The organism is Allofournierella massiliensis (assembly GCF_964241245.1).
GTDB classification, from domain to species: Bacteria; Bacillota; Clostridia; order Oscillospirales; family Ruminococcaceae; genus Allofournierella; species Allofournierella massiliensis.
On sequence record NZ_CAXSWZ010000009.1, the window covers coordinates 1 to 55,891 of the forward strand.

At 58.0% G+C, this 55,891-nt stretch carries 54 protein-coding genes, 1 tRNA gene and 1 pseudogene (1 of these 56 cut by a window edge); 15 read left to right on the forward strand and 41 right to left on the reverse strand.

Features of this window, described 5'->3' with window-relative positions:
- Both ACESYO_RS06325 and ACESYO_RS06330 read right to left on the reverse strand, forming a co-directional pair.
- A tRNA-Ala gene (locus tag ACESYO_RS06325) sits at positions 1 to 73 on the reverse strand.
- A gap of 113 nt (positions 74 to 186) precedes the next feature.
- Positions 187 to 1,044, reverse strand: coding sequence for a tocopherol cyclase family protein (locus tag ACESYO_RS06330; RefSeq protein ID WP_373209602.1), 858 nt, complete (start codon positions 1,042 to 1,044; stop codon positions 187 to 189).
- A 301-nt stretch (positions 1,045 to 1,345) separates the two neighbouring features.
- On the opposite strand from ACESYO_RS06330, the gene ACESYO_RS06335 reads away from it, so the two are divergent.
- On the forward strand, positions 1,346 to 2,197 hold the full coding sequence (locus tag ACESYO_RS06335) for a TIGR02452 family protein (protein WP_373209603.1): 852 nt from the start codon (positions 1,346 to 1,348) through the stop codon (positions 2,195 to 2,197).
- A gap of 100 nt (positions 2,198 to 2,297) precedes the next feature.
- Here ACESYO_RS06335 and ACESYO_RS06340 read toward each other — a convergent pair whose 3' ends face one another.
- The 3 genes from ACESYO_RS06340 to ACESYO_RS06350 form a co-directional block, all read right to left on the reverse strand.
- Entirely contained in the window at positions 2,298 to 3,674 is a 1,377-nt protein-coding gene (locus ACESYO_RS06340) for an MATE family efflux transporter (RefSeq protein ID WP_373209604.1), read from the reverse strand.
- Positions 3,675 to 3,741: 67 nt separating this feature from the next.
- On the reverse strand, positions 3,742 to 4,326 hold the full coding sequence (locus ACESYO_RS06345; protein ID WP_373209605.1) for a hypothetical protein: 585 nt from the start codon (positions 4,324 to 4,326) through the stop codon (positions 3,742 to 3,744).
- Between the two features lie 184 nt (positions 4,327 to 4,510).
- Positions 4,511 to 6,427 carry an NAD(P)/FAD-dependent oxidoreductase gene (locus ACESYO_RS06350; RefSeq protein WP_373209606.1) on the reverse strand — a complete coding sequence of 639 codons (1,917 nt, stop codon included), beginning with the start codon at positions 6,425 to 6,427 and terminating at the stop codon, positions 4,511 to 4,513.
- Between the two features lie 296 nt (positions 6,428 to 6,723).
- Here ACESYO_RS06350 and ACESYO_RS06355 point away from each other — a divergent pair, with 296 nt between their 5' ends.
- On the forward strand, positions 6,724 to 7,974 hold the full coding sequence (locus ACESYO_RS06355) for a PucR family transcriptional regulator (RefSeq protein WP_373209607.1): 1,251 nt from the start codon (positions 6,724 to 6,726) through the stop codon (positions 7,972 to 7,974).
- Positions 7,975 to 8,111: 137 nt separating this feature from the next.
- On the opposite strand, the gene ACESYO_RS06360 is transcribed toward ACESYO_RS06355, so the two are convergent.
- The gene (locus ACESYO_RS06360) at positions 8,112 to 12,359 is read right to left on the reverse strand and encodes a choice-of-anchor I family protein (RefSeq protein ID WP_373209608.1); all 4,248 of its coding nucleotides are present in this window, start codon (positions 12,357 to 12,359) and stop codon (positions 8,112 to 8,114) included.
- Between the two features lie 271 nt (positions 12,360 to 12,630).
- On the opposite strand from ACESYO_RS06360, the gene ahpC reads away from it, so the two are divergent.
- From ahpC to ACESYO_RS06375, 3 genes are all read left to right on the forward strand, one after another.
- Positions 12,631 to 13,194 carry an alkyl hydroperoxide reductase subunit C gene (ahpC, locus tag ACESYO_RS06365; protein ID WP_337574714.1) on the forward strand — a complete coding sequence of 188 codons (564 nt, stop codon included), beginning with the start codon at positions 12,631 to 12,633 and terminating at the stop codon, positions 13,192 to 13,194.
- A gap of 64 nt (positions 13,195 to 13,258) precedes the next feature.
- Entirely contained in the window at positions 13,259 to 14,881 is a 1,623-nt protein-coding gene (locus ACESYO_RS06370; RefSeq protein ID WP_373211222.1) for an FAD-dependent oxidoreductase, read from the forward strand.
- 79 nt (positions 14,882 to 14,960) lie between these two features.
- A complete protein-coding gene (locus ACESYO_RS06375; RefSeq protein ID WP_373209610.1) occupies positions 14,961 to 15,761 on the forward strand; it encodes a class I SAM-dependent methyltransferase in 801 nt (266 codons plus the stop codon).
- Between the two features lie 109 nt (positions 15,762 to 15,870).
- Here the strand turns inward: ACESYO_RS06375 and eutM (ACESYO_RS06380) are convergent, their stop codons facing one another.
- From eutM (ACESYO_RS06380) to ACESYO_RS06485, 22 genes are all read right to left on the reverse strand, one after another.
- Positions 15,871 to 16,155, reverse strand: coding sequence for an ethanolamine utilization microcompartment protein EutM (eutM, locus tag ACESYO_RS06380; RefSeq protein WP_058965090.1), 285 nt, complete (start codon positions 16,153 to 16,155; stop codon positions 15,871 to 15,873).
- A 49-nt stretch (positions 16,156 to 16,204) separates the two neighbouring features.
- Positions 16,205 to 16,843 carry a phosphate propanoyltransferase gene (locus tag ACESYO_RS06385; RefSeq protein ID WP_058965091.1) on the reverse strand — a complete coding sequence of 213 codons (639 nt, stop codon included), beginning with the start codon at positions 16,841 to 16,843 and terminating at the stop codon, positions 16,205 to 16,207.
- Positions 16,844 to 16,865: 22 nt separating this feature from the next.
- Positions 16,866 to 18,494 (reverse strand): acetaldehyde dehydrogenase (acetylating), encoded by a 1,629-nt coding sequence (locus ACESYO_RS06390; protein ID WP_373209611.1) that lies wholly within the window; start codon positions 18,492 to 18,494, stop codon positions 16,866 to 16,868.
- A 36-nt stretch (positions 18,495 to 18,530) separates the two neighbouring features.
- Positions 18,531 to 19,172 carry a BMC domain-containing protein gene (locus ACESYO_RS06395; RefSeq protein WP_276870829.1) on the reverse strand — a complete coding sequence of 214 codons (642 nt, stop codon included), beginning with the start codon at positions 19,170 to 19,172 and terminating at the stop codon, positions 18,531 to 18,533.
- A gap of 12 nt (positions 19,173 to 19,184) precedes the next feature.
- On the reverse strand, positions 19,185 to 19,817 hold the full coding sequence (locus ACESYO_RS06400; protein WP_058965094.1) for a cupin domain-containing protein: 633 nt from the start codon (positions 19,815 to 19,817) through the stop codon (positions 19,185 to 19,187).
- 32 nt (positions 19,818 to 19,849) lie between these two features.
- Positions 19,850 to 20,116, reverse strand: a complete 267-nt coding sequence (locus ACESYO_RS06405) for a EutN/CcmL family microcompartment protein (protein WP_058965095.1) — start codon at positions 20,114 to 20,116, stop codon at positions 19,850 to 19,852.
- The gene (locus ACESYO_RS06410) at positions 20,110 to 20,415 is read right to left on the reverse strand and encodes a BMC domain-containing protein (RefSeq protein ID WP_294524879.1); all 306 of its coding nucleotides are present in this window, start codon (positions 20,413 to 20,415) and stop codon (positions 20,110 to 20,112) included. The genes ACESYO_RS06405 and ACESYO_RS06410 overlap by 7 nt, the downstream gene beginning before the upstream one ends.
- Positions 20,416 to 20,420: 5 nt before the next feature.
- Positions 20,421 to 21,263, reverse strand: coding sequence for an ethanolamine utilization protein EutJ (gene eutJ / locus ACESYO_RS06415; protein WP_373209612.1), 843 nt, complete (start codon positions 21,261 to 21,263; stop codon positions 20,421 to 20,423).
- On the reverse strand, positions 21,248 to 21,892 hold the full coding sequence (locus tag ACESYO_RS06420; RefSeq protein WP_058965098.1) for a hypothetical protein: 645 nt from the start codon (positions 21,890 to 21,892) through the stop codon (positions 21,248 to 21,250). The genes eutJ and ACESYO_RS06420 overlap by 16 nt, the downstream gene beginning before the upstream one ends.
- Entirely contained in the window at positions 21,889 to 23,031 is a 1,143-nt protein-coding gene (locus ACESYO_RS06425) for an iron-containing alcohol dehydrogenase (protein ID WP_373209613.1), read from the reverse strand. The genes ACESYO_RS06420 and ACESYO_RS06425 overlap by 4 nt, the downstream gene beginning before the upstream one ends.
- 38 nt (positions 23,032 to 23,069) lie before the next feature.
- Complete coding sequence (locus tag ACESYO_RS06430) at positions 23,070 to 23,543, reverse strand: EutP/PduV family microcompartment system protein (protein ID WP_058965100.1); 474 nt, start codon at positions 23,541 to 23,543, stop codon at positions 23,070 to 23,072.
- On the reverse strand, positions 23,540 to 23,890 hold the full coding sequence (locus ACESYO_RS06435) for a BMC domain-containing protein (RefSeq protein ID WP_087184339.1): 351 nt from the start codon (positions 23,888 to 23,890) through the stop codon (positions 23,540 to 23,542). Before ACESYO_RS06435 ends, ACESYO_RS06430 begins: the two co-directional genes overlap by 4 nt.
- A gap of 12 nt (positions 23,891 to 23,902) precedes the next feature.
- A complete protein-coding gene (gene cutD, locus ACESYO_RS06440) occupies positions 23,903 to 24,832 on the reverse strand; it encodes a choline TMA-lyase-activating enzyme (protein WP_337574700.1) in 930 nt (309 codons plus the stop codon).
- Positions 24,833 to 24,916: 84 nt separating this feature from the next.
- Entirely contained in the window at positions 24,917 to 27,472 is a 2,556-nt protein-coding gene (cutC, locus tag ACESYO_RS06445) for a choline trimethylamine-lyase (RefSeq protein ID WP_276870844.1), read from the reverse strand.
- A gap of 27 nt (positions 27,473 to 27,499) precedes the next feature.
- Complete coding sequence (locus ACESYO_RS06450; protein ID WP_276870845.1) at positions 27,500 to 28,879, reverse strand: aldehyde dehydrogenase family protein; 1,380 nt, start codon at positions 28,877 to 28,879, stop codon at positions 27,500 to 27,502.
- A gap of 27 nt (positions 28,880 to 28,906) precedes the next feature.
- The gene (locus ACESYO_RS06455) at positions 28,907 to 29,218 is read right to left on the reverse strand and encodes a BMC domain-containing protein (protein ID WP_058965105.1); all 312 of its coding nucleotides are present in this window, start codon (positions 29,216 to 29,218) and stop codon (positions 28,907 to 28,909) included.
- A gap of 33 nt (positions 29,219 to 29,251) precedes the next feature.
- The gene (locus tag ACESYO_RS06460; protein ID WP_058965106.1) at positions 29,252 to 29,548 is read right to left on the reverse strand and encodes a BMC domain-containing protein; all 297 of its coding nucleotides are present in this window, start codon (positions 29,546 to 29,548) and stop codon (positions 29,252 to 29,254) included.
- A gap of 17 nt (positions 29,549 to 29,565) precedes the next feature.
- A complete protein-coding gene (locus ACESYO_RS06465; RefSeq protein ID WP_058965107.1) occupies positions 29,566 to 29,850 on the reverse strand; it encodes a hypothetical protein in 285 nt (94 codons plus the stop codon).
- A gap of 1 nt (position 29,851) precedes the next feature.
- Complete coding sequence (locus ACESYO_RS06470) at positions 29,852 to 30,811, reverse strand: DMT family transporter (RefSeq protein ID WP_373211223.1); 960 nt, start codon at positions 30,809 to 30,811, stop codon at positions 29,852 to 29,854.
- A gap of 66 nt (positions 30,812 to 30,877) precedes the next feature.
- Entirely contained in the window at positions 30,878 to 31,168 is a 291-nt protein-coding gene (gene eutM, locus ACESYO_RS06475) for an ethanolamine utilization microcompartment protein EutM (RefSeq protein ID WP_058965109.1), read from the reverse strand.
- 340 nt (positions 31,169 to 31,508) lie between these two features.
- The gene (locus ACESYO_RS06480) at positions 31,509 to 32,339 is read right to left on the reverse strand and encodes a MerR family transcriptional regulator (RefSeq protein WP_276870850.1); all 831 of its coding nucleotides are present in this window, start codon (positions 32,337 to 32,339) and stop codon (positions 31,509 to 31,511) included.
- Between the two features lie 39 nt (positions 32,340 to 32,378).
- Complete coding sequence (locus ACESYO_RS06485; RefSeq protein ID WP_373211224.1) at positions 32,379 to 34,760, reverse strand: DUF4125 family protein; 2,382 nt, start codon at positions 34,758 to 34,760, stop codon at positions 32,379 to 32,381.
- Positions 34,761 to 35,074: 314 nt separating this feature from the next.
- Between ACESYO_RS06485 and ACESYO_RS06490 the strand changes: the two genes are divergently transcribed.
- The 3 genes from ACESYO_RS06490 (at position 35,075) to ACESYO_RS06500 (ending at position 36,829) form a co-directional block, all read left to right on the forward strand.
- Entirely contained in the window at positions 35,075 to 35,611 is a 537-nt protein-coding gene (locus ACESYO_RS06490; protein ID WP_276870852.1) for an HD domain-containing protein, read from the forward strand.
- Positions 35,598 to 35,861: a TIGR04076 family protein gene (locus tag ACESYO_RS06495; RefSeq protein WP_058965113.1), complete on the forward strand. Its 264-nt coding sequence runs from the start codon at positions 35,598 to 35,600 to the stop codon at positions 35,859 to 35,861. Before ACESYO_RS06490 ends, ACESYO_RS06495 begins: the two co-directional genes overlap by 14 nt.
- A gap of 164 nt (positions 35,862 to 36,025) precedes the next feature.
- Positions 36,026 to 36,829: an HAD-IIB family hydrolase gene (locus tag ACESYO_RS06500; RefSeq protein ID WP_276870856.1), complete on the forward strand. Its 804-nt coding sequence runs from the start codon at positions 36,026 to 36,028 to the stop codon at positions 36,827 to 36,829.
- Here ACESYO_RS06500 and ACESYO_RS06505 read toward each other — a convergent pair whose 3' ends face one another.
- Entirely contained in the window at positions 36,830 to 38,071 is a 1,242-nt protein-coding gene (locus ACESYO_RS06505) for a hypothetical protein (protein ID WP_276870857.1), read from the reverse strand.
- 162 nt (positions 38,072 to 38,233) lie between these two features.
- Positions 38,234 to 38,629: pseudogene (locus tag ACESYO_RS06510) on the reverse strand (transposase); the annotation flags it as partial.
- An 11-nt stretch (positions 38,630 to 38,640) separates the two neighbouring features.
- On the opposite strand from ACESYO_RS06510, the gene ACESYO_RS06515 reads away from it, so the two are divergent.
- The 5 genes from ACESYO_RS06515 (at position 38,641) to ACESYO_RS06535 (ending at position 42,862) form a co-directional block, all read left to right on the forward strand.
- Positions 38,641 to 39,978 carry an efflux RND transporter periplasmic adaptor subunit gene (locus ACESYO_RS06515; RefSeq protein WP_276872081.1) on the forward strand — a complete coding sequence of 446 codons (1,338 nt, stop codon included), beginning with the start codon at positions 38,641 to 38,643 and terminating at the stop codon, positions 39,976 to 39,978.
- 13 nt (positions 39,979 to 39,991) lie between these two features.
- Positions 39,992 to 41,137 (forward strand): ABC transporter permease, encoded by a 1,146-nt coding sequence (locus ACESYO_RS06520; RefSeq protein WP_373209617.1) that lies wholly within the window; start codon positions 39,992 to 39,994, stop codon positions 41,135 to 41,137.
- Positions 41,138 to 41,200: 63 nt separating this feature from the next.
- Positions 41,201 to 41,701 (forward strand): hypothetical protein, encoded by a 501-nt coding sequence (locus ACESYO_RS06525; protein WP_373209618.1) that lies wholly within the window; start codon positions 41,201 to 41,203, stop codon positions 41,699 to 41,701.
- On the forward strand, positions 41,694 to 42,368 hold the full coding sequence (locus ACESYO_RS06530) for an ABC transporter ATP-binding protein (protein ID WP_373209619.1): 675 nt from the start codon (positions 41,694 to 41,696) through the stop codon (positions 42,366 to 42,368). Before ACESYO_RS06525 ends, ACESYO_RS06530 begins: the two co-directional genes overlap by 8 nt.
- A gap of 116 nt (positions 42,369 to 42,484) precedes the next feature.
- Positions 42,485 to 42,862 carry a PH domain-containing protein gene (locus tag ACESYO_RS06535; protein ID WP_058965120.1) on the forward strand — a complete coding sequence of 126 codons (378 nt, stop codon included), beginning with the start codon at positions 42,485 to 42,487 and terminating at the stop codon, positions 42,860 to 42,862.
- Between the two features lie 107 nt (positions 42,863 to 42,969).
- Here ACESYO_RS06535 and ACESYO_RS06540 read toward each other — a convergent pair whose 3' ends face one another.
- From ACESYO_RS06540 to ACESYO_RS06565, 6 genes are read right to left on the reverse strand one after another with little or no spacing between them, the layout of a single operon-like run.
- Positions 42,970 to 44,376 (reverse strand): aminopeptidase, encoded by a 1,407-nt coding sequence (locus ACESYO_RS06540; protein ID WP_373209620.1) that lies wholly within the window; start codon positions 44,374 to 44,376, stop codon positions 42,970 to 42,972.
- 3 nt (positions 44,377 to 44,379) lie between these two features.
- Complete coding sequence (locus ACESYO_RS06545) at positions 44,380 to 44,976, reverse strand: lytic transglycosylase domain-containing protein (protein ID WP_242868394.1); 597 nt, start codon at positions 44,974 to 44,976, stop codon at positions 44,380 to 44,382.
- On the reverse strand, positions 44,977 to 45,576 hold the full coding sequence (gene coaE, locus ACESYO_RS06550; RefSeq protein WP_058965122.1) for a dephospho-CoA kinase: 600 nt from the start codon (positions 45,574 to 45,576) through the stop codon (positions 44,977 to 44,979).
- Positions 45,573 to 46,592, reverse strand: coding sequence for an L-threonylcarbamoyladenylate synthase (locus tag ACESYO_RS06555; RefSeq protein ID WP_373209621.1), 1,020 nt, complete (start codon positions 46,590 to 46,592; stop codon positions 45,573 to 45,575). The genes coaE and ACESYO_RS06555 overlap by 4 nt, the downstream gene beginning before the upstream one ends.
- 5 nt (positions 46,593 to 46,597) lie before the next feature.
- Positions 46,598 to 47,674, reverse strand: coding sequence for a peptide chain release factor 1 (gene prfA, locus ACESYO_RS06560; protein ID WP_373209622.1), 1,077 nt, complete (start codon positions 47,672 to 47,674; stop codon positions 46,598 to 46,600).
- A 45-nt stretch (positions 47,675 to 47,719) separates the two neighbouring features.
- Positions 47,720 to 47,905: a DUF951 domain-containing protein gene (locus tag ACESYO_RS06565; RefSeq protein WP_058965125.1), complete on the reverse strand. Its 186-nt coding sequence runs from the start codon at positions 47,903 to 47,905 to the stop codon at positions 47,720 to 47,722.
- Positions 47,906 to 48,063: 158 nt separating this feature from the next.
- Between ACESYO_RS06565 and ACESYO_RS06570 the strand changes: the two genes are divergently transcribed.
- Together ACESYO_RS06570 and ACESYO_RS06575 are read left to right on the forward strand one after the other, a co-directional pair.
- Positions 48,064 to 49,017 (forward strand): S1 RNA-binding domain-containing protein, encoded by a 954-nt coding sequence (locus tag ACESYO_RS06570; RefSeq protein ID WP_058965126.1) that lies wholly within the window; start codon positions 48,064 to 48,066, stop codon positions 49,015 to 49,017.
- A 36-nt stretch (positions 49,018 to 49,053) separates the two neighbouring features.
- Positions 49,054 to 49,638 (forward strand): DUF4364 family protein, encoded by a 585-nt coding sequence (locus tag ACESYO_RS06575; RefSeq protein ID WP_373209623.1) that lies wholly within the window; start codon positions 49,054 to 49,056, stop codon positions 49,636 to 49,638.
- 93 nt (positions 49,639 to 49,731) lie between these two features.
- Here ACESYO_RS06575 and ACESYO_RS06580 read toward each other — a convergent pair whose 3' ends face one another.
- The 5 genes from ACESYO_RS06580 to ACESYO_RS06600 form a co-directional block, all read right to left on the reverse strand.
- Positions 49,732 to 50,322: a sugar transferase gene (locus ACESYO_RS06580; protein ID WP_058965128.1), complete on the reverse strand. Its 591-nt coding sequence runs from the start codon at positions 50,320 to 50,322 to the stop codon at positions 49,732 to 49,734.
- A gap of 30 nt (positions 50,323 to 50,352) precedes the next feature.
- Positions 50,353 to 52,230 carry a polysaccharide biosynthesis protein gene (locus ACESYO_RS06585; RefSeq protein ID WP_373209624.1) on the reverse strand — a complete coding sequence of 626 codons (1,878 nt, stop codon included), beginning with the start codon at positions 52,228 to 52,230 and terminating at the stop codon, positions 50,353 to 50,355.
- A gap of 350 nt (positions 52,231 to 52,580) precedes the next feature.
- Positions 52,581 to 54,056, reverse strand: coding sequence for a stage IV sporulation protein A (gene spoIVA, locus ACESYO_RS06590; RefSeq protein WP_373209625.1), 1,476 nt, complete (start codon positions 54,054 to 54,056; stop codon positions 52,581 to 52,583).
- 18 nt (positions 54,057 to 54,074) lie between these two features.
- Positions 54,075 to 55,583, reverse strand: a complete 1,509-nt coding sequence (locus ACESYO_RS06595) for a DUF3794 and LysM peptidoglycan-binding domain-containing protein (protein WP_373211226.1) — start codon at positions 55,581 to 55,583, stop codon at positions 54,075 to 54,077.
- Between the two features lie 289 nt (positions 55,584 to 55,872).
- On the reverse strand, positions 55,873 to 55,891 hold the end of the coding sequence (locus ACESYO_RS06600) for a thiamine diphosphokinase (RefSeq protein ID WP_373209627.1). Its footprint extends 632 nt past the window's final position; only the last 19 of its 651 coding nucleotides appear in the window; its start codon lies beyond the right edge, outside the window; the stop codon is at positions 55,873 to 55,875.

A 55,891-nucleotide genomic window follows, 5' to 3' on the forward strand; every position in this document is an offset into this window, starting at 1 on the left:
TGGAGATAAGCGGGATCGAACCGCTGACCTCTTGAATGCCATTCAAGCGCTCTCCCAGCTGAGCTATACCCCCAGATTATGTGTGCCGTCTCTCGACTGCTTGATTATTATATCAGCTGTATTTCGAAATGTCAACAGGAAAACGAAAAATTTTTTCATCCGTTTTTTCACCGGTTCTTTTCCGCGTTAACAGGGGTATTCCAGTTCGAAGGAAGCCCGGTCAGTTTCCAGTTTCCACAAAATGGAACCATCCTTCCGCAGCTGATATCGAACCGGGCAACAAAGATTTTCGTGGATCGTTCGCGTCATTGCGCCACAGACCGGCGCATTCAGCGGCTGCCCCGCCTGACCAATCCGTTCCGCTGTGAGAACAAGGTTCCTCTGTCGGATCTCCATCCAGCCACCCCGGGCACTCACCAGCCTTGCCCCCAGATAGCTTGCAAAGCGGTATTCCCTGCCCCGGATTTTCAGCAGTGCAATTACCCCGGGAAAGGCAATCGGCCCCACCGGCACCCGGGCGGCTGCCAGCATCAATGAGCCTTCCGGAAAGAGGCACTGGCTCCAGGCATATTCTCGGGGAAAGGAACGGCCCCGGTCGCCTTCGATATACCCTTCCGCGTTTTCGAACCGGATACGTTTTCCATTCACAAACAGTATCCCGTCCACCCGATGCTTCATACTGGCAATCCGATGGCTGCACTCCATAAATGGCAGCAGCGCAAAGGGGCCCATAATTGGCATGTGCAATGGCTGCAGTGGGCCGAAGCGAAGCACCCCCTGTATGTTCCAATGGGCACTCCTGACCGAAAGCGAAACACCGCGTGAGCAGAACAGATTTTCTCCCAGAATCGCTCTGGGGCTGGCCCAGCTCACAGCCGCTCGATCTGCCCGCATTGGAATCACTCCGCTCTGTTCGCCCCACAGGATTTGCAGAGAGGCCGCACTTTCTTCCGTTGACCCGTGCACCGCCGGAATCAGCGCAATACTGCACTCGCTTGACTGAACCTTAAAATACCACCCGCAAAATGACGGTTTCATTTGCATGCTCCTTTTCTTTCACCGGCAACCATCGGATTTCCTGCGGAAGCACCGGGTCTGATAAATCATCTTATTCTCAGCATTCCCCATAAACAGCCCTGTCATCAGTGTTTTCAAAACATTTCTGAAAAAGTTTCCGATTGCCCCTTTTATGGGACACAGCTTTTATTATAATGATAGTAATCCGCTGGTAAATTGAACCTGTAAAGCAACTACTCAGGAGCAGAAAACAAGCAAAACGGTATTTGTTTTTCTCATGCTCCATACGGAAAACCGAACCAGATCAATCGAAAAAGGAGAAAAAAATATGCCTTATATGGACAAACGGCAACAGAATATATCTGTTTTTGAAGATACCCGCACCTGGTACACACAGGACGCAATGCTGAAAGACGCCGTTCGCAAATCGAGGCACGGTACCAAATTCTATGTCCCCGGCGCAGTTTCTCCTGCACCGGAACTGCTTGCACGTTTTTCCGAGGATATGCACATCCTTGTTTCGACGGAACGGACGCTTCAGGCGGCCGGGAAATATACCGGCCAGAAGGTTGCCGTACTGAACTTTGCATCGGCCACCAACCCGGGCGGCGGTGTTCTTCGCGGCAGCTCCGCCCAGGAAGAAGCACTGTGCCGTTGCAGCACTCTGTACCCTTGCCTGCTGAGCAATGATCTCTGGCAAAGCTACTACCAGATGCATCGCGATCGGGACGACGTCACCTATACAGATGCATGCATCTATACGCCGGATGTTCTGGTAATTAAGACCGACACAAATTCTCCCGAGCGACTGCCCAAAGGCAAAATCTACCCGGTGGATGTAATCACCTGTGCGGCGCCCAATCTGCGCCCGCAGCCCAACAACTACATGAACCCCGGGCATGGCGCACCGGTCCGGCTGACCCGCGAGCAGATTCGCACCCTGCATTTGCAACGCGCTCGCAAGATTCTGTCGGTGGCTGCTATCCATGGCGCCGAGGTACTGATTCTGGGCGCTTTTGGCTGTGGTGCATTCTGCAATCCACCTGAAGTGGTCGCGGGCGCCTTCCGTGACGTCCTGCCCGACTTTGCACACGCCTTCCGAACGGTGGAATTTGCAGTTTATTGCACACCCCGGGATGATTCCAACTACCGCACCTTCCAGCAGATTCTGACAAGATAATCCTTTCCTCAGTTTTAACAGGCCATCTCTTACAGGTGGATTTTCCATAGTTTCAAAAGGGAGCAGCCCGCGCAAGCGGACGGCTCCCCTTTTCTCTCTTTTATGCTTTGGGGCGATCCTCCCGAAGCTGCTCCAGCACGCTCCATCCAATGGGTAAAGTGAGGGCAAAGCTCAGAATATCTGCAGCCATCTGAGCAAATTGTACCCCGGCCAGCCCAAACAACCAGGGCAATAACAAAATCATGGGCACAAACATGATTCCCTGCCGGGCTGATGCCACCACACTTGCCTTTGCAGCCATTCCAATGGTTTGCAGCAACATGCTGCACAAAATGATCCAGACGCTGAGCACCAGCACAAGGCACTGGGCCCGGAGCGCCAGCGCACCAATGCGGGCCACCTGTTCATCATTGCGGAACAGCAACATCAGCGGGTGTGCAAACAGAATGCCCAGCACCGAAAAAACCGCCAGTGTTCCACTGCCCAGCTTCAGGCAGAAGAAAAACGCCTCCCGCACCCGTTTGTAGCAGCCTGCACCATAATTCGTCCCGCAAATCGGCTGAAAGCCCTGCCCGAAACCGATCAGCGCCGAGTTGGCAAAGGCGGTAATTCGCCCCACCACGCCCATGGCAGCAATGGCCTGATCCGCCATAGTTCCGCCATAGTAACCGGCAGCCAGATTTAAAAGGACAGTCGCCAGACTGCCCAGCCCCTGCCGGAACATGGAAGGGATTCCTCCCTTCAAAATTCCTTCCAGATAACGGCGCTTTAAGCTCATCTGGTGCCAGTGTACCTGAACCACTGCCCGTTTCCGGTGCAGCACCCACAGCAGTACAAAGCTCATGATCTGGCTGATTACCGTGGCGAGCGCCGCCCCTTCCACACCCATGGAGAGGCCAAAGATGAGAAGCGGGTCCAGCAGCACATTGGCCACCGCACCTGTCACGATACCGATCATGGCCACCGAGGCGTTCCCCTGAAACCGCAGATGGTTATTGAGCACAAACGAGCACATGATGAACGGTGTGCCCACGAAAATGACACGCAGATATCGCATCGTATAGGGCAGGATGGTGGGCGTGGAGCCCAGCAATCTGCTGAGCGGCGTTACAAATAGAATACCAAGAATTCCAAGCACCACGCCTGCCGCAAAAGCGGTAAAGAAGCTGGTGGCAGCCATGTGCCGGGCATCCTCATAATTGCGGGCACCCAGCTGCCGGGAAATGTAGTTGCCGGACCCATGCCCAAACAGAAAGCTGATTGCCTGAATCATGGCCATGGCGGAAAACGCAACACCCACCGCAGCGGTGGACTGGTTGTCCAACCTGCCCACAAACGCCGTGTCAGCCATATTGTAGAAAGCGGTGACCATCATGCTCACCATCGTTGGGATCGACAGCTCCCTTACAAGTTTCGGAATCGGTTCCGTAGTCAGATACCGCACCTTTTGTTCCGGATCCATCCGGGTAATTTTCATTTTCCTCTCCCCTTCTTTCCGCGAAACATCCTGCTTCGACGTGATTGTCCTTGCCTGACATTCTCTATTAATAGTGCTCTTTTTCCCAAACCACCTTCAGCGGCAAAATCCGTTCATACCGTCTGACGGGCCGCTGCTGCCCATCCAAATCAAATTTGCAGTAGGTGAAATCAAGGCATCTGCGCATATCTAAAGCCTGATAAAGAAGCTGCAGCGTCTGCGGTAACTTTTTATTCTGCATCAGGCAGTCACGCACCTGTACTCTCTGGCGAAGCTGCCTGACCTCCTGCTGCGAAAGGAAGCCCTCCAATTGGGAGATAAGAGCTTTTTTCTGATCAGGGCTCAAAAAACGACTGATGGAAATGGAGTCAAAAATCATCCGCGCTTCGTTCAAGCCAAACTTTGGATGGTATGCTTTATAGCTGCGCTGGTTATGTGCCAGAACCTGTGAATCAATCCGAACCGAAAGCGCCCGCAGATCGCTTAATTCCATCAACACGGAAAGATCCCGACGGATTCCCTGCTCCGAGCAGCGTTCGTCCGGATATCGCTGGATTAATCTGTCATGAATTTCATGCAACGTCAGCGCCCGGCGCTCATTGGTTTCCTGTTGCAGGATCGAAAGCACATGGATCAGTCTGGCCTTGCTCATGATAACCTCTCCCCCGAATGGCGTTTTTTAATTATAGTATATTGACCGCGAGGGGCGAAAGCAATGCTGTGCGGCTCTGTTTTTTCCGTTCCCTTTTTGCAACCAGACAAAGGAAGGGCCTTTTGCAAAAGCAAAAGGCCCTTCCTCCTATAAATATAATTCCGGTTTTACGGCAATGACCCGTTTATTCCATTACACGGATTGCATGGTAACCTTCATGTACCGCGGTAAGAATCTTGCGGGGAGCAATGGCATCACCGATCACGGTAACATTATCGTAGTTTGCCTCCAGCAGATCCTCCAACTGATTATTCGCTTTGAAACCGGCAGCATTGAACACGGTATCGCAGGTCAAAACGATGGTTTCGCCATCCTTCTCGTAAGTAACAGAATCCGGAGTGATCTTTGTTACCTTGGCTCCTGCGGCCACCTTTACTCCCCGATCCTTCACCATATTGCGCAGATGCTGATCGTTATTCAGGCAATGTGCCGCACTGAACAGAATATCCGGCATCATCTCCACAATGGTGACCTCGTCTGCATTGGGCGCGATATCGCAGGCCGCTTCGGTACCGGCCAGACCGCCGCCAATTACAACAACCTTTTTGCCCGCAGCAGCGTTATGGGTCAGATACTCGGAGACAGGTGTTGCATTTTCAATGCCCGGAATCGGAGGAATTGCAGGATCGGCACCAGCAGCCAAAATCACCTTATCCCAATTGCCGCCCAGTACATTTTCTGCGGTGGCTGCCTTGTTATAGCGAACCTTTACGCCCAGCTTATCGCACTGCACCTTCATATAATTGATTAGCTTGATGATATCGGCCTTGAAATCCGGACCACCCGCTGCCCAAAGCGTGCCACCCAGACGGTCGGTCTTCTCCCACAGCTCCACATCCCAGCCACGCTGACGGGCAGTAATGGCAGCGGACATACCGCCGGGGCCGCCACCGATGACCAGAATCGATTTCTTGGAGCCATCCGGCTTGGGCAGAGCATAATCCCGTTCCGCATAGCAGGTGGGGTTCACAGCGCAATAGTAATGTTTGCCGGAGAATCCAGCCAGCAAGCATTCGTTGCAGCCAACACAGGGGCGAATATCCTCGTAGCGGCCTTCCTTGACCTTGGTCGGCCAGTAGGGATCGGCCAGCATTTCATGACCCAGGCCCAGGTAATCGAGCGTTCCGTCCTCAATCACCTTGTTGGCCAGCTTGGGATCAAACAGCTTGCCATCGCCCAGTACCGGGATATTCACAACTTCCTTGATTGCCTTCTGTACATCCAGCTTGTGGCCATGCTTGGAGTAAATGGTGGTGATTGCCTGATACCACTCCTCATAGCATCCGGTATCCACATGCAGAGCAGTTACACCGGCTTTTTCAAAGATTTTTGCCATTTCGATGCCTTCGTCCAGAGTGCGGAAGCCTTCTACGCGCTGATCGGGAGTGAATTTTACCAGAATGGGGAAATTCTTCGGCACATTCTGTTTGATCGCCTCGATGCACTCCAGCGTAAAGCGCATACGGTTCTCCAGACTGCCGCCGTACTCGTCGGTGCGGTTGTTCCACTGCTTGGACTGGAACTGATCCAGCAGATATCCGCCATAAGCATGAAGCTCCACCGCATCCGCGCCTGCGTTGATGGCCAGGCTTGCGGAATAGCCCACCTTTTCCACCAGATAATGAATGTCCTCCTTGGAGAACGGCTTACAGATCAGATCCTTGTACCAGAAGGCACCCACAGAGCCCGCGGAATACGGCGGAGTAAACGGATCAGTGAACTGCTGCCGACCCAGACCGGGAGAAAGCTGGACACATACCTTGGCGCCGTAATTGTGGCAGCGCTCAACAAGCATATTCAAACGCTCTACGTGATGGAAATTGGAAAGCTCCGTGCAGGGCCGCGCCTCATATTTTGTAGAGACCACATTGGCACCGGTAATAATCAGACCAGCGCCGCCCTTGGCTCGTTCCATAAAATAGTCGATGCCTTCATTGCAATAAGAGCCATCTGCCTCACCAGTGGTTCCCATTGGCGACATGAAAATTCGATTTTTCAGCTTCATGGATCCCAATTGCGTTTTGTCAAATAAACTGTTCATTGATGTATCCTCCTTGTCAACTGATGTTTGTACCCTTCCAATTTTTTACACTTTTTTATGCGATTCCTCCCAACTGCAGCAGAACGCTATTTTTGCTTTGAAAAAGCAGCAAACGGGTAACCTTACGTTGCAAAAGATTACACTCCGCATCCCTTTCAACGGATTGCCGCTCCGTTCTAAAATCTGTTATAATAAAATGGTTAAAGCTGTAACAAACTTTCTGCAGCAATTATACCACTGTGGCTTTCCCTTGCCCATGTGGCGCTCCACAAACCGTAAAGGAGGATTTGTGCAAAATGACAGTTCGTTTTCAACGACAGAACGAAGGAACTGTTCCAGAAGCCTATCGCATCTTCTTCGAAGTATTAAAAGAGGATAATATTGATGCGATGATAAAGGCCGCTTGGGAATTTTTTGGTCTGCCTATTCTTCTGACTGACGAAAACTACAAATCCATATGTCAGTACCCCCCAAGAAAGCTGGGACAACCAATTTGGGATGCACTTTTGGAAAACACTGCCTTATCACTCGATGTGATCCAAATCTACAATGACGCTTATTTAAAGGACAGCGAGCCATACTATAAACCGTTCTACTCAAACGAAGGCCCTTCCGAAGACTGTCCCCGTATTTTTGGAGAAATTCATTCCCAAGGCCGAATTTATGGATATATCGGGATTTTCTTCTTTGACTCGCCGCTTCTTCCTCAGGATCTGGAATGTACACAAATTTTTCTGGACGCATTAACGATGCTGATGCTTCCCCGCCACGGCAGAGAAGGCGCATCCCGATCCTCTTATCTGAAGGATCTGCTGGAAGAAAGTACTTCTCCGGAAGCGAAAGCACTGGCGCTTCGTTCACTTACTTCCTGCCTTCCGGGTTCCTATGCGGTGATGGCCACTCCCATTGGCAGCACCGCATCTCAGCAATCTTTTGCATTCCTTGCAATTTCCAAAATCCCCATGCGGCACCGTTGCGCTGTAAGTACAATTTATCAGGGCTGCATTGTGACTCTGTTTGGTCGGTTGGAAAAAGAGGGCTTCTCACCTCAGGAACGAGAAGTTTTCCAGCAGGTCGCAACATTTCTGTCTAAGACCCATGTCTCCAGCGGCATTTCGCATCTGTTTTCAGATCTAACAGAGCTTAGCGGGCGTTTTCAGCAAGCGCATATGGCCTCTCTTGCAACCAATGAGCCCTGTGTCTTTTTTCAGGATGTCTTCCCCGCCCCTATTTTCGAAGCCGTGTGCGCTCATGTGAACGTGAACATGTTTCTTCATTCTGCTCTGGATCAGCTGCTGGCCTATGATGCTACCAATCAAACCGAATACTTCCGCACCTTGCAAGTGTACAGCCTGACATTACATAACAAAGAATCCACCGCCCAGATTCTTTGCATTCACCGAAACACTCTCCTGTATCGATTGGGAAAAATCACTGAATTATTCCAAATCCCATTTGAAGAGCCCCACACTGCGCTGGCATTGCTCAACAGCTTTCAGCTCTATGGAATCAATACCCTCGGACGCAGCGATTTTGGCCTTTGTTGATAATTTCGCACAGAGAAGTCTGCTTCAAAACAACCTAAGACGAGCCGTTTTTTCTGTAATCCACTGAAGAAAAGCAAAGGAGCGATACCCGCTTTCAGAACGGGTATCGCTCCTTTTGTCTTTTACTCAGCGAATGCTCAGTACTTTTCCTTTTGCTTTTTGCTGTAAACCACGGTACCGATCATTCCGGCAGACGCCAGCAGCAGCACGCCAACCCAGACCACCAGATTGGCCGAGTCGCCGGTCTGAGGCCCATTTGCCGGTTTGGGTGCGGCAGTGGTGCTGTTCGCGCCGGAAGCATTCTGGGAAACGGATTCCTGAGACGAACTGCTGTCGTCGGTGGAAGGAGTTGCCGTCGGGCCCAGCTTCGGCAGCACCTCGGTTTTTGTTTCTCCGCAGATGCTGCACACATACTTGATGTAGCCGTCCTGATCGCCGGTCGCTTCCACACGCTCGGTTTCCACGAAGCGATGTGCCTCCTCGGAGGCTGCGTCGATCAGCTTGATGCGGCCCTGACCGTAGGGATTGCCGTACTGCGCCGCAGAGATCATACCCTTCAGATCATTCTGCAGGTAGCGGATCAGCAGATCCTGATCCTTTCCGCAATCCTCCTGTACCATTTCCGCACCCTTGAACATGGTGTAGCCGTCGCCGCCGCTCTGCAGGGTATATGCGCTGCCTGCCAGCGTATAGAAGGCATCCGGATCGATGGCTTTCCCGTTCACCTTAACATTCTGTACCCGGCGGGGCTTGGATGCATCGATGCCGGTGTATACACCCTGACTGTCGGTCAGAACCGGGCTTTCCTTCACATGGAGATTGATCTCGTAGGTCAGACCTGCGGTGTGCATAAAGCCGCCATTTTCCGTCAGACCGGTGCCCTCCTCATTCAGCGGGGCATGGGCGCTCCATTCCAGCGCATCCAGAATCTGCTGACCGGTAACCTTCAGCACGCACATGGTATTGCCGAATGCGTTCACATCCATCAGATTTTTCCGGGTCACAATGCCCTTGTCCACATTTGCACGAATTCCGCCGCCATTGGCAAAGGCAATGTCCGCGCCGGTGGTCACCTGATAGGCATCCGCCACAAAGTTGCCCAGGTTGGTTTCCCGGTTGCGGATAATCCGGTCGCCGGTGGTCGGATCCACGGTGGTCAGAGCCGCTTCCGTGGAGCCCAGCTCCTCGTAGGTGAACTCCTGCATTTCCTCATACTTATCGATGATTGCCTGAGTCTCCTCGTAGGCTGCCAGAGAAGAAGCGGTGGCGTCCACATCCACCTCCTCCGGCTTGAGAAGCTGGCTGGTAATGCTGCCATCCGCGTAGATGGTCATTTTGCCGAAGTTTTCAAACTTAGTGCCGGTGGAGGTGAGCAGAACGTCTTCCCCATTTTTGTTCTTGACCGCTTCGTCCGTAATGGTGCTGTGAGAATGTGCGTCAATGAACGCATCGATGCCCGTGGTATTGGCGATCACATCGGTGGAACGCCAGGGCTCCGAACCTGCGTCGGTTCCCAGGTGACCCACCGCGATGACCAGCTCTGCACCCTCTGCTCTGGCGGCGTTCACCGCATTCTGAATGGTCTCGTAAAACGCATCCTCGCAGAAGCTGTAGATGTAGTTTCCGTTTTCGTCCTGGAAATAGGCAGGTGTGGATTTTGTATAGGTCTCCGGGGTGGCAATTCCCAGGAAGGCCACCTTCTGACCCGCAACAGACACCATATCATATGCATCAAACACCGTATCGTCGGTCTTCAGATCCACGAAATTGGCGCTCAGATATTCATATTCCGGCATCACATCCGCTTCCGTCTGCCCGGAAAGCTGCTTGAATACATCCATGCCATAGTCGAACTCGTGGTTACCGGGCACCGCATAATCGTAGCCCACGGAATTCATCAGCTCCACAATGGCCGAGCCTTCGGTCAGAGTTCCGATCACCTCGCCCTGCACCGCGTCGCCCGCGTCGATGGTAATGGTGGAATAGCCCTCGTCCAGCATCTGCTGCCGGTAGGCTGCCAGGGCGGAATAATCCTCCATGGCACAGTGGACGTCGTTTGTGTACAGAATCACAGCATTGTTCGGAATGGGCTCGTAGTCCGGGCCCTCCGGCACATTACCAGCCGCGCTGCCTCCGAAGGAGTAGGCCGCAACGGTGCCGGAAACCTCACATGCTGCCAGCAGCATCGGCTTGCCGTTCAGGGAGAGGAAGCACAGTCCCTCCGGGGACACATCCTCCTTGATTGCCTCGCTGAAATCACGGGTATTGATATAGTTCACATAGCTGGCATTGGCCGGGTCGGTCACATCGTAGACCATAACACCGCCGATGCGCTCCAGTGCAATAAACGCATAGGTGCAGCTGCCGATCTGACCCACGGTAACGGATTCCGATTCCGGGCCCTTCTTCGCGCTGCGATCGTCAATATCCGTATTGTCGTTGGAGCAGTTGAACCAGCTGGGAAGATAAACGGCAGTCTTTGCCTCAAAATCATTCCCGCTCTCGTAGACCAGCTCCATGGTATCCGCATTATAAATGGCGAAGGAGCGGCCGCCGTAAAGGTATTCCTTGGCGGCATCCGGTACGGTGGTGCAGCCTTTGTCCAGCACACGCACCTTTTCCGCCTGGGAGCCATCGGAGGCGGTCAGGGTCGCCTTTGCCTCGTTGACATAGTCGCCCCATTCCCGTGCGTCGCCCTCGTTGGCCGTTACCAGATAGCTGGTGCCGTTTGCCGCAAAAACGCTGATGGCATCCGGCATGTAAACGCCCAACGCACCCGGATATGTTTTGGCTTCGTACTTTTTGTCCTCCACCAGATCGATGGCATTTTGCTCCAGGCTCAGATCCTTGAAGCCCATGCTCCTGACCGAGGTGATGGTCTTGCTGTTCAGGTCCACCGTAGCAATGGCGTTTGCTTCCTGCAGGGAAACATATGCCTTGGCATCATCGGGGGAAACCGCGATATATTCCGGTTCCAGATCCGCTGCGGCGGTGTTCATCTGGCCGTTTACAACGCCTATGAGCACGCCGTTTGCGGCCAGCTCCGCTGCGTCGAAGGCTTCAAACCCGGCGGTGGTCACGGTATCCTCCACCAGATCCACAATGGAAACCGAGCCGGCGGGATCAACCGTGCCTTCCCCGTAGCCCTCCCGGGGCTCGCCTTCGTTGGCGGAAAGGATCATGCGGCCATTGTGGGTGAAGGTAACCATATCCGGCTGAACACCGGTTTCATAGGCCGCGATCATGTTGAAATCATAATCCAGCAGAACGATGCGGCCATTGTCCGCATAGCCTGCCGCCTGAAGCGCCACCGCAATGTGATCATTGACCGTATCCACGGCCACGCTGGTCATATCGCCATAGGCAAAGCCCTCCACCAGGCCCCGCATATCCTTGCCGTCCTTGATGGCCAGCCCGGTTTCCGAAACAGCCAGGCGGTACAAAAGTCCATCCTGACCATTGACCACATAGGCTTCACCGGTGTCCGCATTGTAGGAAACGATCTCTGCAACGCCGCCATCCTTATTTGCCGCTCCGATGGCCACACTGTTCAGCCGCTCCAGCGTGAGGGCTGCGTTTTCCTCAAAGCTGCCGGTGCGCAGGGGTTCGCCTTCCGGCTCGGACGGTGTTACGCTGCCGGTTTCCCCGCTGGAATTATGCGGGCCCTGCTCGGCGTCCACTGTATCCGCATAGCTGACCTCGCCGCCGTCAGTCTGATTGTTGTCTGTATCCGTGAACGCATTTCTGCGGACTGCCTTTTTCTTGGACTGGATATCGGAATACGCACCTTCATACGCCGGAGGTACCTGTGCCTCTTCCGTATCATTCCCCTGAACAGCCAGAAGATCCACATATCCCTGCGGACGGTTCGTATCCGTAATGGCTCCGGAGAAGTTCTCGTCCAGGGTCACATCCTGGCTGAACAGCGCCACTGCCACACCCTTGTTGTGAAGGGCAACCTCCCATTCCTGGTCTCCGGCCGGAACCTGATAGTCTCCGGAAGGATCGGCAACCGCCGCACAGCGCACCAGATAATAGCCCTTTGCCGGAATCGTTCCGGTCAGGGAAAGCTCGTGCCAGGCAGTGTCTCCGCCGTCTGTACTGGAGCGGTACTGCAGCTCCCAGCCGGTCAGATCCACCGCCGTATCACAGGGATTGTACAGTTCAATAAAGCTGTGGCTGGCATAACCGTCATCGCTTCCGCCGTACACCTGATTGACCAGAACATGAGGGACCGTTACATCATATCCCCCATCCTGGTTATAAGGGACTCCGGCGGTTGTTCCTTCCTCGGCCGCAACCGTCAGCCCGCCGGGAAACATTGACGCAGCCATTGTGGCGGCCATGATTCCCGCCACCAGTCTACGCTTCCATGTGTCTCTCATAAAGCGCTCTCCTTTTCCTTCAAGCTAGAATTAGGATTTTGGATTCATCCACACCCTTTTCCTATGCTAACGGGTTTTGCACCCAGCTTCCGCCATGCTTTCGTTAATTTATCGTAAAATTCGCCGCACCTGTTTTTTCGGGTGTGCAAGAAAAGAAAGAAACTGTTTCCAATCACAACTGGACGGTTCTACTGCGTTTGCATATAATTTCAGTAATGGTTCGCATTTGCAGGCCAGCATCAAAATCACATTGAAATGGAGGTACACTTCTATGTCCCTGATTCAGAAAGAAATTGCCGATTTTACCGTCCAGTGTTACCAGGACAACGCCTTCCGCGCTGTGAGCAAGGCGGATGTGCTGGGCAAATGGAGCGTTTTCTTCTTCTATCCCGCTGACTTTACCTTTGTCTGCCCCACCGAGCTGGAGGATCTGGCAAATCTTTACGAGAAGTTCCAGGCAGCGGATTGCGAGATCTACGCAGTTTCCTGCGACACCCACTTTGTCCACAAGGCCTGGCACGATGCTTCCGAGCGCATTCAGAAGATCCGGTACCCCATGCTGGCAGATCCTACTCATTGCCTGGCAAAGGATTTTGAGGTATACATTGAGGCCGACGGTCTGGCGGAGCGCGGCAGCTTTATCGTGAATCCGGAAGGCAAAATTGTGGCCTATGAGGTAAACGCAGGCAACGTGGGCCGCAACGCCGATGAGCTGCTGCGCAAGGTGCAGGCCTGCCAGTTCGTGGCAAAGCACGGCGACGAGGTATGCCCCGCCAAGTGGCAGCCCGGTGCAGAGACTCTGAAGCCCAGCCTGGATCTGGTGGGCCAGCTGTAACGAGAAAACGGTTGCCAATCACACTCCTGACAAAGACCCATGGCCCTTTTCGGGCCATGGGCAAATGGGTTTCAGTATGAACAATTTCTACGATGTAATCGTTATCGGCGGCGGCCCGGCCGGGCTTACCGCCGCTCTTTATCTGGCACGGGCCCGTTACCGAGTGGTTGTGGTGGAAAAGGACCATTTCGGCGGGCAGATCACCATCACCTCCGAGGTGGTCAACTATCCCGGCGTGGAGCGCACCAGCGGCACCCAGCTTACCGAAACCATGCGCAAACAGGCGGAGCATTTCGGCGCAGAGTTTCTGCTGGCAGAGGTTACGGCGCTGGACATGACCGGTGAGATCAAAACCGTGCAGACCAGCCGGGGCCCCTTGCAGTGCTTCGGCGTACTGCTGGCCACCGGCGCGCATCCCCGCATGATCGGCTTCCCCGGAGAGGAACAGTTCCGGGGCCGGGGTGTGGCATACTGCGCCACCTGCGACGGTGAATTCTTTACCGGCAAGGATGTTTTTGTGGTGGGCGGTGGTTTTGCTGCTGCGGAGGAAAGCGTATTTCTCACCAAATATGCCCGCCATGTGACCATCCTGATCCGGGAGGAGGACTTCACCTGTGCGCAGGCTGTGGCGGATGCTGCCCGGAATCACGAAAAAATCAGCATCCTGACCAACACCGTGGTGGTGGAGCTTTCCGGCGATACCGCTCCCCGCCGCATCCGGATCCGTAACACGAAAACCGGACAGGAAACCGAGCACCGGGCGGCGGAGGGAGAAACCTTCGGCGTATTCGTCTTTGCTGGTTACTCCCCCTCCACCGATCTCGCCCGGGGTGTGGCAGAACTGGACGAGCAGGGCTACATCCTCACGGATCGCAGCCAGAAAACCTCGGCGGACGGGCTGTATGCCGCCGGAGATGTGTGCGTCAAGCCGCTGCGCCAGGTGGTCACTGCCGTGGGAGACGGCGCTCTGGCTGCCACTCAGCTGGAGCTGCTCTGCGCCGCCATGCAGGCCAAAACCGGGATTCATCCCACGCAGCCGACAGCACGCGGCGCAGACCCGGAACCCGTTTCCGGCGGCGGTGAGCTTATCAGCGAGGAGATGGCTGCTCAGCTTCGCACCCTTTTTGAGCGGATGTCCTCTTCCCTGATTCTTCGCCTCTACCTGGATCAGACCGCCGTATCCCGGGAGCTGCGCGGGTATATGGAAGAGTTGGCCGCCCACACCGACAAGCTGACGGTGGAGATTGTCGCTCCGTCCGGAGCGGAACACCTGCCCTGTGTGCAGGTCTGCCGCGAGGACGGCAGCTGGACCGGGCTTGCTTTCCACGGCGTGCCCGGCGGGCATGAGTTCACCTCCTTCGTTCTGGGCCTGTACAATGCTGCCGGGCCCGGCCAGAGCCTGGACCCGCAGACCGAAGCGGCCATTCAGGCCCTTCAAAAGCCTGTGAAGCTTCAGGTGCTGGTCTCCCTATCCTGCACCATGTGCCCGGAGCTGGTGACCGCTTCCCAGCGTCTGGCCGCGGCTCATCCTCAGGTGACGGCACAGGTATATGACCTGAACCATTTCCCCGATCTGCGGGAGAAATACCAGGTAATGAGCGTTCCCTGCCTGGTAGTCAACGACGGCGAACAAATTCTCTTTGGTAAAAAGAACCTTCCGCAGCTTCTGGAACTGCTGAACTCCTGAAAACAGTTTGCGCCGCACGGATATCCGTGCGGCGCAAGCTGCTTAGAATCCGTCATTTGAACAGATAAGAGGAGCCGCCATGTCAAAATTCGGAATCATAGAAGACACGCTATTTATTCCTCTGTTGGGCAGAATATACGCCAGTGAACGATACCCGCATATCCTGTACGATAAGAGCGCGCTGAGCCTGAAGCTGCAGCTTCCCCTCACAGAACAACCCCATCAGAGCCAATATACACTGCTTGCTTCCGCCTGCCGGGCAGCCAACATGGACCGTTTTGTCCGAAACTTTTTAACACGCAAACCGGACGGTGCAATCGTTCAACTGGGCTGCGGACTGGAAACGGCCTATTTCCGCTGCAACAACGGGCGGACCCTCTGGTATGCACTGGATCTGCCCCATGTGATTGACTTCCGAAAAGAACTGCTTGGAGAGCCGGAACGGGAGCACCTTATCGCCGGAGATGCTTTTTCTGAAACATGGATTCATCGGATCCGCACAGAGCTGCCGCACACACCTTTGCTTGTAACCGCAGGCGGATTATTCCATTACTTTGAAGAAACTCAAATTCTGCGTCTGTTTCGGATGCTGGCTGCTTACGGAAATATTGAGCTTGTCTTCGACGCCGTAAGCAGAACCGGGCTTTTGATGATGCAGAAAAAATACATGAAACAGGTCGGCCACTCCAATGTGCAGATGTTTTTTGCGGTGGATACCGCCCAGGAGTTGGCCATCAAAACCGGTTATCGACTTAAAGTCCTTACAGAAGAACCCTTCTATTGCCATATCCCCAGAACCGGGCTAAAATTATCCACACGGCTCAACATGAAGCTTTCTGACCGATTCTCCATGGTAAAGATGATACACCTGCAGCTCTAAACATTTTCTTAATCACATACGCAGAAACGGCCCCCGAAGGAAAATCCTTCGGGGGCCGTTCTGCTCTATGGATTCCGTGCTGTGAGAAGAAAAATGGGGGAAGATAAATTTAGTTTTCCTTCACGGAAGGCAGGATGGTCTCCACCTCGGCATGGGGGCGGGGGATCACATGAACGGATACCAGCTCGCCCACGCGCTGAGCAGCGGCGGCACCGGCGTCGGTGGCAGCCTTCACGGCGCCCACGTCGCCGCGAACCATCACGGTAACCAGACCGCCGCCGATGAATTCCTTGCCGATCAGGGTGACGTTGGCAGCCTTTACCATGGCGTCGGCCGCTTCGATGGAACCTACCAGACCCTTAGTCTCGATCATACCCAGAGCATCGTACTTCATAATAATTTCCTCCTGAAAATTTTATAATGTTTGATTCAGCAAATGTTGTTTATACGATCCGAACAGACGACGCGGAGCCAAGGCCCAGAGCATTCGCCTCTTCGGTATCCACATGACATTCCAGCGCGGATTCGCCGGTCACACGGATTACAGTGTTTTTCAGCACGCCGCCCCGCAGGCCGTCCACCTGCAGGTCCACCCACTGGCCGTCGTGCACGCCGAATTTCTCGGCGTCCTTCGGGTGCATGTGGATGTGGCGCTGGGCGATCATCACGCCCTTTTCGGTCTGCACCGAGCCCTTCGGGCCCACCAGCGTGACGCCCGGGGTGCCGTCCAGATCACCGGACAGGCGGATGGGGGCTTTCACGCCCAGCTTGAAGCAGTCGGCTGCCAGGATTTCCACCTGGGTCTGGCTGCGTACCGGGCCAAGGATGCGCACCTTTTCGATCACACCCTTGGGGCCGCAGACGGTGACCGTCTCCTTGCAGGCGTACTGGCCGGGCTGGGAAAGATCCTTCATCTTCTCCAGCGTGTGGCCGGGTCCGAACAGCCGGTCCAGATCACTTTGGGAAAGGTGCACATGCCGGTTGGAAACACCCACCGGAATCTGCTTCTCTTCCCCGCCGGGAGCTGCCTGCTGCTTCACTGCTTCCATCAGCAGCGCCAGCAGTTCATCGCATTGACTCATTGGTTCGCCGCTCCTTTCCAAATCAGTGATTCATGGAAGCGATCAGGTTCCGAACCAGCTCCGCCAGATGAGCGTCATCGGTGAAGCCCTGAGAAGCGTTTTTCAGCTGCTCCGGAGTGTCGATGCTGGATTCCTGCACCGCTGCGCCGCAGCTGGGGCAGCCCTGCCGCCTCTCGAAGGAGGCCACGATGTCCGCAGGGCTGAAGTCCAGCGGGCGCTGGCTGCAGCATTCCGCAGCGGGAGCTGCGGTGCGGCCCAGATCGGGGTGGCAGAAGGACTTGTCGTCCTGCAGCAGGGTGGCGCAGTTCTTCAGACCGTAGGCCACCTTCTTCACGTTGATCAGGTTCAGGGGGCTCACGTTCTCGGATACCGAGCTGCCGCCACAGGTGCCGCAGCCCAGAGTGAAGGCCACGTTCAGGCCGGTGCTGATGCCGGTGCCGCCCATGCTGCCGCCGGTGTTCACCAGAATGCGGGAAGCAGGCTTCACCGCGAATTTGCGGACGATGTCCTTGTTCTGGGTGTGCAGGCTCATGGTATGGCCGATGCCGTTCTGCAGCAGCTGCATGCTCAGCTCGCAGGCCTGCTTCCAGTCCTCCACGGTGTAGAAGGCCAGAACGGTGGTCAGCTTCTCGTAAGAGAGGGGGTAGCCCTCACCCACACCATCCTGCTCACCGATCAGCACCCGGGTGCCCATGGGGATGGAGATGCCCGCGGCCTGTGCGATCACGTCCGGGGTACGGCCCACGAACTTGGCGTTCATGGCGTGGCCGTTCTTGAACAGCAGGCGGCAGACCTTTTCGGTCTCCTCACGGGTCATGAAGTAAGCGCCCTGGCGTTTCAGCTCATCCACCACCTGCTGACGGTTGCAGGTCTCGCAGATGATGGACTGCTCGGAGGCGCAGATGGTTCCGTTGTCGAAGGTCTTGCTGGCCATGATGGCATCCACAGCGGCCTTCACATCCGCCGAGCGCTCGATGTAGGCGGGAGAGTTGCCCGCGCCCACGCCGATGGCGGGCTTGCCTGCGCTGTAAGCGGCCTTTACCATGCCGGGGCCACCAGTGGCGATGATGAGTGCAACCTCCTTGCAGTGCATCAGCTCATTGGTGGCTGCCATGGTGGGCATGGACACACAGCCGATGATGCCTTCCGGAGCGCCTGCCTTGATGGCAGCTTCGCGCATGACCTCGGCGGCCTTCAGGGTGCATTTTGCAGCCGAGGGATGGGGCGAGAACACGATGGCGTTGCCCGCCTTGATGGCGATCATGGATTTGTAGATCACGGTGGAGGTGGGGTTGGTGGAGGGCACGATGCCCATGATCAGACCAGCCGGAGCCGCAACCTCCAGAATCTTCTTTTCCGGGTCCTCGGAGATGATGCCCACGGTCTTCATGTCCTTGATGTCCTCGTACAGCAGCACCGAGGCGGCGTGGTTTTTGTAGGCCTTGTCCAGCGCCTTGCCGAAGCCGGTCTCCTCCACTGCCATCTTGCCCAGGCAGGCGGCGTGCTCACGCGCGGCCTCCACCATGCTCTTCAGAATCCGGTCGATCTGCTCGCTGGTGTATCCGGCCATCTGCTTTGCGGCGGCGGCACCCTTGCGGGCCAGATCTCTGGCCTCCTGGATGGAGCGCAGATCCAGATCAAACTGTTCCATTGTTTTATCCTTTCCCTGGTTCTTTGCCCAGTCGTTTTATTGCGCCGTTTGTTCCGCGGCCTGCCGGTCATACCAGCGTTCAAATTCCTTGAGCAGGCGGGAGCGGTTTGCCTTGGAGATCGCTCTGCCCGCAATTTCAAATTCCGGATAGCTCCTTGCCAGATAGCGGAGCTTTACCACCGAGCAGCTGCCCAGCACTTCCATCAGACGGGCGGTTCCCTCCTGCTGGAACAGTGCGTCGCACCATTCCCGGCTGATCTGGCCCACCGCCTGCTTTTGCTCCGGCTGCTCCGGTTCCTGTTCCGGCTCCTGAGGCGGCTCAGGCTCCTGCGGCTGGGGTTCCTCACCGCCCTCATCAGACGGTTGCTCCTCCGGAATCTCTTCCGGTTTCGCCGCTTTTTCCTCCGGCGGGCGGAAGAGCAGCTCCACGTCCTGCTGGGGGCGGGCAATCACATGCTGTGTGACCAGAAGCCCGCCACCCAGCCGTTCGGCAGCGGCAGCGCCCGCGTCCACGGCGGCCTTGACCGCCGCCACATCGCCGGTGACCGAGATGGTCACCAGTCCGCCACCCACCTTGGTACGGTCCAGAAGGGTCACATCCGCCGCCTTGAGCATGGCGTCCGCCGCTTCAATGGAGGCCAGCAGCCCTCTGGTTTCGATCATTCCCAGTGCCTGCATGCGCACCCCTCCTTACAGAAGGTCCGCCCAGTTCGCCGGGTAGGTGGCGTAGAACACCCGGGCCTTGTCCGGCGAGCCCCAGGTCACCTTGGAGCCGGAGGGAACGAACAGCACGTCGCCCGCATGGGCGGTGTAGGTAGTGCCGTCGATGGTCACCGTGAGGGTGCCCTCGATCACATAGTCGATCTCCTCGTAGGTGAGCTCCCAGTCAAAGCTGGAGTTCTCAATCACCAGAAAGCCCGCGCTGATGTGGGACTCGTCCTTGTTCACCAGCTCCTGGAAATAAGCAGTTGCATTGGGGTTGCCGGTGTCAAACACATCCATCTTCACGGTGTTGCCGCGAACGACCTTCAGGCCGTTGGAATGGCGCTGCTCCTGGAAGGGTTTTGTATTCAGTAAACCTTCCAGCATGCCCTTTTCCATGAGCACCTTCAGCACCTGATAGATCTTTTCGCTGTCCAGCTCGGGGCCGCAGCAGGCCGGAGCCGGGGCGCATTCCGGTTCCTTGTCCGCGAATGTGACGCCCAGTGCCTCGGCAGCATCCCGGGCCGAGGGGGTCACGATGGCCCCCGGCGTTACCACGCAAACGGTCTTGCCCGCCTGCTTCAGCGCTTCCACATCCGCCGCGCAAATCAGCTGCTTCATAGTTTCACGTCCTCTCTTGACCGCGCTTTCGGTCATTCCTCAAAGTCGCAGTCCTCGTCGATAATTCCGACCACCGCCGCGTCGGCGGGGATCTCGTCGTCGCCCAGCATCCGCCGGGCGGAGGAACCGGTGGCCACGATCACCCGGTCGCCGATTCCGGCGCCGATGGTGTCGATGACTACCATCCGCTCCCCGGCCCGTGTGCCGCCGATTACCTGAGCAAGGAGGAGCTTGTAGCCATTCAAACCGTCCGCCTTGCGGGTGGCCCAGATGTTTCCGGTGAGTCTTGCGGTTACCATTCCATCTGCCCCTCCTTTTCTCTTCGTTTGATTTCCTCCAGCGCCGCTTCCACCGAGGCGGTGTCGCCGAAGATTGCAAGTAAAATCATATTCTGCGGGCAGCTGCCGCGGATGTCCTCCACGGTCACGCCCACCGCCTTTTCGGCCACATCGGCGGCGCAGACCATCTCGATCAGCCGCCCCTGTACCAGGCCGATGGCATCCACCTGCTCCAGCTTGGTCGCCTGCCCCGAGCCCTTGCGGCGGGAGAGGATCTCCAGCGTGCCCGGGCTGGGGGATTTGATGATTCGACACTCCATGGCGCTCACTCCATTTCCTGATCGGTGCAGCTCATGGCGATTCCCAGCGGGGTGACGAACATGGGGTTGCGGGGCTTGTAGGTGGGAATGCCGGTTTTCTTTTCGATGATGGACTCGATGCCGGTGAGGCAGCAGGTGCCGCCCACCAGATACAGGCCCTGAACGTCGTAGCCTTCCACCTGACGGCTGATGATGGCTGCCACCTTCTCGATCACCGGCTTCAGTACCGGCAGGATCTCGCTGTGGTGCTCCGGCTGGCGCTTGTATTTTTCCGCGTCGCCGAATTCCATCTTGTAGGCACCCGCCAGCACCAGCGAAAAGTGGGTGCCGCCGGTGGCCTCGTCGTCCACCCGGATCACCTTGCCGTCCTTCAGGATGGAGATGCCGGTGGTGCCGCCGCCGATGTCCACCACGGCGCCGTTTTTGATCTTCAGCACCTGGTTTGCGGCGGTGGGCTCGTCCAGCAGGGCGGTGATTTCAAAGCCTGCGCCCTGCACCACGTTCTTGATGGCGCCGCCGTCCAGACTGTCGGTGCCGGGAGGGATGGCGGCTGCGGCGTAGATGAGCTCGGTGCCCAGCTTTTCCTCCAGCTCCTCCTTCATCTCCCGCACCAGCCGGATGGCTCCGATGTAGTCCACCACCATGCCGTCCCGAACAACATCTGCATACCGGTATGCGCCTGCCACCGGCCGGCGGTTTTCATCCAGAACCGCCAGCACCACGCAGGCGGTTCCCAGATCCACGCCGGTATAGTAAACGGAAGAGGGCGTTTTCACCGGCTTTTTGATCACCTGTTCAAATTCTTTGATCAGGCGGTCGCATTCTGCAAATGTTACTTCTTCTGGCATACGGTTCCTCCAAATGAATGGCAGATCATCTGAGACAATCGGTTAATAATGCAATGGGCCGGCAGCTTCTTTTCCTCCGGCAGGTGAGCTTCCAGACGGCGCAGGCCGCAGCGAAGCAGATGCAGTCTGACCAGCGTTTTTCCGCCGGGAGTCTGGGCGTGGAAGCCGGTGACTTCAAAGCAGTCCTCCATCCACTGGCCGCAGTTTTCCGGGCCGATGCCGGTGCACCGGGGGCAGAGGGCCAGCCACTCGGCCTGCTCGACCGGTTCTTCCCCAGCCAGCCGGGCCAGCCTGCGTTCCAGATCAAAGACCTGGCCCGCTGCAAGCACGTCCCGGTCCATCAGGTCCAGACCCGCCTGCAAAAATTCCGCCTGTAATTCTTTCAGGTCCAGCTGCCAGTCCGCTTTCGGCGCATCGCTGTTTTCCGCGCTTTGGGCGACGGGCTTCTCTATGGGATCGGCTGGGTGAGCGGCTGGCTTTTTGGGGCCGTCCGCTTCCAGCCGAATGCCCCGGTCGGTCAGAAACTGCCGGGCTCCGGGGGTAAGGCGGGTGCCCGGTTCCGGTGTGTAGCTGGTAAAGGGTTCCGCACGGTAGCGGTTGCGCAGGTCCTGCTCGGTGATGAATTTCATACCGAACCCCCTTTACAGAGTTCCCTGTAAAGGTCTTCCAGTTCACAGGGTTCCGGTACCCGGGGATTGGTCTCGGTGCAGCCGTCCTGCATGGCCTTCTGGGCCATGACCGGCACCTGCTCCAGAAACGCTTCCTTTTCCACCCGGCAATCGGTCACATAGAAGGGCTCGTTGATCCGCTTCATCAGGTTCCGGATCTGCCGGAGCAGGTTGTGTACCGCCGCTTTGGGGGTCGCGCCGCCGATGCCCAGCATCTGGGCGATCTGGGCGTACCGCAGCAGCGCCCGGCTTTCGTCCTTGTAATCCAGCGCCGCATTGTAGGCGACCACATGGGGCAGCAGCAATGCGTTGCTTCTGCCGTGGGGGATGTGGAACGCCGCGCCCAGTGCGTGGGCCATGCTGTGGCAGATGCCCAGCGATGCGTTGCTGAAGGCGATGCCTGCCAGACAGGAGGCGTTGTGCATGTGTTCCCGGGCTTCCATGTCCGATCCGTCGGCCACGGCCCGTTCCAGATACTGCCACACCAGCCGGATTGCCTTTTCGGCGCAGGCGTCGGTGAAGTCATCCGCCTTGGTGGACACATAGGCTTCCAGCGCGTGGGTGAGCACGTCCATGCCGGTGTCAGCGGTGATGGCCGGGGGCACCGATGCGGTGAGCGCCGGGTCCAGGAAGGCTGCGTCCGGCACCATAGCCTGATCCCGCAGCGCGTATTTCACCTGAGCCTGGGTGTCCGAGATGACCGCGAAGGAGGTCACCTCGCTGCCGGTGCCGCTGGTGGTGGGCACCGCGGCCAGCATGGGCCGCGCCCCGCCGTTCATGGCTCCGTACAGCTGACCGGCTGCCTTGGCAGTGTCGATGGCCGAACCGCCGCCCAGTGCCACAATGCCATCAGGCCCGAACTTCTTCATGCCCTGAATGGCGGCGGTGACCACCTCAATGGACGGGTCCGGCACCACATCCGAGAAGATCTCGGTCTCGGTGCCCGCTTCGTGCAGGATCGAGGCAAGCTCCTCTGCCCGGCCGCATTTTTTCATAAAGGGGTCGCAGATGATGTAGGCCCGCTTCATGCCAAGGCCCTTGATCTCCTCCAGCGAGGACTGGCCCATGTGGATGCGGGTACTCATGAGAAAATGTGCCATCCTCTTTCCCCTCCTTTCCTTGTTGTGTTTGCCCCGGTTCATTCTTCGGGGCGTTGGGTTTCATTTCTTGGCGGCATGTGGGGCGCCAGCGTTTTTAAAAACGCCTGCACGCTTTCCGCCTCGCGGATGCTCAGGAGCAGCACCGGCTCTGGAACGCCCGCTTCCAGCAGCTGCCGCCGTGCGCTTTCCGGGTTTGCATCGGGCAGATCACAGCGGGTCACCACACCGATCACCGGCACCCGAAAGGCTTTTGCAAAGGCGGGCGGATAGGCCCGCTTTTTTCCGGCTGCATCCGCCGCCATCACCACACAGCAGGCATCCTGCGCGGCGGCGATGAGGTGCTTGTGCATCCAGGGGCTTTCCAGATAGGCGCCCGGTGTATCCAGCGTTTTCTCCCGATACACCATGTTGGGCACCCGGCGTATTGCCATCTCCCTGCCTTCCAGCAGGGCGGCCAGTGTGGTCTTGCCGCTTTTCTGCGGCCCGATGAGCATGATCCGTTTTCTTCTCACGTCCGGGTCACCTTCGCAGCGGCAAAGCCCAGTACACGTTCCAGCGTGTCGGTCACAGCGGACAGCGCCGTGTCCACGCTTTCCACGTCGCCGGTGATCACCACCGAACCGGTGAACCGGTCCAGAAAACCGATCTCCACATCCGACGCTTTCGCGGCGATGTCGGCGGCGATCATGGCGGTTTCGAAGGGCGACAGGGTCAGGATGCCGATGGCTCCCTTGCCCTCGATGCCCAGACATTCGTAGATTTCCGGCACAGGGGATGCGATCACATGGGCGATGGTCACCTGCTTGCCGGGAACCGATTCCTCGATCACCCGGCTGGCCGGGATGGGCGTTTCGTTCATGGTTTCGCCTCCTCAGTGCCGGACCACGGTGACCGGGAAGTTCCATTCCTTCATCCAGCCCTCGATCCGGTCCAGATCCTCCTTGCTCAGGCTGGGGTCGCCCTCGATGGGATAGGGCTTGTCCAGCTGGGCGTATTTGCCCACGCCCATTTTGTGGTAGGGCAGCAGGTCCACGCCTTTGAAGTTGGGATCGTCCCGGAAGGGCAGCAGGAACTGGATCACCTGATTGATCTCTTCCCTGCTGTCGTTGATGCCCTTCAGCATGGGCATGCGAACCTTCACGTTGTAGCGGCGCTTGAGCAGCTCCTTCAGGTTCTGCAGAATCTGCTCGTTGCCGATGCCGGTGAGCTCGTTGTGCCGCTTGGGATCCATGTGCTTGATGTCGAACAGGAACAGATCCACATATTCGGCAATCTGCAGCAGCTTGTCGGTCTTGATGTGACCGCAGGTCTCGATGGCGGTGTTGATGCCCTCGGCCTTGCATTCCATCAGCAGGTCCCGGGCGGCCTCGGTCTGGGCGGTGCATTCGCCGCCGCCCAGCGTCACGCCGCCGCCGGACATGCTGTAAAACGCCGCATCCTCCTGCACGATCTCCAGCAGCTCGGATACCGTCTTTACCTGACCGGTGATCTCCAGCGCCGCCTGAGGGCAGACCTGGATGCACTTGCGGCAGCCGGTGCAGTCGATGTCCCGCCGGACCTCATGCTTGCCCGTCTCTTTCGAGATGGTGTGGATGCCCACCGGGCAGGCCTGCACACAGAGGCCGCAGTCCACGCAGGAATTTTTCTTGAACATGACCTGCACCTTGCGCTCCAGGCCTTCGGGGTTCGCACACCACTTGCAGCGCAACGGGCAGCCCTTGAAAAAGACGATCGTCCGGATGCCGGGGCCATCGTACATATTGTATTTCTGCACATTGAAGATCAGAGCTTTTCGTTCCATTTGGCTTCGTTCTCCTAACCACGGTCCGGTTTGATCCGTTGTAGTAGCCGGGGCCCAGCGGGCCCCGGCCCTGTTTTAAATGAATTAGAAATGGTTCAGCATGGTGCGGCTGATGATCTCGTCCTGCACGTCCTTGCACAGCTCCACGAAGAAGGCGCTGTAACCGGCCACGCGAACGATCAGGTCGCGGTACTGTTCGGGATGCTTCTGGGCCTCGATCAGAGTCTCGTTGTCCAGATAGTTGAACTGCATCTCGCCATTGCCGAACATGCAGGCGGTACGCAGCAGAGTGATCAGGCTCTCCTCGCCTTCCGGGGTATCCAGCAGACCGGCCATGATCTTGAAGTTGTGAACCATGCCGATGTTCATGCTGTCGTTGGACATCTTGGACACCGACTTGATGATGGCGGTGGGGCCCTTGAAGTCCGCGCCCTGGCTGGGGCTGATGCCGTCGGACAGAGGCATCCAGGCGTGACGGCCGTTGGCGGACGCGCCGGTCATCTGACCGAAGGGAGTGTTGTTGGAGATGGACAGGGTGCCGTGGCTCAGGATGGAGTACAGGGTCTTGTACTTTCTGTGCTCGTGCTCGGTGAAGTTCACCAGATCGGCGGCAATGTCATCGGCGTAGTCGTCGTCGTTGCCGTACTTGGGAGCGTTCAGGCAGTCGGTGCGGATCTGCTCGTAGCCCTGGAAGTCGGCCTTCAGAGCCTCGTTCAGCTGCTCCAGAGTGTACTTCTTCTCGTCAAAGACCAGCTTCTTGATGGCGGCCATGGAGTCGGCGTAGGTGGCAAGACCGGACCAGACAACACCGGGGCCGAAGTTGTACATGGCGCCGCCGGAGGATACGTCCTTGCCCTTCTCCATGCAGCCCTCGTACATGATGGACATGAGGGGCTTCGGAGCCAGCTCGCGGTGTACGCGCTGGGAAATGACGGTGGCCACGCTGGTCCACTTGGTGATGTACTTGATCTCTTCCTTGACGGCGGCCTCGAACTCCTCGTAGGTCTTGAAGCGGCTCAGATCGCCCATATCGGGGCAGACCTGCTTGCCGTACCACAGGGGCACGCCGTGGTTGAGCACCAGCTCGATGCAGATGGGCCACTGGGTGTAGGCAGTGGAGGTCCACTGGTACAGGCGGCCGGCCTTCTGGGGCTCCACGCAGCCCATCAGGCAGTAGTCACGGGCATCCTCGATGGAAACGCCCTTGGCCAGCATCATCTTGATGTGGGTGTCGTCGAAGTGGCAGGCGGGGAAGCCCATGCCGGAACGAACCACGTCCACGATCTTTTTCAGGTACTTGCGGGGGGACTTGTTGTGGATGCGGCAGGCCAGAGAAGGCTGGTAGATCTTCACATGGCGAACGGCGTCCATCAGCAGGTAGGTCAGGTCGTTGGTGGCGTCGCGGCCCTCACGGGTCACACCGCCCACGCACATGTTCACGAAGGGCTGGTAACCGGCGAAGAATTTGGAGCCGCCCTCACTGGTGATCCACATCATCTCGGACATCTTGATCAGCATGCAGCCGGCCAGCTCGAAGGCCTCGAACTCGTTCATACGGCCGGACTCGATGTCCGCCTTGTAGAAGGGGTACATGTACTGGTCCACGCGGCCGATGGACATACCGGTCTGGTTCTCCTCCACCACCAGCAGGGACTCGATGGTCCACACGGCCTGGATGGCTTCCCAGAAGGTCTCGGGCTTGTGAGCGGGAACGCGGGCGTTCACCTCAGAAATCTTGTACAGCTCTGCCTTACGCTTGGGATCGGTCTCCTTTTCGGCCAGCTCGCGGGCGTACTCAGACATTCTGCGGGCGTAGATCATAACGCCCTCGGTGGTGTCGATGATGGACTTGTAGAAGTAGATTTTCTCGATGTCCTCGGGGTTCTCGTAGTGCAGCTGGCTCAGGTGCTCCTTGGCCTCGTTCTGGATATCCAGCATGCCCTTCTTCATCAGGATCACGTCGTAGCCGGGGTTGGAGTCACCACCGCCGTTCAGAGCGTGGTAGGAGCAGTCGGACACGAAGGACTCGCCGGACATCTCCCACACACCGGCCTCACGGTACTGGTCTTCACAGTACTCGTCCACGGATTTGCCCTTCCAGAAGGGGAACAGCTCTTCGCGCATGATGCGCTTGTCCTCTTCGGAAATGTAGAAGGGGTCCTGAGGGCGGGTGCCGATGGTGTCGATCTCATCCACCATCCAGCGCCAGGCGATATCCGGAGAGAAGGCACCGGCGCGGGGGGCGCCGCAGGGAGCACCAACAATCAGCTCGTTATCCTGAATGACCAGAGGAGCGGTCTCGCAGCAGTAGCGGAAGCACTTGGCGCGCAGCTCGATCTTGGGCATGCCGGGGTTCTCGGCCGCGATCTTGGTGATGGCGCGGGCCCGGTAGGTGGTGATGGAGGGCTTCTGCTTCAGGTAGTTCTCCTTCAGCAGCTTCAGGCGGCGGGTCATGCCGTCGGGAATGCCGGTGCCCTCAGCGGGGTACTCCGCCGCACAGCCGCAGCTCTCGACGGGAGCCTCTTCCCGGGTGATTTCCTGGGAAACGGACTCAAACATCTTCATCAGCGACGCCTTTTCCTCCGGCGTCATATTCTTTGCAGCTTCTGCAAGCTTGTTGGAAAATTCTCGAATATCCAAAATCAGTGTCCTCTCTTTCTTGTGGAGTTACTGGTTCGAGGAAAAGCCGCGCATTCCGAACGCTGCCTTTCGGCGATAAATCAGATTCATGGGGGAAATGTTATCCGCCGTGATGCCCTGGCCCGCGCTCACGCTGCCCAGGATCACCGTGGGGAACAGCCGGGTGGTAACGCCCGCTGCGCCCATCACGGCCGGGGTGTTGATGAGCACCCGGCCCACCGGCTTTTTCAGTGCGAACTGCCGGATCACCTCCGGGTCGCGGGAGTGAATGGTGAGGGTGTTGCCCTTGCTGCCGTTCACCAGAAGCTCGATGCACTTTTCGCAGGCGTGGGTCCAGTCCTCTTCAATGTAGAAGGCCATCACCGGGCAGAGCAGCCCGTTGGCGTAGGGGTTGTAATCGGTGATGTAGGCCTGCTGTGAAACCAGCACCCGAGTGCCCTCCGGCACCGTGAAGCCCGCCTTTGCCGCCAGCCAGCAGGCCGACTTACCGATGTAGGCTTTGTCGGCTCCGGCAGCGCAATGGGGATGCAGCCCCAGCAGATTCGTGAGCTGCTTCTGCTCCTCCGCGGTCATGAAGTAGGCGCCCTGGCGTTTCAGCTGCGCTGTGGCAGCTTCAGCGATCTGCCTGTCCGCCACCACATACTGTTCTCCGCCTGGGCCCATGCCGTTGTTGAAGCTTCGGCTGGCCACGATGTCCGCCGCCGCCTTTTCCAGATCGGCGGTTTTCTCAATGAAGGCGGGGCCAGGGGCGATGCCGCCGTACAGCACCGGTTTGCCGGTGGCTGCGGCCTCCTCCAGCAGGCTGCACCGTCCCATATTCAGGATCAGTGCCGCGTGGGGGTGGCGGAACATGGCCAGCGCACCCTCCCGGGCGGCGGTCTCCGCGCAGGCCAGTGCCCCTTTGGGCAGGCCGGCCTCCTCCGCGCTCTGGGCCAGAACGGCTGCGGTCTGGGCCGTAACACCGGCCGCTGCGGGATGCGGGGCGAACACCACCGCGTTCCCGGCCTTAACCGCCGCCACCGCCGCGCAGAGCACCGCGGCCACCGGGCTGATGGACGGCACCGCCGCCGCGATCACGCCCATGGGCACGCCGATTTCCAACAGGCCATTTTTCTCGTCCTGCTCCAGAACGCCCACGCACTTCATACCGGCGAGGCTTTTTTCCATGCCCTCTGCCAGCATCCGGCACAGGCGCAGCTCGTCGGCTTCACAGCCGCGGCCCGTCTCCTGCACCGACTGCCGAACAAGGGCTTCCAGGCGGGGCCGGATGCCCCGCAGCATCTGTTCTGTGATCCGGTCCAGCTGGTGTTGTTCAAAAAGAGCCAGTGTTTTTTTCGCCTGTGCCGCATCCTCCATCAGGACGCGGGCTTCCTGGACCGCTTTCAGATCTTTGTCGATGGATCTCATTTCACTGCTCCTTCATGCCCTTTCGGTTTATTCCTGCGGCAGCAGGTCATCGGGCAGACTGTAGCGGGCCACGATCTTGCTCAGATCCGGGTGCGGGCGGGGGATGACCACCGAGCTGTAAACGTCGGCGTCCATGGCCTTTACCGCCTTCACGCCCGCGTCCACTGCGGTGCGGCAGGCGCCCACATCACCCTGTACCACCACGGAGATGTAGCCGGAGGCCACATTCTCATAGCCGATCAGGTCCACATCCGCGGCCTTGCACATGGCATCTGCCGCCTCCAGGGCGAAGACCAGGCCGAAGGTCTCGATCAATCCAATGGCTTCGTATCTTTCCATAGTCGTTCCTCTCGTGCTATCGTTGATGGTCGGTCAGGCGTCGATGTCGTGAGCCGACACGATCGCGCCCACTGCCTTGATGGGCCGGGGCATCACGTTCTTGGCGGTCAGCTTACCGATGGCGGCGGCCGCCTCGGCGCCGGCCTCCACCGCGGAACGAACCGCGGCCACATCGCCCTTGACCATGATGGTCACCAAGGTGGAGCCCACGTTCTCGTAAGAGATCAGCTCCACATCCGCCGCCTTCAGCATCTTGTCGGCAGCTTCCAGAGCGGGAACCAGGCCCAGGGTCTCCACCAGGCCCAATGCTTCTTCACCGTAATATCTCATGCAGGGTTCCTCCTGTTTTACTTGTTGCGGTATTTTGCGGGAACGTATTTTTCCACCGCGGCGCGGCCATCGTCGTTGATGGCGAACCGGAGGGAAAGCTCGTCCTTGTCGTCCAGCTCATAGCGGATCAGGCTGCACAGCCCGTTCGCTTCCAGCGACATCACATGATCCAGATAAGCGTCCTTGGTGAACTGGCGTTCCTTGCCGTAAAGGGGGCGCATGGCCTCCATGATCTCGTTTACATCCGCGTTTTCCACGCTGCTCAGGTAGTTGAGCACCGCCATTCGTGCAGGCAACAGCATGTTACGCCTCCCCTTTCTTGAAAAAGTCCAGCGGGTTCATGGTCACCAGGATTGCACCGAAGATGATCACAACAGAACCCACAACAATGGTCAGAGTGACGGGCTGGTTCAGGAACAGGATGCAGAACAGAACGCCCCAGAACGCATAGGTCACATTCAGGCTCATGCCGATGGCGCAGCCCACGGTGGCGTTAGATTTGTACCACAGCAGGAAGGAAGCGCCCGCGCTCAGACCGGAAATTGCCAGCCACAGAACCGGCATACCGGCGCTCAGGGTGCCGCCCAGCAGACCCAGGCCGCCAACCAGAGGCACGATGATGACCAGATCAACCAGACCGGAGAACAGTTCGCGGATGTTGGTGGCAACGTCGGTGTCGATCATGGCGCCGCCGTAGCTGGAGAGCATGCCTTCCAGGCCCCAGCAGATGGCCGCGATCAGTGCGCAGATGATACCCAGAGTGAAGTTGGGGCTGCCTTCCGGCTTGACCCAGTTAATGATGATCGCGCCGCTCACGCAGATGATCATGCCGGCGACCACCCGCTTGGTGGGCCGCTGCTTCAGGAAGATCCAGGCGAACAGAGCGCCGAACAGGCCGCAGGTGGCGGAGATGGGAATGACGTAGGCACCGGCCAGCGCCAGACCCACCAGGTAAGCGCCGTTGGCGATGGGACCGCCCAGCAGCGCGCCCAGAACCATCATCTTGCCGGGGAAGGTGTTGATGGTGCGGCCGATCTCAGCCAGACGGCCCTTCTTGGCGTTGTAGATGGTGAGCCAGATTCCGGCGAAAAGGTCGTTCAGACCGGAGCAGACATAGGGCGCTGCCAGGATGCCCACTGCGCTGACCAGAGGTTCGTAGTAGCCGGCCACCAGCACCAGAGTGGTGTAGATGCCGTAGGTCAGACCGGACAGGGCGCCGGTGGTCAGGCCGGTGATCCGGAACTTTTTGTTCACCTGTTTCATTTTCGCATCTGCCAGAGATGCTCTTGCCGTGTTGGCGCTATGGTTCATAGTGGTTCTCTCCTTTGATCATTCGCTGGCCTTTCCCGAGGTGGGCAGAATGGTCTCGACCTCACCGTGGGGGCGGGGAATCACATGCACGGAAACCAGCTCGCCTACCCGCTGGGCAGCTGCGGCGCCCGCGTCGGTGGCGGCTTTTACCGCGCCCACATCGCCGCGTACCAGAACGGTGATCAGGCCGCCGCCTACGCGCTCCTTGCCGATCAGGGTAACGTTGGCCGCCTTTACCATGGCGTCGGCTGCTTCGATCGATGCGATGAGACCTTTGGTCTCGATCATGCCCAATGCGTCGTACTTCATGTTTGGATCTCCTTTTGCTTTTCGTGGAATTTGGCGGCGGCCGTTCGCGGGGCAATCTGCATAGTTTTTTGGAACCGGCCGTCGCCTTTCTGTGGATTCAGTATACCGCTTGCCCATTGGTGGAAGGTCAAGGGGGAATTGAGTAAATATTTAACCACTCATTTTTGGGCACTTTGTCAGAGAGCTTTGTGCAATTTATCACAATCTCAGCTGCTCCTTTCGTGCATCCTGCAAAATCGCCTTTTTTAAACAAAAAAAGCGGGCCGAAAAACGGTCCGCTCAGTTTTCCCCCTTAGGGAAAGGTTATCCTTTTCTTTCTGCCCGGTGCATGCTCCCGGGATCAGCCTTCTTCCAGAGGAATAATCAGCTCGGTAACGAATTCCTCCCGGTTGCGGGTGGTCCAATAGTCCACCACATACCGCTCAAAAACCCGCTGCCCCAGCTTGACACCCTTGGCTTTAGCCCATTCCACCAGCTTTGTATAGCTTTCCTCAATGCGCTCCAGCGGGCCCACATGATACAGCGTGGCCGCCATAAAGCCGCCGAACCGGGTTTCGTTGGTGCCGCAGGCGCAGCGGTGGATGGGCTTTTGCATGATTCGTGCCCGGGTGGCATGACCCTCCATCTTGTCCTTCCAGGAGTCAAACTCCAGAATCACCGGGCCGGAAATCTCGTTTTTCACCGAGTCCAGATAATTCACCCATGAGATGTTGATGATGGAATCCATGTAATGGTATTCAAACTCCTGCTCCAGGCAGCACATGTCCTCGGCCGCCACATAGCGCATGCCCACCTCCTGAGCCTTGTTCAGGCGCACCGCCTTGGCCTCCTGAATCAGCTCATACCATTCCTTCACTGCGATATAGCTGTTGTGGATGGCATGCTCCTGTTCCCACAGCTCGTTGATTTTGTTGTGGAAGCTGCCTTCCACAACATAGTAGTTATCGCCGTTCACCAGTCCCTGCATCTCTTCCAGCCGGAAGCCCATCTGCTTATAATACTTCACAATGGGGATGGAGAGAATCGTGTCCAGACTATAATACCGGTAACCGCTTTCGCTGATCTTATCCGGCGCGATCATGCCGATTTTATCGTAAAAACGCAGAGCCTTTGCGGAAACGTTGCAAAGCTTGCTCACTTCACCGATGGTGTACAACTGTTCTTTCGCCATAAGTCCGTCTCCTTTCTTGTTCGGACAGGAGCGTTGTGCTCAGGGTCTGCCTGTGCACGCCTGGGCGGCGCAGGCATTTTCAGCATCCTCCAGGCTCCGGTAGCCGTAGCCCCGGGCCATGCAGGTCATGTTCTGTTCCACCAGGTTTTTTCCCTGCGACAACAGTTCCAGCACCATCTGTGCATAAAGGCGCAGCGTCTCGTCGGAATAGGTGCCCAGTTCTCCCCGCAGATAGGTCTCGCTGGAAACGTTCCAAGGCCCATCCTGCTCGGAAGAGAGGTTCCGGCCTCTGCCCATCAGATGGGGGCAGCGCCGCTCCACCTCACGGGTCCAGCGCATCATAATGGAAATCAGCAGCTCCTGCAGCTGCAGCCGCTCCGCGCTCCGTTCGGGCAGACGGTCCGCCAGCCGGGCATACTGCTGTGGTGCGGTGTGCTCCATCATGCGAGCGTATTTTTCGGTGAGCAGATTCCAGCCCTCTTCCCCTGCCCGCTTCAGATCCTGCTGGTAGCTGGCCAGCACCTCCTCGGCCCAGGGGGTGAACTGGCTGGTACGCATGAGCACAAAGGTGTCCCGGTCATCCTGACAGGACGCGCGTCCGCCCTCGTTCTGCACCTGCTGAAACTGCCGCCATTCCTCGTCCACAATGGCTGCGATCCGGGCGGCTTTTTTCGACGGCATCGAAGCGCACTCCTTCTCTGCCCCGTCGTTTTGAAGCATCTGCTGCATTCGCTGTAAAACCTCCCGTTTGTGATATTCCAAAAATGTATCTTCCGCATTTGCAAGGCCCTGCCGCTTCAGCTCGGCCGCAATGCAGGCGCACACCGCCTCGATGGTCTCCTCTTCCTGCCCGTCGGCGGCAGGGCGCTCCATCAACCGGTGCAGCAGAGGAATCAGGCTGCCTGCATGCTCCAGCCGCTCCATTCCGCGGGCGCGCCACTTGTAAAAAGGCATGTATGTTTCATCCAGCAGATAGGCCGTTTCCTGTGCGGCGGACACAAATTCCGCCAGGCAGGCGTACATCATATCCGCATCCTGCCGTTTTTTTGCCCGGGGGTAATTGTACTGCCCCGCCTGTGCCATCCGGCCCAGAGCCTGCCCCAGACGACAGAGCCGCACCGGCTCGGGATATCTGGCAAATTTCTTCCGCCGCCGGGTAAACTCCCCCAGCGGATCCTCAAATATCTGGCCATTCATTACTGATGCAAGCCGTTCGGTGGGAATGGCATTCCAGGTCATGATATCCTGCCACGAATCCGCCTTCGGCGCATGGGTATGCCCGGTGAACCGGCGGAAGAATTCGTCGATCTCCATCACGCCCACCCGGTTTGTGCCCTCCGGGGTGACGTTTCGGGCGGGAGCGCCCGGCCACCGGGCCGCCAGTGCCTGATAATCCGCCTGCAACCGGCTGCCGATGGCCTGATAATCCTCTCTGGTCAGCCACAGGCAGAAGCCCGGGCCAAAATCGTGATCCACCGAAAAGGCATCGTCAAAGCCCAGACACTCCGAGCCTTCGCCCACCAGCCCTGCCGCAATGCGGCATGCGTATTCCGGGTATTTCTGCTGCAGCATGGGTCTGCCCGCCTGTTCGTAAAACTCCCGGGCCAGCTCCATTCCGGTTTTGTTTTTCACCGCATTCCGCCGGGCAATCAGATCCTCGGCTGCAGCCAGATTCCGCCGGGTGGTCTGCCAGTCATCGTTCCGGCCATAGGCCCGCTCGATCAGGCCCAGCGCACGGCGGAACAGCTCCGCCGACTTTTCCGGCTCGCCCTGATGAAAATGCAGCTCCGCCAGCGCGCAAAGCGCCGCCGGATAATGAGGATCATCCCCGCCGGGCAGCTGCTCAAACAAGCGTACCGCCCGCTCCAGACACCGGTGCGCCCGCTCAGACTGGCCCAGCCGGGTATACATTCCGCCCAGATTGGAAAGCGAAATTGCCAGTTCCGCCTGTGCATCCGGGTTCTGTTCAATTCGCTCCAGGGCTTTCCGGGCATATTCCGCGGCCAGCTCCAGACGGCCCATAGCCGCATAGAGCAAACTCATATTGTTGTAAAGAGAAGCCAGGCGGTAATCTTCCGCCGGAAGCTGGCTTTCCAGAATGACCTGCGCTTTCCGATAGGTCTCTTCCGCCCGGTCGTTTTCCCCTGCCGCCCGCAGACCGGTGGCTGCATTCAGCAGGGTGGTGCCGTGGTTCACCGTTCCCTCCAGCCCCATGGAGCAAATCAGCGCCAGCGCCTTTTCAGCGGCTTCGGCGCAATCCGCATGGCGGCTGACGGAACGGTAATAGCCCATTAATTCATTCAACAAAATCAGGGCCGTGCCCTCATCGTGCCGACCCAACGCATCATTAATCCCATTATTCAAATAGGATTCTATGCCAGAGAACTGCTTTTTCTGATACAGTTCGTCCAGTTTTTTCATAAATTCCGTGATTTGAAACACTTGCAAGACCCCTCCGATATTTTGTGTCTTTTGGTGTATCTCGTCGCAGAATTGCCCATTCACTTTATAGCAAATCACCGGTGCATTTGCAAGCATTTGCATAGGGTGGAACATATTTTTGAGAGAAGTCACAAAAACACAGCCGTTCTTTTGTGGGTTTGGCTTGGTAATTTTGGGAAAAGGCTTGCAAACGCTCAAGTCTTTTTGAGAAATCTGTGGGAATTACAACAAATTTTCCCGTCAAATTCTGCTATACTGAAGACAGTCAATTCAGGAAAGCAGGTGTTTCTTTCATGCAAGGCAACGAATCCACCCTTCTGTTCCGCGCTCTGTGCTATGAACAGGGCCACGAGCGGCGAACGCAGCACATTTTAAAGGTATATGCTCTTGCAAAGCTGCTGGGCGAGGCGGAAGGCCTCGATGAGGAGCAGCGCCAGCTTTTGCAGGCTGCCGCCATTTTGCACGACATTCCCATCCGCTTCTGCAAGGAGCATTACAGCGGCGATGCCTGCCAGCAGAATCAGCAGCGGGAGGCGCCCCGTCTGGTACGAAGTTTTCTGGAGCAGGCCGGATATTGCCCGGGAAGTGTTGCCCCTGTTCTGGAGCTGGTTCTGCGGCATCACGATTACACCAGCCCCCGCAGCAAACTGCTGCAACTGCTGATTGAGGCGGATCTGATTGTAAACTGCTATGAAAACCGGCCGGACGCAAAGCAGGAGAAAACAATTTGCAGCCTTTTTGAAACAGCCTGCGGCAAACAGCTGCTGGAGCTGTGCCTGCATCCGAATCCCGTTTTCATCTCCAAGGAGGATCACCATGAAAAAGCCTAAAATCACACTGACGCTGGTGGATCAGAAAGGAAGCAGAGGCTGCCATCATGGCCACCAAATCGGCGATTCCTTTGATTTCGACACCGAACGGGGCAGGCTGTGCCCCATGGCCATGCATGTGGCCTTTCCTTACATTGACATTCTTCGCTATGGCGGAAGCCTGCCCACCCAGCCGGATGGTTCCATCCTGTTCTGCTGCCCGGATGTGGATGTGATCAACGTATTCCGCATTCAGGTGGAGGATGGCTGAGCATTATGCAAACAGGCCGGATGCAAACCTTTTCCTGTGGTTTTGCACCCGGCCTGTTTTATCCACCCCTGCCGGAATTCCGGCATTTACGGCCCCCCTCAAATGTGGTATAACCAATGAGGAACGCCCGATGGCGGGCGTATGTGTGAGGAGGGGTATTTTCCATGATCCAACTGATTGTAAGTGACATTGACGGCACGCTGCTGCCCTATGGGCAAAAGCAGCTGGATCCGTCCATTTTTTCGCTCATTCATCGTCTTTCTCAGCAAGGAATCCGATTCTGCCCTGCTTCCGGGCGGCAGTTTCATTCGCTGCGAAAACTGTTCGGCCCGGTGCAGGATGAGCTGTGCTATCTGTGTGAAAACGGGGCAATCCTGTATGGTTCCGGCACCGAGGAAGCCGCCCCGATTCTGGGCAGGACGGTGATGGAGCACGCCCCCGCCATGGGCCTGATTCAGGATATTCTTGCGCTGGAAGGCTGCGAGGTTCTGATTTCCGGCGCAAACTGCAGCTACCTGTACCAATGCGACGACTCCTTTGTAGCCCGCATGCGGGACGGCACCGGCAATCATGTGCGGGTGGTGCGTTCTCTGGAAGAAATTAAGGAGGACATCATCAAGATCTCCGCCTACTGCCCGGCGGGCGCCGCTGTGCCGGAAAAGGCTCTGGGCGGAAAATGGCCCGGTATATTCCGTATGGCTGTGGCCGGGGCCGAGTGGCTGGACTTCACGCTGGCGGACAAGGGCATCGGCCTACGGCAGCTGTGCGGTGCACTGGGCATCCCGCTGGAAAACACACTGGCCTTTGGCGACAACTGGAACGATCTGCCCATGCTGGAAGCTGCCGGGCACCCCTATCTGATGGCCAGCGCCGATCCCCGGCTGGCAGAAAAGCTGCCCCGCCAGTGCACCAGTGTGCCCGCAGTTCTGGAACATCTGTTGGAAACCGGCTGCCTTTTAGAATGCTGATTATTCCGGGAACGGAATCTCCTCGCCGGGGATTCCGCTCTGGAAATCTTCCTTTCTTACCATTGCATACACATTGTGGTAGCTCACTTCCCCCACCAGTCCATAAGCGGCCTGACCTTCCAGCGGCCGCTCGTCGGTGCGCACTTTATAAAGCAGCTCATCGCCAAAATCCGCCAGAATATCGTAGCCGCTTTCCCGGGTGGGATAATAATACACCCCTGTGGACTCGCCGGTTTCCGGGTTCAGCAGAAGATTCATGGAACCCTTTTCCGAACTGCTCATGGACAAAGCAAACTGATCATCGTAAAGAAGGGCCAGACCATAAACGGTCTCCTCTCCGCTCAGCTGCGGCAGTGGAAATTCCTTTTTCTGGCCAGTGAGCAGGTTCTCCCAACTCAGACGGCCCGCTGCAATGTCATAGGTACAGAAATAATCTCCCTGCACGGTACAGTAAAGACCGGTCTCGTCAAATTCCGGCCCAAGCAGGTTGGTCTGGCCCTGTTCCAATGTGGGATTTTCCCTTGCCAGATCCACTTTGTAATATTGACGGCCTTCTTCGTCGCTCTTCAGAAAAATCAGCGATGTGCCGGCCGCGCCCATCAGGCTTGCGCTTTCTTTGCCGCCCGGTTCCAACTGCAAGGAAAACAGACGCTCCCGTTCCCCGGTCTGCGGATCAAAGATTTCCATGCAGGTCTCACTGTTGCCGTTCTCATCCACCCTGCTGATCTGCAAAAGCAGCCGGTCACCATAGCCGTACAGCATTCCGCTAAAGCACTCGCCGTTCTCCAGCTCCAGAACGATCTCCCGGTTTGTTCCATCCGGATCCATCCGCATCAGGTACGGACCCTGACTTTCAATGGGCGTACACTGGGCCGCATACAGATAACCGTTAAAAAAGAACAACTGGTAACCGTAGCGTCCCTCTTCCAAAGGCAGATAGGAATTGCAGCTCTCGGAATCGTGGGTACAATTCGGCGTAGCGCACAAATAGGTTTCCTGCCGGGTGGCTGCATCCACATAAAAAAGGTTACAGCTGCCCAATCGAACAGAACACACCTCATACAGCCCCTCCGGGGAAGCTGCCGTATCCCCAAGCATGTCATAGTTGGCAATGTGGGTAATGGGCGTATCGTTCGCCGGGTGCACCACCATTTCTGTGCCGGACGGCTGGCTGCCACAGGCCACAAGCATGGCAGCAAGCGCCAGCGGTGAAACAATCTTTGCAAGGGTGGAACGATTCATACTGCACCTCCATGGGAGTTTGATCTGCTTTCAGGATAGCGCAGCCGTTTGCACAAAATCCACCACCGTATTGTATCGAAACTGCAAACATCAAAAAGGCAGGCCCTCAAATCTTTTGAAGTGCCCCCAAAAAGTTAGACAATATTTGAAACCGAAAATTGTTTAAGAAGCCGAAAGGGCTTGTTGTCTGTGTATTGCAGGCGGCAAGCCCTTTAGCTTTGCCTTAATTCTGCGGTTGTTGTAGTAATCAAGATAGTCTATCAGTTCCTGCTTGAAGTGCTCCATGGAATCAAATTTTTGCAGGTACAGCAGCTCACTTTTGAGTAATCCAAAGAAATTTTCCACGACAGCGTTGTCCAGACAATTTCCTTTGCGGCTCATGCTTTGCCGAATGCCTTTGCGTTTTAACATCTGCTGATACTGCCTGTGTTGGTATTGCCAGCCCTGGTCAGAATGCAGAATCAGATCGATCTTGTCCGGTATCGTTTCAAAAGCTTTCTTCAACATGGTGGTTACCATGCTCAGGGCAGGTCGTTCTGAGATTGTGTAGCTGACCAGATAAGGTGAACGTGGGCGATCAGGTCGCAGAAGGTGATATTCTGGCGGAGTATGACCTGGAAGATTTGCAGCGCCTGGCCCAGGAGAGCAAGCTCCTGCTGGCTCAGAAGCAGAGCGAGCTGGATCGCCTGACCCAACAGAAAACGGACGCCGACGCACAGCTGCAGCAGAAGATCGACCAGCTGCGTGCCTCGGGCAGCGAGCAGAAAAGCGCAGAGCAGGAAGCTCTGGAAACGGAAAAGCAGACGCTGAAAAACCAGCTGAACGGGCACCGCCAGACCGAGCAGACCGCCCGGCAGGAAGCCGAGGAACTGCTGGACAAACAGCAGCAGCGTGCCCAGGTGATTGCGGACTGCGACAGCCGACTCAGCCAGCTGGAGGGACAGCGGGCTCAGCTGCAGCAGGAGCTGGACGGACTGATCGCACAGGGCGCTCCCGATGAGCAGCTTCAGGAAGCCCGCCGCAAGCTTGCCCAGAACGAGGTGGACATCGCTGACGTACAGCGCACCCGCGATGAAGCGGCCGCCGCCGATTATGAGGGCCAGGCTGCGGAAAAGCAGCGGCAGGCCGACGAAGCCAAAAGTGCCGGTGATCAGGTGCAAAGCCAGCTGGATCAGGCGGAACAAAAGCTGCGGGAAAGCGACGAAGCCCGGCAGGCCTTGCGGCAGGAGGAGGATCGGCAGATCGAAACACTTCGGCAGCAGGCCGCGGCGGATCAGACCACTCTGGAAAGCCAGCGCAAAGCCGCCGAGCTGGAACGGGACAAGGCACAGAAAAGCTATGACGAGTTGTTGCAGCTGTGCAACGATCCCACACTGCGAGCGGATCGGCCGGGAATCGTGACCGCATTGGGCGGAACCAGCGGCACAGCAGCCGACCCGGCCACACCCTTGGCAAAGATCGGTGACGAGACACAGCGCAGTCTTGTTCTGCAGATTGATCCGGTGGATGTGGGTCAGGTGCAGCCGGGCCAGGCACTTACCTTCTATGTGGATGCTTACCCGGAAGCCACTTTTTCCGGCACCGTTCAGTCGGTTTCCAAGATTCAGAATGACGCAGGAAAGTTCGAGGTGTCCGCATCCTTCGAGCCGGGCGAGCAGCCCTTGTATGACGGCATGGGCGCAAACGCCACCCTGATCATAAAAGAGAAAAAAGACGTGCTTACCGTTTCCAACAAAGCCATCCAGTTTGATGCGGGTGAAAGCTATGTGTTCCTGGCGGACGAAAACAATGCTCTGCGCCGCCAGCCGGTGACCACCGGCTTTTCCAACGGCCGCCTTACCGAAATCCAGAGCGGATTGAAGGACGGCGACGTGGTTCTGGTGGAGGAAGTGTATAAGGATCAGTGAGCTGCTCCGGCTGGTGCGGACGAACGCCCTGCAAAACAAGGGCCGCGTTCTGCTCACCAGTCTGGGCATTATCGTGGGCACCGCCACCATCGTTCTGGTGACCGCCATCGGTCAGGGTGCGAAGGATGAGGCGGAAGCCCAGTATTCCGGCATGTCTGCCGATACGATCTTTGTGAATCTGGACTACCAGCAGATGCAGGACAGCTTCGATACCAGCCGCCTGGAAAAACTGACCCCGCAGCTGATGGAATCCATTCGTGAGGAAAACCCTGCGCTCTCCTCGGTCTGCCTGCGAAACGAGACCAGCGCCAAGGTGCAGCTGGGCCGCACCGAGGAATATCTCACCGTGACCGGCGTGACCCCGGAATACAGCCAGGTGTTCTCGCTGGAATTCGCCGCGGGCGGCGATTTTACCGAAGAGGATTTCGACAGCAGCCGCCGGGTGGCAATCATCGGCGGCAGGATCGCAGAAAAATATTTTGGCAGCGCCGCCGAAGCCGACGGCCGCAAGCTGCGCATCGGAGAAAACTGGTTTACCGTGGTGGGTGTTCTGCAACAGAGCGGCGACGGGCTGAAGGGGGTGGACAACGACAACGCCATCTATCTGCCCTGGAACACCATGGAGGACTGCAAGCTGAGCGGCGAAGGCGCGGTTCCGCAGCTCACAGCCAAGGCCACCAGCATCCGTCAGGTGGAAAGCGCCATGAAGCGGATTCAAAGCACCATGAACCATTACATGAACGACGCCCACAAATACAAGGTGGAAAACGCGGGCAGCCGCATTGAAGCGGCGACCCGCTCGGCGCGGACCATGAGCATGCTGCTGATTTCAGTGGCCATGATCGTGCTGACGGTAGGCGGCATCGGCATCATGAACGTGTTGTTCGTGACCATCAAGGATCGCACCCGGGAAATTGACGTGCTGAAAGCCCTTGGCGCACGGGCCGAAACCATTCTTCTGCAATTTCTGCTGGAATCGGTCTCCATTGGGCTGGTGGGCGGTCTTTTGGGGCACGTATGCAGCGCCGCAGGTCTTTGGGCGCTTCGCTTCACCGGCATGCCGCTTGCCCCTTCCGTGCAGGGCGCAGTTGTAGCCTTCGTGTTCGCCATCCTCACAAGCGCGGCGTTCGGTTTTTATCCCGCCTGGAAAGCATCCTGACTGAAACCGGTGGATGCTTTGAGTTATGAATAAAACAAACAAAACAAAAAGGAGTTTTGAACCATGAAAAACAAGATTTTTGCAATTGCCCTGTCCATCCTGATGGCCGCCTGCCTGACTGCCTGCAAAGGCGCTACGCCTGATTCCCAGCCCGGCAGTAATTCTCAGAGCAGTTCTTCCAGCGCAAGTGCCTCTTCCCAGAATCTGGAGCTTCTGTACGGCCGGGTGAGTGAGGTGGCCGGCAATGAATTGACGCTGGATCTGGCCAAGCTGCCCGGCGAGGACGAGGCCGCCAGCGCACCGGAAAACGCAGACGGCGAAGTGGCCGCCGCAGTCATGGCTCCTGCCATGGAGGCCGGTGAAGCCGGTGGTCAGACCGGCGCCAGCGAGCGCACCGAGCTGGACTATACCGGCGAAAGCAAATCCGTGGTGATCCCCGGCGGGCTGAAGATCACCGGTGCAAGCGGCGAGGAAAAGCAGCTCACCGATATCCAGAAGGGCAGCATCCTGGTCGTATTCGTCAACGAGAACGGGCAGGTCACCGAGGTGGTTCTGTATGAGTGATATACTGCGGCTGCAGGATATCGACAAAAGCTACTCCATGGGTGAAGAGCGGGTGCAGGTGCTGAAACAGGTAAGCCTTACCGTGCAGGCCGGCGAATTCATTTCGATTCTGGGTGTATCCGGCAGCGGCAAATCCACACTGATGAACATCATCGGGTGTATGGACACCGCCGACCGGGGCAGCTATTCGCTGGACGGAGAGGACGTGTTCCGCCTGGACGCCCGGCAGCTGGCCGCGCTGCGCAATCGAAAAATCGGCTTCATCTTTCAGCGCTATCACCTTCTGGCCCAGTACGACGTGCTGCAAAATGTGATGATGCCGCTGCTGCTGCGGGGCTTTTCCCATCAGCAGGCAGCCCCGCTGGCCGTGGAAAGTCTGACCGCCATGGGTCTCGGGGACCGGCTTCGGCACCGGCCCAATCAGCTTTCCGGCGGCCAGCAGCAGCGGGTAGCCATTGCCCGTGCACTGGTGGGCAAGCCTGCCCTCCTTTTGGCCGACGAACCCACCGGCGCACTGGACACCCGCACCGGGCGGGAGATTCTGGAATTGTTCCGCCAGCTGAACCGGCAGGGGCACACCATCATCCAGATTACCCATGACCTGACGGTGGCCTCCGCTGCAAGCCGTATCCTGCATCTGCGCGACGGCGTGCTCACCGACCAATGAGCTTGTTGGCGCAGCCTTCCGTTGATTTTCTCTTGACGAAATCGGGAAAATATGGTAATCAAGAGAAAAAGGGAAACTTCTTCCCATCATCTTTTCACACATTGGAGGTTCTGGTCATGATCGATTTTAAAAATCCCACTGCTTACAAGCTTGCCGCTGCCGATCCTTCCGCCTATCTGGCAATGCTGCAGCCCATGATGATCCCGGACGAAGAGATCATTCAGGCCTACAAAACAGTGCGGGATGCCATTGTGTTCACCAACCGCCGTATCTTCGCCATCAACCTTCAGGGGCTGACCGGCAAGAAAAAGGACATCTCTTCCCTGCCCTACAGCAAGATTCAAGCCTTCTCGGTGGAGACTGCCGGCGTGCTGGATATCGACAGTGAGCTGGAGCTCTGGTTCAGCGGCCTGGGTAAGATCCGATTCGAGTTTGCCGCCAGAACCGATGTGGGCGCACTGTGCCGCTGCATCAGCACCTATACGCTGAAATAAGTCTTTTTAACGCATACCTTTCGCCGCTTTTGGCGCAGAAAGAACAGGGGTGCTTCCCGAATCGGGAAGCACCCCTGTTCTTTTTGTTCTGCTGCGCAAAAGGCAAATTATTCCTGCGCCTCGTTGAAGGCCTTGAATGCCTTGTAAGCCATGTAGATATCCACCTTGGAGGCAAGCTCGAAGGGAGAGTGCATGCTCAGCACCGGCACACCCACATCCAGAGTGTCGATGTCGTGGGCCGCCACATACTTGGCAACGGTGCCGCCGCCGCCCTGATCGACCTTGCCCATCTCGCCCAGCTGCCACACCACGCCGGCATCGTCAAAAATGCGGGTGAAGTAGCTTACCAGCTCGGCGCTGGCATCGTTGGCGCCGCCCTTGCCGCGGGAACCGGTGTACTTGGCCAGAGCCACGCCCTTGCCGGCGTATGTACTGTTCTGGGGCTCGAAGGCGCTGGAGAAGGTGGGATCGTAAGCCGCGGTCACGTCGGCAGACAGGCACTTGGAAGCCTTGAAGCAGGTGATGCTGTCCACACCATGGGCAGCGCACAGCTGCTGCATGAAGTGGAACACATACATGCTGGCCAGGCCGGTGGGGCCGTCGGAGCCGATCTCTTCCTTATCGGTCAGCACGCAGACGGTGGTAAAGGCAGGGTTCTTGGTCTCGATCTCCGCCACCAGAGCCGGGTAAGCGTCGATGCGGTCATCCTGACCGTAAGCGCCAACCAGACCACGGTCAAAGCCCACGTCGCAGGCCTTCTGGGCGGGCACAGCCTCGATCTCGGCACGGTTGAAGTCCCGCTCGGTGATGCCGTACATCTCGTTCAGCAGCTTCATGGTGAGCAGCTTGACCCGATCCTTCACTTCCTCGTCCTCGTAGGGCAGAGAGCCGACCACAATGTTCAGCTCCTCGCCGGTGATGCCCTCGCTCAGCTTGCGGGCATTCTGATCCGCGCCCAGATGAGGCAGCAGATCGGTGATGCAGAAAACGGGATCGCCGGGCTTCTCGCCGATGTTGATCTCCACCTTCTCGCCGTTCTTCTTGAACACCACGCCGTGCAGAGCCAGAGGCAGGGTGGGCCACTGGTACTTGCGGATGCCGCCATAGTAGTGGGTCTGCAGCAGGGCCAGATCGGCGCTCTGGTACAGGGGGTTGGGCTTCAGATCCAGGCGGGGAGCATCCACATGGGCGATGTTCAGGTGCATACCCTCGGCCATGCTCTTGGTGCCGATGGTGGCGGCCAGAATGCTCTTGGCGCGGTTCACGGTGTAGATCTTGTCGCCGGGCTGGTATACCACGCCGGGCTCAAAGGGCTTGTAGCCCGCTTCCACCAGCATCTTCTCCGCATAGCTGGTGCACTCGCGCTCGGTCTTGCCCTCGTCCAGGAAGGTCTTGTAGCCCTCGCAGAAGGCATTTGCCTTTTCAAAGGCATCGGCTGCGCTGTCCGCCGCCAGAGGCGCTTCGTAGAACAGCTCATCGGCCAGCTGCTGGCCCTTGGTCTTTTCCTTGCTCATTGGTTATCCCTCGATTTCCACGCTGGAATACAGCGTTTGATATTTTTGGAACGCATGTGTGATCTTGTACACATACAGTTTCATCTGTTCATAGGGGAAGGTGTGCAGCACTGCGCCGTCGGCCGAATAGGCCTCCTGCTCCAGCAGGCCGTCCACCGTTCCCCAGCCGCTGTGATAGGCGGCCGCCGCGGTGGCCAGATCGTTTTCATACCGATTCAGGCAGGCGGCCAAATAATAGGAGCCGAAGCGAATGTTGGTCTCCGGGTCATACAGATCCTCGAAATCCAGATCCTCCTTTGGCGCAATCTTGCTTTTGATCCACCAGAAGGTCTCTTCCGTGATCTGCATCAGGCCCCGTGCACCCACGTTGGACTCCGCCTGCGGGTCAAACCCGCTTTCGGTGCGGATCACGCTGTACAGCACCAGCGGGTCCACCTGATTTTCCAGAGCATACTGCTCCACCAGCTCCTGATACTTTTGGGGGTAGCGCGCCAGATCCAGCTTGTGCAAACCTGCACGGATCAGCGGCAGCGCCAGCAATACAGCTGCCACAAGGCCCAGCACCAAGAAAAGCAGAGCCTTGCCGTATCGTTTCAACAATCACATCCCACCTTTCAGGTGTTCCAGCACCCGATCCGCCTGCTCCAGCAGGCCGGTCAGTGTGCTGTCGTTTCGGATCTCCCAGGCGCAGGCGGCCCGCAGGGTCTCCTCGCTCAGCTGGGCATCCAACCGGCGGCGGGCGGATTCTTCGGAGATGCCGTCCCGGGCGCAGATGCGCCGGACGGATTCCTCCAGCGGTGCGCTCACCAGTATGATCCCATCGCAATAGGGTTCAAAGGGTGCGCCCACAATGACCGCACCATCCACAAAAAACACATCCTGCTCTGCCTGCCGAGCCTCTTCGCCCTCCTGCAGCAGACGACGCACGATCTCCGGGTGGGTGATGCTCACCAGACGCTGGGAGCCATCCGGCCGGGCGAAGGCCCGGTCTGCCAGCAGGCGGCGCTGAATGCCGCCCTCTTCGTCCAGGATGTCCGCGCCGAACTGCTCCACCAGCAACGGGATGCAGGCGGAACCCGGTTCCAACACCTGCCGCGCCACCAGATCCGCATCCGCTACCCGGTAGCCCAGGGCGCGATAATGGGCCGATACGGTGGATTTGCCGCAGCCGGATCGGCCGGTAATGCCAATGGTTCTCATGCTTCCACCACCCGGAAAGCGGCGGCGCGCAGCAGTCGGTTATACACTGCCAGCGATACACCGGTATCCGCCGGGCAGCGGGCAAACACCTGTTTTGCCCCCAGCTCGTCCAGCCGGCGCAGGGCGGTGAACAGAGCGTGAGCCTGCTCGGCTCCGCTTTCCTTCGCACCGTATTCCACACAGGGTACAGGCAGCTGCTCTGCTTCACCGGTGAAGCACAGGCAGAGGGTATGCTCCGCCTTGTGCTGCTCCACATAGGCGGCAAAGGCAGCCAGATCGCCCTTGACGATGGTCACCTCCGCCTTGGGGGCATAGTGCTTATATTTCATTCCGGGAGAACGGGCGGTCTCCCCTTCCTTCAGTTTTGCCAGAATCGCGCCGGACAAAACAACCTCTTCGCCCAGCACCTGCTCCATCTGTTCCTTGGTGATGTAGCCGGGGCGCAGCAGCATGGGAGTATCCCCTGCCAGCGTGATGACGGTGGATTCCACGCCCACCTGGCAGTCGCCGCCGTCCAGAATCAGGGGCAGACGGCCGTCCATATCGCTCATCACATAGTGAGCGCAGGTGGGGCTGGGGCTGCCGGAAAGGTTTGCCGAGGGCGCCGCCAACGGCAGACCGCTGGCGGCAATGACCGCCCGGGCCACCGGATGGCTGGGCATGCGGATGGCCACGGTATCCAGTCCGGCACAGACCTCATCGGCCACCTTGTCGCCCCGGGGCATGATGATGGTAAGCGGGCCGGGCCAGAAGGCTTCAGCCAGCTTTCTGGCCCCCTCCGGCACCCGACTTACCAGACCATCCAGCATTTCCAGCCGGTCGATGTGAACAATCAGCGGATTATCCTGCGGGCGGCCCTTGGCCTCAAAGATTTTTTTGACGGCGTTGCCGTCGAAGGCGCTGGCAGCGATGCCGTACACCGTTTCGGTGGGAATCGCCACGATTTCACCCTGTTTCAGAAGCTCCGCCGCTTTGGCGATGGAGGCTTCGTTTGCTTTTTCCAATAAGGTTTCCATGGAGCTCATTCCTTTTCTGCCGCTTTCAGCTTTTCCGCCTGGTCGGTGGTGATCAGCGCGTCCAGAACCTCGTCCAGCGCGCCGTCCATGATGCTGTCCAGCTTGTACAGGGTCAGCCCGATGCGGTGATCGGTGAGCCGCCCCTGGGGGAAGTTATAAGTGCGGATACGCTCGGAGCGGTCGCCGGTGCCAACCTGGCTGCGGCGATCCGCGTCGATGGCGTCCTTCTGGGTCTGCTGCTTTTGCTGCAGCAGGCGGCTGCGCAGTACCTTCAGGGCTTTGTCCTTGTTTTTGTACTGGCTGCGCTCGTCCTGGCATTCCACCACCATGCCGGTGGGCAGGTGGGTCACCCGGATGGCGCTGGAGGTCTTGTTGATGTGCTGGCCGCCGGCGCCGGAGGAACGGAAGGTGTCGATCTTCAGATCGTTCATGTCCAGCTCCAGATCCACCTCTTCCGCTTCGGGCATGACCGCCACAGTGACGGTGGAGGTGTGGATGCGGCCCTGGGTCTCGGTTTCCGGCACCCGCTGCACCCGGTGCACGCCGCTCTCGAATTTCAGGCGGCTGTAAGCGCCCTCGCCCTGCAGCGAGAACACAATCTCCTTGATGCCGCCCAGCTCGGTCTCGTTCAGGCTCAGCACCTCGTAGGTCCAGCCTTTGGTGGCGGCATACATGCTGTACATCCGGAACAGGCTGTGGGCGAACAGGGCCGCTTCCTCGCCGCCCGCGCCGCCGCGGATCTCCACAATCACGTTTTTCCCGTCGTTTTCGTCCTTTGGCAGCAAAAGCAGCTTGAGTTTTTGCTCCAGAGGTTCCAGCTTTTCCTTGTTTTCGGTCAGCTGCTGCTGTACCATTTCCTTAAAGTCCGGCTCCAGGCCGCCTTCGTCCAGCAGCTCCTTCGCCTCCCGGCAGGCTTCTTCGGCCTGCTCGTATTCGTCCATCGCCTCGATCAGGGGCGTGAGATTCTTGTATTCCCGCATCAGATCCCGGAACAGCTTGTTGTCGCTGACGGTAGCGGGGTCCTGCAATCGGCGGTTCACCTCGTCGTAACGAAGGCGTACATCGCGCAGTTTTTCCAGCATGGGCAGTTTCTCCTTTTTGTGAAAAATGAAAAGAAACGCCAGCCGCTATTCTTCGCCGCGCAGGATCTTTTTGATGTTCTTTTCGATCTTGGCCCGGGGCACCATGACCTCGCGGCCGCAGCCGGTGCAGCGGATCTTGAAATCCATGCCCACACGCAGCACATCGAAGCAGCTTGCTCCGCAGGGATGGGGCTTTTTGGTGAGGATCTGATCCCCAACACGAACGTCCATAGGCGGCCTCCTTTTGTGTTTTTCCGGCATACAGCCGTTAACTAATACATTATACCCTATCTTGCGGAATTTGCAAATATCCCACCCGACGGGTGCATATATTTTTTTAAGCGGCCGCGGCCGCAATCTGAAACCAGTAGAAATGAGGATGAGGATTCATGGTGGAATATAAACCGGAGGGGCTTTGCCGCCCCGCGTGTGAACTGAGCAGTGCCCAGCTGGCCCAGGCGCTGACCCGAGGCGAGGTGCTGCAGGCCACGGCCCTTGCCTTCGACCGCCAGCAGCGGCTGCGTCTGGATTTGAACGGCCAACCCGCCTACATGGAGCACGACGACTGCGCCGACGGCATCGACTCCGGCCAGGTGCGGGAGATTGCGGTGCTCACCCGGGTGGGGCGGCCCACCTGTTTTGTGATCACCGGAGCCCCGGGGGCGGACGGAGCCTGGCGGCTTTCCCGCCGGCTGGCCCAGCGCCGCTGCCGGGAGGAGTATCTGGACCGGCTGCAGCCCGGAGACATTCTGCCCTGCCGGGTGACCCATATCGAATCCTTCGGGGCCTTTTGCGATGTGGGCTGCGGCATCAGCGCCCTGTTGCCCATCGACTGCCTTTCCGTCTCCCGCATCCAGAGCCCGGCGGACCGGGTACAGCTGGAGGAGGATCTGTTCTGCGTGATCAAAAGCCGGGACGAACAGGGCCGGCTGGTGCTGAGTCTGCGGGAGCTGCTGGGCACCTGGCAGGAAAACGCGGGCCGGTTTGCCGTAGGCGAAACGGTGGTGGGCATTGTGCGAAGCATCGAGGACTATGGGGTGTTCATCGAGATCGCACCCAATCTGGCGGGCCTTGCCGAGCGCACCGAAGGGCTGCGGCTGGGCCAGCCGGTGAGCGTTTACATCAAGAGCATTCTGCCGGATAAAATGAAGCTGAAGCTGGTGATCGTGAACCGGGAGCTGAGCGAGCCGCTGCGCTTTGCCCTGCCCTACACCCAAACCGAGGGTCACATCGACCGCTGGGTCTATTCCACCCCCTTCAGCCGCAAGCACATCGAAACGGAATTTGAAACCGAAGCCCGGGCAGCTGCCGGGCCTTGCGCAGGCGAACAAATCCTTTTATAATAGTAACAGTACACCTAAGAAAAGGAAGTGTTTGCTGTGGCCGGAAATGCATTTACCTTTGGCGTAAAGCCGGGCGGCCTGACCGACCGATCCCAGGTGAGCATCCTTTTGTGCTACCTGATCCGCACCGCCGCACCCCTGTGCCGGCAGGATATTGAAAACGCGCTGCTGGGCGAGCAGCTGGTGAATTATTTTGAGCTGGCCGGGAGCCTGGCTGATCTGGAGGATCAGGGGCTTGTGACCGTGGACGAAAACGGCGGCTACCACATCACCCCCAAGGGCGTTTCGGTAACCGACGAGCTGGGCTTTGACCTGTTGCCCCGCAGCGTGCGGGAGACCGCCATCCGGGCGGTGATCCGGGCGCAGCAGTGGGTACGCAAAGCCGCCCAGCACCAGACCCAGGTAACCAAAACCGACCAGGGCTATGTGGTGCACTGCTCCATCAATGAGCTGGGCAGCGAGGTGTTCGGCCTTTCCTTCACCTTACCCGACCCGCTGACCGCTGAAATGGTGAAGAACGCCTTCATCGAAAAGGGCAGCGAGATCTACGCCCTGCTTCTGGAAACGATGACCACCGATTCCACCCGGCAGGAGGAGCCGGACAGCACTGTCAAAGGCTGACGCGCTCCCCTTCCCTTTTGTACCGAACACAAACAAAACCGCCGCCGTGCATTTTACCTTGCACGGCGGCGGTTTTTCTTTGTTTTTGTAAATTCAGGGCTGCTTGCCTTCCACGATACCCTCGTGGTGCAGCACGCTGCGGATGGTTCCGAAGAAGATCTTCACGTCCAGCCCGAAGCTCAGATGCTGAACGTAATAACCGTCCAGCTCCGCCTTTTTGGGGATGGGCAGCTCGTCGCGGCCATGGATCTGGGCATAGCCGGTCAGGCCGGGCACGCAGTCGTTGGCACCGTACTTGTCCCGCTCGGCAATCAAATCGTCCTGATTCCAGAGCGCAGGGCGCGGGCCGATGATGCTCATTTCGCCCTTGAAGATGTTGAACAGCTGGGGCAGCTCGTCCAGGCTGGTCTTGCGCAGAAAATGTCCGATGGGGGTGATGAAGGCATCCGGATTTTCCAGCAGATGCGTGGGCATATCCTTGGGGGTATCCGTGCGCATGCTGCGGAACTTATAAATCTGGAAGTAGGTTTTGCCCTTGCCCACCCGCTTCTGGCAGAAAAGCACCGGCCCCGGAGACGAAAACTTGACGCACAGGGCCAGAATCGCCAGCAGTGGCGACAGCACCACGATGGCGCAGAGCGAAAGCACCCAGTCAATCACACGCTTAATCACATTGCGATACATGAAACATTCCTCCTAGCTGGTCTCGCCCTGTCAGGCGGGTTCCTGCCCACAGTTGGTCTTGTGGTGGAAGGTGGGCACCATGTCGATGAGCGCCTGCACCAGATTGTCGCTGTTGTTGGTGTAGGCGATCTGCTTCAAAGTCATCAGGTGATCGAAGAAGGTCTGGTTGTTCAGCTTGAGGGGCGCGCCGATGTAGATCTTCCGGTTTTCGGTCTTGCGCAGGCCCTCCTCGTCCATCAGCAGCTCCTCAAACAGCTTTTCGCCGGGGCGCAGGCCAGTGAACACGATCTGAATGTCCTTGTAGGGAATGAAGCCGGAGAGCTTGATCAGGTTCTCGGCCAGATCCAGAATGCGCATGGGCTTGCCCATGTCCAGCACGAAGATCTCGCCGCCGGTGGCCATGGAACCGGCCTCCAGCACCAGGCTCACCGCCTCGGAGATGGTCATGAAATAGCGCACGATGTCCGGGTGTGTTACCGTGACCGGGCCGCCGCAGGCAATCTGCTCCTTGAACAGGGGGATTACCGAACCGTTGGAGCCCAGCACGTTGCCGAAGCGAACCGCCGCAAACCGGGTCTTGCTTCGCTGGGCCATGGCCTGCACGATCATCTCGCACACGCGCTTGGTGGCGCCCATCACGTTGGTGGGGTTCACCGCCTTGTCGGTGGAAATCAGCACAAACCGCTCGGCCCCGTACCGGTCAGCCGAGCTGGCCACGTTGAAGGTGCCGAACACGTTGTTCTTCACCGCTTCCTCCGGGCTGTCCTCCATCAGGGGCACATGCTTGTGGGCGGCGGCGTGGAACACAATCTCGGGGCGGTAGCGCTCGAACAGAGCATCCATCTTTTTGGAATCGCGCACCGAGGCAATCTGCACCTGCAGATCCAGCTTGTCGCCATATTTGCGGCGCAGCTCCTGCTGGATGGCGTAGGCGCTGTTCTCGTAGATATCCACCAGAAGCAGCTCCTTGGGCTCGCAGGACGCAATCTGACGGCACAGCTCGGAACCGATGGAACCGCCGCCGCCGGTGACCATGACCCGCTTGCCCCGCAGGAATTCCGCAATCCGAACGGACAGCTGAACCTCTTCCCGGCCCAGCAGGTCCTCCACCTTCACATCGCGGATGCGGGAAGCAAGGTCCTGCCCGTCGGTGATCATCTTCACAATATCCGGCAGAATCTTGATGTTGCACTTGGTCTTGTTGCAGATGGACAGCACCCGCCGCTTGTTTTCCTCGTCCATGGTGGGAATGGCCAGCAGAATGCTCTCGATCTCACACTGCTCCACAATCTCGGGGATGTCCTCAGTGGTGCCCATGATCTGGATGCCCATGATGTAGCGGCCCTGCTTTTCCGGCGCATCGTCCACACAGCAGATGATGTTCATATCCGGGCTGGGCTTTTTGAACTGTTCATGCAGAAGGGTGCTGGCCGCATCGCCCGCACCGATCAGCAGGGTACGGCGGGCTTTCTGGCCACCCTTTTTGCCCAGCTTCACGTTCCGGTACATCCGGTACACCAGGCGGGAATACATGGTCACACCCGCCGAGAACATGGCGCTGAGGAAGTAGACCGAAGTGGGCACCTGACTGCCTGTTCCCTGGAAGATGAGCATGGAGCTGGCCACAAACAGAAAAATTGCAATGGCCGAGCCGGTACATAACCGGAAGAACTCTACCACTTCGGCGTAACGCCACAGACTGTCGTACATACCCATCAGGCCGTAGACGATCTCGAAGCAGCTGACGAACAGAAAACAGCTGGCCACCAGCAGGCTGGAATACTGTGCGTAGGGCGCACGTCCGCTGATCAGCACCCAGGGCGCCAGATAGCAGACCGTAAGGGCGCAGACGTCGAACAGCATCAGAATCTGCTTGCGGAATCTGCTCAGGATCGCACCGATCTTCATTGACAAATTCTATCACCAAACTTTGTTTTTGTTTTCAGCCGGACCCCGGGCACGACAAATAGTGCCCTGCCGGCGATCCACAGGACACCATGCCCCATTGTTCCGGATAACCCCGCCTTTTCCCGCTTGGAAAGCGCCGACATATTCGGCGCAGCTACGCCGCCTTCGCAATGCAGCGTAAATGGTGCAGTGTTATCCCTTGTGTTTTCTTGTAATTTTACACTATTTTCACCAAAGAATCAATGTTTTTGCGTCCGGTTCACCTCATTGGGGTTAGTTTGCACCATTTTCACACAAAAAAGCCGCCGTATTCTGCCGATACGGCGGCTTTTTTCAGAATCTCTTTTTTGTTACAGAATAATACAGATCAGACCGGTGCAGCCCTCATTGATCACCCGTTCCAGCGTCTCCTGCAGGCGGGCACGGGCCTCCTGCGGCATGTGCAGCAGCTTGTTCTGCAGCCCCTCGTTTACCAGCTCATGCAGGCTCTTGCCAAAAATATTGGACTGCCAGATCTTCAGCGGATCCTGTTCAAAATCGTGCAGCAGGCTGACTACCAGCTCCTCCGACTGCTTTTCCGAGCCCACAATGGGCGAAATCTCGGTGTTGATGGTAGCCTTCAGCAGATGAATGGACGGCGCGCTGGCCCGCAGCCGCACCCCATAGCGGCCGCCCTGATGCACAATCTCCGGTTCCTCCAGCCGCAGCTCGCTGATGGTGGGCATCACGATGCCATAGCCGGTGGCCTCCACCTGCTCCAGCGCGCTGCGAATCTTCTCGTACTCCCGCTTGGCACGGGCCAACCCGATGATACAGGGCATCAGGCTGGCTTCGTCGCAGATTTCCAGACCGGTGGTCTCGCCCAGAACCTGATAGAAAATCTCCGGCCGCAGCTCCAATTCCAGCACCACCCGGCCGGTGGCCAGCTCCAGCGAGCGGATGCGGGAGGCCTTCAGTGCCTCGCACTGCACCGGATCCTCCCGGCAGGCCACATCCTTCATCTGGGCCACCGAATCCGCATATTCCCGGGCCGCCGCGTAGACCTGCTGCTGCAGCCAGTGATCCGGCTCCAGCATGGTGATCCATTTGGGCATGGCGAAGGCGATCTCCTTCACCTCAAACTCATAGAGGACGCTTTGCAGAATCTTGCCGATGGCAGGCCGGTCCAGATCCAGGCAGCTGACCGGAATCACCGTATGGCCGTATTCCTGCTCCATCTGCTGGGCCAGCTGGTACACATCCGGCTTATGGGGATCCACGCAGTTGAGCAGAATCACAAAGGGTTTGTTGATTTCATCCAGCTCGGCAATGACCCGGGTCTCCGCCGCCCGGTATTTTTCCCGGGGAATGTCGCTGATGGAGCCGTCGGTGGTAATGACCAGCCCGATGGTGGAATGCTCCCGGATCACCTTGCGGGTGCCGGTCTGGGCCGCCTGGTCGAAGGGAATCTCCTCCTCAAACCAGGGGCTTTTCACCATGCGGGGCTTTTCGTCCTCCTCGTGGCCCATGGCTCCTTCTACCATATAGCCCACACAGTCGATGAGCCGGGTCTTGAAGCTGCCGCCGCCCTCCAGCTCGATGGTGACGGCGGTCTCCGGAATGAATTTCGGCTCGGTGGTCATGATGGTGCGCCCCGCGGCGGACTGGGGCAGTTCGTCCCTCGCCCGGTTCTTCACCGCCGGGCTGGTAAGCTGGGGCAGCACCAGCTCCTCCATGAATTTTTTGATGAAGGTACTTTTGCCGGTGCGCACCGGCCCCACCACGCCAATGTAAATATCGCCGCCGGTGCGGGCCGCGATGTCCTTGTATACGCCCTGGGTTTCCATTGGATTCCTCCCCTCCTTTCACATACTGGCCGGTACCAGCAGCCGGGTCGCCTGGGTGATGCGGGTGTCCTCCAGCTGGTTGCTTTTCAGCATGGCCGCCGGCGACACATGGTACCGCTTGGCGATCTCGAATACGTCCTCACCGGGAGCCGCGTAGTAGATACGCAGGGCAATGTCCGGCTCCGGCTGCTCCAGTGCTTCGCCGCACTCCACCTGCTCCAGCGCGGTCTGCCAGCTGCGCTTGAACACAAGGCCATCCAGCCGAATGCGGGCGCTCAGGGTCATCTCGGCCCCGTTTTTACGCACGTCGATGTCGGTAACGGTGGGCCAGCACTCGCAGCGATATTCCTCCGGGCTGCCCGGCCAGGGCGGATTAAGGGTGTATTCAAAGCTCTTGTCGTAGCAGTCGATCTCGCCCAGCGAGTTCATGCAGAACACATGGGCGCTGGCCCGGCCGGTCAGCTGTACCCCCTGCCCCACAGCTGTGAGCTCCGGTAGACCGGGCAGCACAAAGCAATGGATGATCTGGGCCTCCTCGTCCGGCAGCGCGCCGCCGGTCTGGGCCTCGCATTCCTGCGCGAGGGTCTGGAACAGCTGCTCGGTGAGGATGCGCTGACTGCTCACCTGGGTTTCGAACCGGGTGGAGAAGGCGTCACTGACCAGATAGCACTCATTTTTACGCCATACCCGCAGATGCAGCGCCGCGGTGGCGGTGATGGTGTGGCCGCCCTCCTGCGCCGCAGCCATCACGGTGCAGCCGGTGAGCTCGGCGGATGCAAAGCACTCGCTGTCCTCCGGCACGCCCTCCAGATCCAGAATCTGATTGAAGGGTACCCGCTGCTGGGTCTGCTCCATCTGATAGCCGGGGCCGGTGCGGTACAAAAGGCTCACCTGAATGGCGCCCTTCACCACCGCCTTGCCGGAAATCAGTTTCACCTCCTCCACCTGGCCCACGCCGGCCACATCCAGAATGGCCTGGGGCGGCTGGGCAAACTGCAGCTGTTCCTCCGCGGTGATCATCTTATCCAGGCTGGCCAAACACTTGACCCCCTCCATCGATTCCATCCGCTGCTCGATGCCGCAGTCTGCCAGAGCCGTGATCACCTCCTGATCGGTTCGGCAGGCCACCCGGGCACTGAGGGCATAGGCCCCCCGCAGATCCACCCGGCGCTGGTTCACCGCCCGGCAGTTCAGATATTCCAGCTGCCCGCCCACCTGAACGCTGTAACCGGAATAATCCCCCTCCGGCAGGTCCATGGCCCGGGTGAAGGGCAGCTTCTGTTCGGTCTGGCACAGGCTCTGATCCTCCTCGGCCTGATAATACACCACACACCGCAGGTAGCCGTCCACGGTCAGGCGGCCGGCCGTGATCTGTTTTTGCAGCGGCACCAGGTAGACGAAGCATTTTATGATCTTGAACACCTGCGGCAGATAATCCGGAATAAGGATCTCCGCCTCCACCGGAAGCTCTGCCTTGGTTTCACACAGGCTCCCCATGGCGGACAGCGAATCCCTGAATACCTTCAATTCCATTTTTTCGCCCCTTTCGCGCGTTTCTAGTCCCATGTATATGCGCGCTGTGGGCAAGCCATACCCCTTTTTGCAGGCAAAAAGGGCCCGCCGCCTGCAAACACACAGGCAGCGGGCCCTTCTTCAATGAGGTCAGGTTCCGTTTTCCTTCTTGATTTTGAACAGCGCCCGCAGCACTCCTGCCAGGCATTTGGGGCTTTTGACCACGATCACTTGCATTGCCGTTTCCCTCCCTTGTGACTGATGGTTTTGCTTCAGTATATCCATCCGCCCCGGGATTTGTGCATCATTGGCCCAGCTGATGA

Excerpts from the sequence above, each read along its gene's own strand:
- ACESYO_RS06465 (WP_058965107.1), bottom strand. The coding sequence starts at position 29,850 with ATGCTGTTGCCTGCACGAATGGCGGTGCTCAACTACCTGAGCAGCGTG.
- ACESYO_RS06495 (WP_058965113.1), top strand. The coding sequence starts at position 35,598 with ATGAAAAAGCCTAAAATCACACTGACGCTGGTGGATCAGAAAGGAAGC.
- ahpC (WP_337574714.1), top strand. The coding sequence starts at position 12,631 with ATGTCCCTGATTCAGAAAGAAATTGCCGATTTTACCGTCCAGTGTTAC.
- ACESYO_RS06390 (WP_373209611.1), bottom strand. The coding sequence starts at position 18,494 with ATGGAACAGTTTGATCTGGATCTGCGCTCCATCCAGGAGGCCAGAGAT.
- ACESYO_RS06350 (WP_373209606.1), bottom strand. The coding sequence starts at position 6,427 with ATGAACAGTTTATTTGACAAAACGCAATTGGGATCCATGAAGCTGAAA.
- ACESYO_RS06540 (WP_373209620.1), bottom strand. The coding sequence starts at position 44,376 with ATGAGCAAGGAAAAGACCAAGGGCCAGCAGCTGGCCGATGAGCTGTTC.
- ACESYO_RS06565 (WP_058965125.1), bottom strand. The coding sequence starts at position 47,905 with ATGGACGTTCGTGTTGGGGATCAGATCCTCACCAAAAAGCCCCATCCC.
- ACESYO_RS06535 (WP_058965120.1), top strand. The coding sequence starts at position 42,485 with ATGATCGATTTTAAAAATCCCACTGCTTACAAGCTTGCCGCTGCCGAT.
- ACESYO_RS06580 (WP_058965128.1), bottom strand. The coding sequence starts at position 50,322 with ATGTATCGCAATGTGATTAAGCGTGTGATTGACTGGGTGCTTTCGCTC.
- ACESYO_RS06505 (WP_276870857.1), bottom strand. The coding sequence starts at position 38,071 with ATGAATCGTTCCACCCTTGCAAAGATTGTTTCACCGCTGGCGCTTGCT.
- eutM (WP_058965090.1), bottom strand. The coding sequence starts at position 16,155 with ATGAAGTACGATGCTCTGGGTATGATCGAGACTAAGGGTCTGGTAGGT.
- ACESYO_RS06435 (WP_087184339.1), bottom strand. The coding sequence starts at position 23,890 with ATGAACGAAACGCCCATCCCGGCCAGCCGGGTGATCGAGGAATCGGTT.
- ACESYO_RS06460 (WP_058965106.1), bottom strand. The coding sequence starts at position 29,548 with ATGAGATATTACGGTGAAGAAGCATTGGGCCTGGTGGAGACCCTGGGC.
- ACESYO_RS06585 (WP_373209624.1), bottom strand. The coding sequence starts at position 52,230 with ATGAAGATCGGTGCGATCCTGAGCAGATTCCGCAAGCAGATTCTGATG.
- eutJ (WP_373209612.1), bottom strand. The coding sequence starts at position 21,263 with ATGCCAGAAGAAGTAACATTTGCAGAATGCGACCGCCTGATCAAAGAA.
- ACESYO_RS06490 (WP_276870852.1), top strand. The coding sequence starts at position 35,075 with ATGCAAGGCAACGAATCCACCCTTCTGTTCCGCGCTCTGTGCTATGAA.
- ACESYO_RS06500 (WP_276870856.1), top strand. The coding sequence starts at position 36,026 with ATGATCCAACTGATTGTAAGTGACATTGACGGCACGCTGCTGCCCTAT.
- ACESYO_RS06345 (WP_373209605.1), bottom strand. The coding sequence starts at position 4,326 with ATGAGCAAGGCCAGACTGATCCATGTGCTTTCGATCCTGCAACAGGAA.
- ACESYO_RS06335 (WP_373209603.1), top strand. The coding sequence starts at position 1,346 with ATGCCTTATATGGACAAACGGCAACAGAATATATCTGTTTTTGAAGAT.
- eutM (WP_058965109.1), bottom strand. The coding sequence starts at position 31,168 with ATGAAGTACGACGCATTGGGCATGATCGAGACCAAAGGTCTCATCGCA.
- ACESYO_RS06420 (WP_058965098.1), bottom strand. The coding sequence starts at position 21,892 with ATGAAATTCATCACCGAGCAGGACCTGCGCAACCGCTACCGTGCGGAA.
- ACESYO_RS06480 (WP_276870850.1), bottom strand. The coding sequence starts at position 32,339 with ATGGCGAAAGAACAGTTGTACACCATCGGTGAAGTGAGCAAGCTTTGC.
- cutD (WP_337574700.1), bottom strand. The coding sequence starts at position 24,832 with ATGGAACGAAAAGCTCTGATCTTCAATGTGCAGAAATACAATATGTAC.
- ACESYO_RS06470 (WP_373211223.1), bottom strand. The coding sequence starts at position 30,811 with ATGAAACAGGTGAACAAAAAGTTCCGGATCACCGGCCTGACCACCGGC.
- ACESYO_RS06340 (WP_373209604.1), bottom strand. The coding sequence starts at position 3,674 with ATGAAAATTACCCGGATGGATCCGGAACAAAAGGTGCGGTATCTGACT.
- ACESYO_RS06405 (WP_058965095.1), bottom strand. The coding sequence starts at position 20,116 with ATGGTAACCGCAAGACTCACCGGAAACATCTGGGCCACCCGCAAGGCG.
- prfA (WP_373209622.1), bottom strand. The coding sequence starts at position 47,674 with ATGCTGGAAAAACTGCGCGATGTACGCCTTCGTTACGACGAGGTGAAC.
- ACESYO_RS06485 (WP_373211224.1), bottom strand. The coding sequence starts at position 34,760 with ATGAAAAAACTGGACGAACTGTATCAGAAAAAGCAGTTCTCTGGCATA.
- ACESYO_RS06450 (WP_276870845.1), bottom strand. The coding sequence starts at position 28,879 with ATGAGATCCATCGACAAAGATCTGAAAGCGGTCCAGGAAGCCCGCGTC.
- ACESYO_RS06375 (WP_373209610.1), top strand. The coding sequence starts at position 14,961 with ATGTCAAAATTCGGAATCATAGAAGACACGCTATTTATTCCTCTGTTG.
- ACESYO_RS06360 (WP_373209608.1), bottom strand. The coding sequence starts at position 12,359 with ATGAGAGACACATGGAAGCGTAGACTGGTGGCGGGAATCATGGCCGCC.
- ACESYO_RS06525 (WP_373209618.1), top strand. The coding sequence starts at position 41,201 with ATGAAAAACAAGATTTTTGCAATTGCCCTGTCCATCCTGATGGCCGCC.
- ACESYO_RS06330 (WP_373209602.1), bottom strand. The coding sequence starts at position 1,044 with ATGCAAATGAAACCGTCATTTTGCGGGTGGTATTTTAAGGTTCAGTCA.
- ACESYO_RS06400 (WP_058965094.1), bottom strand. The coding sequence starts at position 19,817 with ATGAAGCAGCTGATTTGCGCGGCGGATGTGGAAGCGCTGAAGCAGGCG.
- spoIVA (WP_373209625.1), bottom strand. The coding sequence starts at position 54,056 with ATGGAAACCCAGGGCGTATACAAGGACATCGCGGCCCGCACCGGCGGC.
- ACESYO_RS06410 (WP_294524879.1), bottom strand. The coding sequence starts at position 20,415 with ATGGAGTGTCGAATCATCAAATCCCCCAGCCCGGGCACGCTGGAGATC.
- ACESYO_RS06370 (WP_373211222.1), top strand. The coding sequence starts at position 13,259 with ATGGGTTTCAGTATGAACAATTTCTACGATGTAATCGTTATCGGCGGC.
- ACESYO_RS06530 (WP_373209619.1), top strand. The coding sequence starts at position 41,694 with ATGAGTGATATACTGCGGCTGCAGGATATCGACAAAAGCTACTCCATG.
- ACESYO_RS06395 (WP_276870829.1), bottom strand. The coding sequence starts at position 19,172 with ATGCAGGCACTGGGAATGATCGAAACCAGAGGGCTGCTGGCCTCCATT.
- ACESYO_RS06570 (WP_058965126.1), top strand. The coding sequence starts at position 48,064 with ATGGTGGAATATAAACCGGAGGGGCTTTGCCGCCCCGCGTGTGAACTG.
- ACESYO_RS06385 (WP_058965091.1), bottom strand. The coding sequence starts at position 16,843 with ATGAGTCAATGCGATGAACTGCTGGCGCTGCTGATGGAAGCAGTGAAG.
- coaE (WP_058965122.1), bottom strand. The coding sequence starts at position 45,576 with ATGAGAACCATTGGCATTACCGGCCGATCCGGCTGCGGCAAATCCACC.
- ACESYO_RS06355 (WP_373209607.1), top strand. The coding sequence starts at position 6,724 with ATGACAGTTCGTTTTCAACGACAGAACGAAGGAACTGTTCCAGAAGCC.
- ACESYO_RS06555 (WP_373209621.1), bottom strand. The coding sequence starts at position 46,592 with ATGGAAACCTTATTGGAAAAAGCAAACGAAGCCTCCATCGCCAAAGCG.
- ACESYO_RS06455 (WP_058965105.1), bottom strand. The coding sequence starts at position 29,218 with ATGGAAAGATACGAAGCCATTGGATTGATCGAGACCTTCGGCCTGGTC.
- ACESYO_RS06425 (WP_373209613.1), bottom strand. The coding sequence starts at position 23,031 with ATGGCACATTTTCTCATGAGTACCCGCATCCACATGGGCCAGTCCTCG.